A 56,318-nucleotide genomic window follows, 5' to 3' on the forward strand; every position below is an offset into this window, starting at 1 on the left:
GGGCGCCACACTCCGCTTTTGGGCCGGGCGGCATTTCCCTGTCTTTTTTTTCCAGGCTCCCCCCCCCCGGCGTTTTTAATCTCTATCACCGGGGGGGGGGGGGGGGGGGCCCCCCCCCCCCCCCCCCCCCCGACCGCGGTGCGTCAGATGACGTGCAGGACCCAGGCGTGGTTGGCGAGGTCCTCGTCACGCTTGAACTTCTTCACGATCGCCTTGATCATCTTCATGGCTGTCCCCTTTCCGGGATTTCGAGTGAGTCGCACAGGTGTGGCCGCACCTCAGGTGAAATCCGGCTTTCCGGTTCCGGAAGGCCGAACGGCTTCACCTGCCTCAGGACCTTAACCGAAGGAAGGCGTTCCTGATACCCCTTCGCCGCCTGGAGTTCGAATTCCCTGCGGTGTTGACGGCCCATTCGAATGGCGAATCGTTATAACCTTGTCGGGGTGGCCTTTAACGGCGGGCTTTCCCGCCGGTCGCCGGACGGTGGGGCGAAGGCGTCGGCGAGGACGGCGGCAGCGGAGCGAGCACCGCGAACTCCAGCGGCGCCGACGGGTCCACCGACAGCCCGGCGGGCGCCGGCGCCGCCCCCGCGCGGACCAGTAGGTCGCCGATCGCCGCGACCATCGCGCCGTTGTCGGTGCACAGCCGCAGCGGCGGCACCCGCAGCGCGATCCCGGCCGCGGCGCAGCGCTGCTCCGCGAGCGCCCGCACCCGGGAGTTGGCCGCGACGCCGCCGACCACCACCAGGGTGTCGATCCCGTGGTCGGTGCAGGCTCGCACCGCCTTGCGGGTGAGCGCGTCGGCGACCGCCTCCTGGAGGGCGGCCGCCGCGTCCGGGACGTGCGGCTCGGACTGGGCCTCGACCCAGCGGGCGGCGGCGGTCTTGAGACCGGAGAAGGAGAAGGCGTACGGGTCGTCACGCGGCCCGGTGAGCGGGCGCGGCAGCCGTACGGCCGTCGGGTCGCCGGTGCGGGCGGCGCGGTCGACGGCCGGTCCGCCGGGGTAGGGCAGCCCGAGGATCCGGGCGACCTTGTCGAAGCACTCGCCGGCCGCGTCGTCCAGGGTGTCGCCGAGGTGGACGATCGGGTCCCGGGCGAGGTCGCGGACCAGCAGCAGCGAGGTGTGCCCGCCGGAGACGATCAGCGCGATGCACGGGTCGGGAAGCGGCCCGCCGTCCAGGGTCGCGGCGGCGACGTGCCCGGCGAGGTGGTGCACCCCGTACAGCGGGACGTCGAGCGAGAAGGCGTAGGCCTTGGCGGCGGCGACGCCGACCTGGAGGGCGCCGGCCAGTCCCGGACCGGTCGTCACCGCGACGGCCCCGACGTCCGCGAGGGTCAGCCCGGCCCGGTCCAGGGCCTCCCGCACCACCGGTGCCATCGCGTGGACGTGCGCCCGGGCGGCGACCTCCGGCACCACCCCGCCGTAGCGGGCGTGATCGTCCATCGAGGACGCCACCGCCTGTCCGAGCAGCACGCCGTCCCGGACCAGGCCCGCACCGGTCTCGTCGCAGGAGGACTCGATGCCCAGCACGACCACCGGCGACCCGGTCACCCCTGTCACAGTCAATCACCCTTGTCAGCCATTACACGTTCGGGTGACCATTGTGCCCGACGGGATGTGAGGAACAAGCAGGAGCCCATGCTTCGTTCTTGCAACTCATACGCAATAGTGTTGTCCCGGCACGATCGTCATCGCTCAACCCGCCGAAAGGGGCCGTGTCCTGATGGGCACCTACCAGCTTCCCGACCTGCCGTACGACTACTCCGCGCTCGAGCGGGCCATGTCCGCCGAGATCCTCGAGCTGCACCACTCCAAGCACCACGCCGCGTACGTGAAGGGCGCGAACGACACCCTGGAGCAGCTCGCCGAGGCCCGCGACAAGGAGCAGTTCGGCGGCCTGGTCGGCCTGCAGAAGACCTTCGCCTTCCACCTGTCCGGCCACGTACTGCACTCGCTGTTCTGGCAGAACCTCTCCCCGGAGGGCGGCGAGCGCCCCGAGGGTGAGCTGGCCGACGCCATCACCGAGCACTTCGGCAGCTTCGAGGCCTTCAAGAAGCAGCTCACCAATGCCACCACCGGCGTCCAGGGCTCCGGTTGGGGCATCCTCTCCTGGGAGCCGCTCGGGCAGCGCCTGATCGTGGAGCAGGTCTACGACCACCACGGCAACGTGGGCCAGAACACCACTCCGCTGCTGGCCTTCGACGCCTGGGAGCACGCGTACTACCTGCAGTACCGCAACGTCCGCCCCGACTACGTCACCCGTCTGTGGGACGTCGTCAACTGGCAGGACGTCTCGGCCCGTTTCGCCGCCGTCAAGGGCGCCTGAGCGCCGATCGAGCAGGAGGGCCCCGGGCCGGTCGGGCGGTCCGGGGTCTTCCCCCTGCGGTTCCCACCGCCGGTGCCCGTCAGGGCCGTTGACACCCGGCACGGCCGTTGACACCGGGCACGGCAGTCACACCGAACCGAAGACTCGCCGCCACCCGCTGTTCGCCCGGGACCGCCCCGCGGTCGCTACGCTCGGAGCACCGCCGGTCACCGGCGGTCGGCGGCCGACCGGCCGACCGGGCCCGCCCGCTCCTGAGCGAAAGGTCGTTCGATGGCCCCGCGCCTGTCCGTCGTGGTCCCGATCTACAACGTCGAGCGCTACCTCGGTGAGTGCCTGGACTCGATCGCGGCACAGACCTTCGAGGACTTCGAGTGCGTCATGGTCGACGACGGCTCGACCGACGACGGCCCCGTCCTGGCCAAGGCGTACGCCGCCCGGGACCGGCGCTTCCGGCTCGTCCAGCAGGAGAACAAGGGCCTCGGTGCCGCCCGCAACACCGGCTGGCGCCACCTCACCCCCGGTACCGAGTACCTGGCCTTCGTCGACAGCGACGACACCCTGCCACCGCACGCCTACCAGCTGATGATCAGCACGCTCGACGAGACCGGCTCCGACTTCGCCGCCGGCAACGCGATGCGCCTGCGCACCACCGGCCTCAGCCCCTCGCACGCCCACCGCCGTCCGTTCCGCGAGACCCGGCTGCGTACCCACGTCAGCGAACTGCCCGCGCTGGTCACCGACCGCACCGCCTGGAACAAGGTCTACCGGCGCTCCTTCTTCGATGCCGCGGGCATCCGGTACCCCGAGGGCATCCTGTACGAGGACGCCCCGGTCAGCGTCCCCCACCACTTCCTCGCCGAGCGCGTCGACATCCTCGCCGAACCGATCTACCACTGGCGGGTCCGCGAGGACGGCGCCCTCTCCATCACCCAGAAGAAGACCGACCCGCGCGGCCTGATCGACCGGGTCCACTCGATGGAACTCGTCCGCGAATGGCTCCTCGCCCGCCCCGAGCCGGTGTTCGCCTCGTACCTGAGCGACTACGACCGCAACTGCCTGGTCGAGGAGATCCCGATGTTCTTCTGGTCCCTCCCGGACGGCGACCGCAACTACTGGGAGGTCTACCAGCGGCACGTCAGCCGGCTCCTCCGCGCCATCGGCCCCGACCGGGTGGCGGACCTCAACGCCCAACTCCGGCTCAAGTACCGCCTCACCCTGGCCGACGCGATGAACCGCTTCATCGCCGTCCAGCGTCTCCACCGCGCCGTCCGCCGCACCCGCCAGGCCGCCGCCCGCCGCGCCGGGGCCGTCCGCCGCTGAGCTCCGGCGGCCTCGCGACGACTCAGCGCCGTCCCACCGGAGTGAAGCGGACCGGCGTGCCCGGGGCGGCCTGGGCGACGGCGGGGAGGGCGGTGGCGGGGACCACGCCGATGACGGGGTAGCCGCCCGTGGTGGGGTGGTCGGCGAGAAAGACCACCGGGCGGCCGTCGGGCGGGACCTGCACCGCGCCCAGGACCATTCCCTCGCTGGGGAGTTCGCCGTCGCGGGCACGCTCCAGCGGCGGGCCGTCCAGGCGCAGGCCGATCCGGTTGCTGGTGGGGGAGACGCGGTAGCCGGAGCCGGTCAGGACAGTGAGCGAACGGGCGGTGAACCAGTCGTCGCGAGGGCCGAACAACACGGGCAGGAGCAGCGGGTCGGGCGGCGCGGGCGCCGGCACCACGTCCGCCCCGGCGGCCGGGCCGGCCGGCTCACCGAGAGGCAGCGCGTCCCCGGGGGACAGGGGAGCGGGGCCCAGACCCGAGAGCAGGTCGGTCGAGCGGCTGCCGAGCACCGGCGCGGCGGCGATCCCGCCCGCGAAGGCTACGTAGCTGCGCACGCCCCGGGTCGCCGGTCCCACCTCCAGCAGCGCCCCGGCGGGCAGCCGCACCGGGGCGGCCCACGCGGCGGGCCGCCCGTCGACCCGAACCGCGCACGGCGCGCCGGCCACGGCGACCGTCACCGCGCGGTCCGCCCGCAGCGCGCAGCCGAGCACGGTGGTCTCCAGGGTGGCGGCCGTGGCGGGGTTGCCGACCAGGCGGTTGGCGAGCCGGTGGGCGGGCTGGTCGAGCGCGCCGGAGCGCGGCACGCCCAGGTGCGCGTGCCCGGGGCGGCCGAGGTCCTGGACGGTCGTCAGCAGGCCTGCGTTCATCACGGTGACGGTCATGCGTTCTCGATCACGCTTCCTCGAACGGGCTTCGTCGGGCGGGCTTCCTCGGTCAGGCTTCCGCGATCACGAACCGGACCCGGGTCCCCGGGCTGAACAGGGCGGCGGGTTCGCGGGACGGGTCCCACAGCACGGCGTCGGTGTGCCCGATCAGCTGCCAGCCGCCCGGGGAGGAGCGCGGGTAGACGCCGGTGTACGGGCCGGCGATGGCGATCGCCCCGGCCGGGACGGCGGGGCGCGGGACGGCCCGCCGGGGCACCCGGTAGCGCTCGGGCAGGCCGGTCAGGTAGCCGAAGCCGGGCGCGAAGCCGCTGAACGCGACCCGGAACTCGGTCGCCGAGTGGATGCGGGCGACCTCCTCCTCGGCGACGCCCCACAGCGTGGCGACCTCGGCGACGTCGGCGCCGTCGTAGCGCACGGGGACGGTCACGGTCGCCTCGTTGGTCGCCCGCAGCGGCGGGACGCGCCAGCCGGCCAGGTCGGCGGCCAGGGCTTCGGGGTCGGCCACGCCGTCGAGCAGGACGGTCCGTTCGGCGGGTACGACCTCGGCGACGGCCGGGATCCGGGACGTCGCGCGCCGGCGCTGGAGTTCGGCGTGGAAGGCGATCGTCTCGTCGGCGTCGTCGAGTTCGACCAGGAGCGCGTCCAGGCCGACCCGCAGGACCCGGATGTTCATCCCGTCCACCCCGTCCACCCCGTCTCCGTGCCGCTCTGCCGGGTGGTGCTCACGCGAACGCCTCGACCCGGACTCCGGCCGCCCGCAGACCCGTTCGGACCCGGCGGGCGAGGTCCGCGGCCCCAGGGGTGTCGCCGTGAACGCACAGCGAGCGGGCCCGCAGCCGGATCCGGTCGCCGGTGCGCGCGGTGACCTCGCCGTCCCGGGCGATGGCGACCGAACGGCGGACGACGGCCTCGGGGTCGTGGACGACGGCGCCGGGCTCGCGGCGGGGGACGAGCGTGCCCTGCGGGGTGTAGGCGCGGTCGGCGAACGCCTCGGCCACCGCCGGCAGTTCGGCCCGCCCGGCGGCCTCGTGCAGCCGCGAACCGGGCAGCCCGAGGACGGGCAGACCCGGTGCGGCCAGCCGGACGCCGCGGACCACCGCCTCCGCCTGCTCCTCGTCGTGCACCGTCCGGTTGTACAGCGCGCCGTGCGGCTTGACGTACGCCACGTGCGCTCCGGCCGCCCGCGCGAACACCTGCAACGCCCCTATCTGATAGGCGACTTCGTCCGCCAGCTCGTCGGGCGGGACGTCCATCGCCCGCCTCCCGAAGCCGGCGAGGTCCCGGTAGGAGACCTGCGCGCCGATCCGCACGCCGCGCTCCGCGGCCAGCTCGCAGACCCGCCGCATGGTGCTCGGGTCCCCGGCGTGGAAGCCGCAGGCGACGTTGGCGCTGGTGACCACCGACAGAAGGGCGTCGTCGTCGGTGAGCGTCCAGCGGCCGAAGCCCTCGCCGAGGTCGGCGTTGAGGTCGACGGCCGTCACGGGAGTGCCCTCGGTTCCGAGGCCGACGGCCGTCGCGAGAGGGTGCTCGGGCGGTCTCATCTGGCGCCGCCCGTCGCGGTGCCGTCCGTCATCGCGCCGCCCGTCATCGCGCGGACGATCACCGCGCGTGCGTCGTTCAGATAGCTGGTCAGCTCCACCTCGGCGTCGTCGATCTCGCCCGCCTCCAGCAGCCCGGTCAGCGAATGGTTGCGGCGCAGGAACGGCGCGTGGAGCCCGCGCGCGGACGGGACGGCGGCGAAGGCCAGGCGCAGTTCGGCCATCAGCCGGCCCATGCACTCGTCGATCCGCCGGCTGCCGGCGATCCCCGCGACGGCCTGGTGGAAGTGCAGGTCGGCGGTGCCGACTGTGACCCAGTCGCCGATCGCCTCGGCGGCCTCCGCGCGGTCCAGCGCGGCCCGCACCGCGGCCAGGCGCTCGGGCTCCGCGCTGTGCAGGGCGCGCACACCGGCCGTCTCCAGGGCGAGGCGCAGGGTGTAGATGTCGGCGACGTCGGCCGGTTCGAGGATCCGGACGAACACGCCGCGGTTGAGCTCGTGCACGACCAGTCGTTCGTCGGCCAGCAGCCGGAACGCCTCGCGGAGCGTGTTGCGCGAGACGGTGAGCGCCTCGCCGAGCGCCTCCTCCGACAGTCGGGTGCCGGGGGCGAGCCGGCCCTCGGTGATGTGGTCGCGCAGCACCTCGGCCACCCGTTGGGCGGCGCTGGCGCGTTCGAGTCGGCCCCGATCGGCCGCGAGCGCGTCGAAAATCCCGGTCACGTTCCACCTCCTGAACTCTTGTCGGATTGTTCCACAATCCCCTAGCCTCACGGCAACCCCCGCAGGGTCGCGGCCCATCCAGTCGTGACCGCCTCCGCCCGTGGTGCTCCAGACGGCCGCCCTCGAGGCGGAGGCCCGTTCGAAAGGCGGTCAGGAAGATGATCGTTCTGCTCGGCATCCTCGTCGTGGTGGCGGGGTTCGCCACCCGGCGAAATCCGCTCCTCGTCGTCGGCGCCGCCGGCGTCCTCACCGGACTGCTGGGCGGGATGAGCCCGCTGAAGGTCCTGGAGGCCTTCGGCGCCGGCTTCGCCTCCAGCCGCTCGGTGACCGTCTTCGCCGTCACCCTGCCGGTGATCGGCCTGCTGGAGCGCCACGGCCTGCAAGAACAGGCCCGCACCCTGATGAACAAGCTCGCCAGGGCCAGCGCCGGACGCGTGCTCGCCGTCTACCTGGTGCTCCGCCAGCTCACCGCCGCCTTCGGGCTCACCGGCCTCGGTGGACCGGCCCCGGCGGTACGGCCCATGGTCGTACCGATGGCGGAGGCCGCCGCCGAACGCCGCCACGGCACGCTGACCGACAAGGCCCGCGAACGCCTGCGCTCCTTCGCCGCGAGCGCCGACAACGTCGGCCTGTTCTTCGGCGAGGACTGCTTCCTCGCCGTCGGCTCCATCCTGCTGATCACCGGTTTCGTCAACGCGACCTACCACACCGACCTGGAGCCGGTGCAGCTCGCGCTGTGGGCCATCCCCACCGCGGTCTGCGCCACCCTCGTCCACGGCGCGCGCCTGCTGCGCCTGGACCACACCCTTGCCCGGGACCTGCCCGCCGCAGCCGGCCGGGCCACCACCTCCGCGCGCATCGAGGAGTCGAGCAAGTGATCAAGGTCGAGTGGCTGTACTGGCTGGTCGGAGCCGTCTTCCTCGCGATGGCCGCGCAGATGGCGGTGGACCGTGGCAACCCCCGGCGGTACGGCAGCGCCGCCTTCTGGGGCCTGCTCGGCGCGAGCTTCGTCTACGGCACCTGGGTCGCCGACAAGAGCGCCCCCGCCGCGCCGCTGGGCATCGCCGTCCTGCTGATGATCTGTCTGGCCGGCTTCGGCTTCACCGGTCGCGGCACCCCCACGGCCGCCGCCCCCGAACAACGGGCCGCCTCCGCCGCGCGCCTGGGAAGCCGGCTGTTCATCCCCGCGCTGGCGCTCCCGCTGGTCGCGCTGGCCTGCGGAACCCTGCTCAAGGGCGTGCACCCGGGCGGCGGCGGTCCGCTGCTGCAGACCGGCAGCGAGACGCTCCTCGGGCTGGGCATCGGCACGCTCGTCGCCCTGGGCGTGGCGCTGCTGCTGACCCGCGAGCGCAACCCGGTCGTCGCCCTGCGCTCCGGCCGCGGGCTGCTGGAGGCCATGGGCTGGGCACTGCTGCTGCCCCAACTGCTCGCCGTCCTGGGCTCGATCTTCCAGAGCGCCGGCGTCGGCACCCAGGTCGGCAAGATCACCACCCACTTCCTGCCGGACGGGAGCAAGTACGCGGCGGTGGCGGTCTACTGCCTCGGCATGGCCCTGTTCACCGTCATCATGGGCAACGCCTTCGCCGCCTTCCCGGTGATGACCGCCGCCATCGGCTGGCCGGTCCTGGTCACCCAGCTGCACGGCAGCCCTGCCGTGGTCCTGGCGGTGGGCATGCTGGCCGGCTTCTGCGGCACGCTGGTCACGCCGATGGCGGCCAACTTCAACCTCGTTCCGGCGGCACTGCTCGAACTCAAGGACCAGTACGGGCCGATCAAGGCCCAACTGCCGACTGCGGGTGCGCTGTTGGTCTGCAACGTCGTCATCATGTCCCTCTTCGCGTTCTGACCTCCTTCCTCGTCCCGGAAAGGCCGCCCCATGACCCGGGTCCTGCTCACCGGCTTCGAACCCTTCGACGGCGCCGACGTCAACCCGTCCTGGGAGGTCGCCCGCCGCGTCGCCGACACCCCGCCCGAGGGGCTCTCGGTCACCGCCGTGCGGCTGAGCTGCGTCTTCGGCCAGGCCGCCGAGGAACTGCGCACAGCCGTACGGGAGTTCACCCCTGACCTGGTGGTCTGCCTCGGCCAGGCCGCCGGCCGCCCGGACATCACCGTCGAACGCGTCGCCATCAACGTCGACGACGCCCGCATCCCCGACAACGCGGGCCGCCAGCCGGTCGACCAGCCCGTCGTCCCCGACGGCCCGGCAGCCTACTTCTCGACCCTGCCCGTCAAAGCCTGCGTCGCCGCCGCTCGGGAGGCGGGCGTCCCCGCCTCCCTGTCCCACACCGCGGGAACCTTCGTCTGCAACCATGTCTTCTACGCCCTGATGCACCTGCTCGCCACCCAACACCCCAGCGCCCGCGGCGGATTCGTCCACATACCCGCCCTCCCCGAACAGGTCCTGGACGGCTCCAAACCCTCCCTCCCCGCCGACTCCGTCGCCCACGCCCTGCGCGCCCTCCTCGCCGCCGCCGCGACCCGCACAGCCGACCTCCGCGTACCGGAGGGCGCGACTCACTGACCATCCACCAACGAAGCTCACCGCGGCGGCACCCCTTCCCTCTCGGAGCCCACCGAGGCACCGCGAACAGCACTCGGCACGAGTCGGCAACCCAACCCCCACCTCCTTCACGAGGGGTGGTGTACTGGGGACGGTCGTCCGCCCCGTGTGGGGGTGCTGTTCTCGGCGGCCGTGGTGGAGCGGGGTTCGTCGCCGGGGGTGACCGCTAGGCGCACTCCAGGGTCTGCTTCATGACCTGGGCGCCCCGGCTCACCCGCAGGCGGACCTGCTCGGCCATCTCGTGCGGGAGCACGTCCGTGGTCCAGAGGAGGCGGCAGCGGCCGGGCCCCTCCGGGAGGACCCGGAACGAGGCGTGGTGGTGCGTCAGGGGGAGCTCGAAGCCCTCGACCGCCGAGTACGCCAGCCGCCGCAGGTCGTCGTCGATGCCGACGGTCAGCTCGCGGATGACCGCGCCGCCCGGCATGGTCAGGTAGCGGACACCTCCGTCGACCCGGGTGTCGAGGACGTAATCGGGGATGAGGCGCTCGTGCACGGCCCCGACGTCGCGGATCGCGTCCCAGACCTCGTCCGCGTCGGCCTCGATCAGGACGTCCTCGACGATGGTGGCGATGGCTGCCGGCTCCCCTCAGGCGGTACCGAAGAAGCTGTCCAGGATCCGCTGCGCGGCCAGCCCCGCCGGCAGCGTACCGGCGCGGACCTGCCCCTCCAGCTCCGGGGCCAGCCGCCGCACCTCCGGGTGCTCGTGCAGCCGCGCGTACAGCTGGTCGTGGACCATCGACCACGTCCACTCGACCTGCTGCTCCCGCCGCTTGGCCGCCAGCGCCCCTGTCGCGTCCAGCACCTTGCGGTGCTGCTGCAACCGCTCCCACAACACGTCCAGCCCGGCCCCGTCGAGCCCGCTGCAGGTCAGCACCGGCGGCGTCCAGGCCGCGTCCGGTGCCTGCAACAGCCGCAGCGCGCCCGCGAGTTCACGGGACGCAGCCTTCGCGTCCCGCTCGTGCGGCCCGTCGGCCTTGTTGACGGCGATGACGTCCGCGAGCTCCAGCACGCCCTTCTTGATGCCCTGGAGCTGGTCGCCCGTCCGCGCCAGGCTGAGCAGCAGGAAGGTGTCGACCATCCCCGCCACCGCAGTCTCCGACTGCCCGACGCCCACCGTCTCGATGAGTACCACGTCGTACCCCGCCGCCTCCATGACCACCATCGACTCCCGGGTGGCCTTGGCGACCCCGCCCAGCGTCCCGGAGGTCGGCGACGGCCGGACGAAGGCCGCAGGATCGACGGCCAGCCGCTCCATCCGGGTCTTGTCGCCCAGGATGGAGCCGCCCGTCCGGCTGGACGTCGGGTCGACGGCCAGCACCGCGACCCGGTGGCCCAGCCCCGTCAGCATGGTCCCGAAGGAGTCGATGAAGGTCGACTTGCCGACTCCGGGCACCCCCGTGATGCCCACCCGGACCGCCCCGCCCGCGTGCGGCAGCAGCCGCTGGAGCAACTGCTGCGCGAGCGCGCGGTGGTCGGGCCGGGTGGACTCGACGAGGGTGACGGCACGTGCGATCCAGGCGCGCGAGCCGTCCAGGACGCCCGTCACATAGCTGTCGAGGTCGATAGTCCGCGGAGGCATGCGATCAGGCAATCACAGCTCGTGGCCGAGGTCGGCCGCCAGCGCCGTCAGCAGGTCGTACGCCGCGTCCGGGATCACCGTGCCGGGGCCGAACACGGCTGCGGCGCCCGCCTCGTACAGCGCGTCGAAGTCCTGCGGGGGGATGACCCCGCCGACCACGATGGTGATGTCCTCGCGCCCCGCCTCGGCGAGTTCGGCACGCAGCGCGGGCACCAGCGTGAGGTGCCCGGCGGCGAGCGAGGAGACGCCCACGATGTGCACGTCCGCCTCCACGGCCTGGCGGGCGACCTCGGCCGGGGTCTGGAACAGCGGGCCGACGTCGACCGTGAAGCCGAGGTCCGCGAACGCGGTGGCGATCACCTTCTGGCCGCGGTCGTGGCCGTCCTGGCCCATCTTGGCGACCAGGATGCGCGGACGGCGGCCCTCGGCCTGCTCGAACCGCTCGACCAGGTCGCGGGTGCGCTGGAGGGGAGCCGACGGGCCCGCTTCGTCTCGGTACACACCGGAGATGGTACGGATCTGACCGGAGTGGCGGCCGTACACCTTCTCCAGGGCGTCCGAGATCTCGCCGACGGTGGCCTTGGCGCGAGCCGCGTTGACGGCCAGGTGCAGCAGGTTGCCGTCCAGCGAGCCGCCGCGCTGCGGGCCGGCCTCGGCGGCCGCCGTCAGCGCGCGCAGGGCGTCCTGGCAGACGGCCTCGTCGCGCTCCTCGCGCAGCCGCCGCAGCTTCTCGATCTGCCGGGCGCGCACGGCGGAGTTGTCGACCTTGAGGACGTCGATCTGCTCGTCGCTCTCCACCCGGTACTTGTTGACGCCGATCACCGGCTGGCGGCCGGAGTCGATCCGCGCCTGGGTGCGGGCGGCGGCCTCCTCGACGCGCATCTTCGGGATGCCCGCGTCGATGGCCTTGGCCATGCCGCCGGCCGCCTCGACCTCCTGGATGTGCTGCCAGGCCCTGGAAGCGAGGTCGTGCGTCAGCTTCTCGACGTACGCCGAGCCGCCCCACGGGTCGATCACCCGGCAGGTACCGGACTCCTGCTGGAGCAGCAGCTGGGTGTTGCGGGCGATGCGGGCGGAGAAGTCGGTGGGCAGCGCCAGCGCCTCGTCGAGGGCGTTGGTGTGCAGCGACTGGGTGTGGCCCTGGGTGGCGGCCATCGCCTCGACGCACGTCCGCGTGACGTTGTTGAACACGTCCTGGGCGGTGAGCGACCAGCCCGAGGTCTGCGAATGGGTGCGCAGCGAAAGGGACTTGGCGTTCTTCGGGTCGAACTGCCTGACCAGCTTGGCCCACAGCAGCCGGGCCGCGCGCAGCTTGGCGACCTCCATGAAGAAGTTCATGCCGATCGCCCAGAAGAACGACAGCCGCGGCGCGAAGGCGTCCACGTCCAGCCCCACGTCCAGGCCCGCGCGCAGGTACTCGACCCCGTCGGCCAGGGTGTAGGCCAGCTCCAGGTCGGCCGTGGCTCCGGCCTCCTGGATGTGGTAGCCGGAGATGGAGATCGAGTTGTACCGGGGCATCTTCTGCGAGGTGTACGCGAAGATGTCCGAGATGATCCGCATCGACGGCTGCGGCGGGTAGATGTACGTGTTGCGGACCATGAACTCCTTGAGGATGTCGTTCTGGATGGTCCCCGCGAGCTTCTCGGGCGGTACGCCCTGCTCCTCGGCCGCGACGATGTACAGCGCCAGGACGGGCAGCACCGCGCCGTTCATGGTCATCGACACCGACATCCTGTCCAGCGGGATGCCGTCGAACAGCTGGCGCATGTCGTAGATCGAGTCGATGGCGACGCCCGCCATGCCGACGTCACCGGTGACGCGCGGGTGGTCGCTGTCGTAGCCGCGGTGGGTCGGCAGGTCGAAGGCGACCGAGAGCCCCTTCTGGCCGGCCGCCAGGTTGCGGCGGTAGAAGGCGTTGGACTCCTCGGCGGTGGAGAAGCCCGCGTACTGGCGGACGGTCCACGGCTGGTTGACGTACATGGTCGGGTACGGCCCGCGCAGGTATGGGGCGATGCCGGGGTACGTCTCCAGGAAGTCGAGTCCGGCCAGGTCGGCCGCGGTGTACAGCGGCTTGACGCCGATGCCCTCGGGGGTGTCCCAGACCAGCTCGTCGGCGTCCTTGCCGGTGGACCGGCGCCAGGCGGCCCGCCACTGGGCGTCGGAAACCCCGGGGACGTTCCCGGCGGCGCCGCCGTCCAGCCCGATTCCGGTGAAGTCGGGGATCATCGAGCCACCTCGTCCTCGTCGGCGCCGCTCGCGCCGGTGATCTGGTCCAGCAGGGAGGTCAGGACGGCGATCGCGTCCCCGCCCGCGTAGATGAACTCGTCCACTCCGGCGGGCACTTCGGCGGGCCGCCCGGCCAGCAGCACCCGCTGGGCGCCGGCCGCCTTCAGGGCGCCCGCGACGGCTGCGGCGTGCTCGCGGTACAGGGCGTCGCCGGAGCACAGGCAGGCGACGACGGCGCCCGACGCGGCGAACGCCGCCGCGAACGCGGCCGGGTCGACGCCCTCGGCGGAGACGGTCGCGATGCCACCGGCCTGGAACAGGTTGGCGGCGAAGGTGGTGCGCGCCGTGTGGGCGGCGGCGGTGCCGAGCGAGGCCAGAAACAGCTTCGGGCGGGCGCCGGTCTGCGCCAGGAAGGCGTCCGAGCGGTCCCGCAGTGCCTCGTACGCCTCGGCGCGGCGCACCCGCGGCAAGCCGCCTTCCGGCGACACCGGGGCCGGCTCGCGGACCAGCGGCTGCTCGTCCAGGTGCGGGAACTCGCTGACGCCGGTGACCGGTTCGCGCCGCTTGGCGAGCTTCGCGGAGCGCTCGGCCCAGGTGGCGGCGATCCGCTCGCCGACGAGGCCTTCGGCGAGTGCCGCCTGCTGGCCGCCGGCCCGCTCGATCTCCTGGAACCAGGCCCAGGCCGCCTGGGCCAGCTCCTCGCCCAGCTGCTCGACGTACCAGGAGCCGCCGGCCGGGTCGATCACCCGGGCCAGGTGGGACTCCTCCAGCAGGATCGACTGGGTGTTGCGGGCGATCCGGCGGGCGAAGGCGTCGGGGAGGCCGAGCGCGCTGTCGAAGGGCAGCACGGTGACGGCGTCGGCACCGCCGACCCCGGCGGCCAGGCAGGCCACGGTGGTGCGCAGCATGTTCACCCACGGGTCGCGGGCGGTCATCATCACCCGGGAGGTGACGGCGTGCTGACGCTGCGCCGAGGCCTCGGCGCAGGCGCCGGACACCTCCGCGACCCGGGCCCACAGGCGGCGCGCGGCACGGAACTTGGCGATGGTCAGGAACTGGTCGGCGTCCGCGGCGAAGCGGAACTCCAGCTGGCCGAGCGCGGCGTCCACGGACAGTCCGGCGGCGGTCAGCGCGCGCAGGTAGGCCACGCCGGTGGCCAGCGCGCAGCCCAGCTCCTGGGCGGGGGAGGCACCGGCCTCGTGGTACGGCAGGGCGTCCACCGTGAGCGCCCTGACGTTCGGGTACCCGTCGGCGCAGCGGGCGGCCAGCGCGGTGGCCTCGGCGAGCAGCGCGTCGGTGCGGTCGACGGAGCCGGTGCGGGCCTGGAGGCCGAGCGGGTCGGCGCCGAGGTTGCCGGCGGCGGAGCCGGGGGAGACCTCGCGCTCCTCGTACAGCTTGAACAACTGCTCGGCGGCGTGGGTGAATTCGGGTCCCGCGTCGAGTGTCACGGCGGCCAGGTCGAGGTACACGCCGGTGAGCACCTCGGGCAGGGCGGCGACCGGAAGGCCCGTGCCGCCCAGTTCCAGCCAGAGGGAGCCGACGCCGTGCTCCAGGTCGGCCAGTACGGCTTCGTTGGTGCGCCGCGGGTCGGGGTCGGCGTGCCGCTGGCGTACGTCCCACCCGGAGACGGCGGAGCCCTGCGGCCGGCCGCCGCGGACGAACGGCGGGAAGCCGGGGTAGCCGGGCTCGGCCGAGGTGTTCTCGGCGGTGTACAGCGGGCGGGCGCGCAGCCCGTCCGGGAGCGCGGTGGTGAGCGCCTGCTCGGCGGCGGCGCCGTCCTCGGGCTGGGCACCGGACTTGCGCAGCACACCCTCGACGAGCTGCTGCCACTGCTCACGGTGCGCGGCCGGGAACTCGGCGGCGAGGGGGAGCCTTTCGGGCGGGACCTTCATGTGCGCAGGTTAGCGCCCGTTCGCAGGCCCGTAGGAGGGGCGGCGCGTGTGAGCTTGTTCTCGCTTTGGCGAACCTTTAGCACTCCGTCGGCCGTGGAGTGTCAAGAGGGGCGTCGACGGCGGCGCCGGGCGGGTGCCGACGGGAGTGCGGGGAGGGGGATTGCGGAACTCCGCCACTCATCTATTAAGTTACTTCGAAGAAGGCGGGCGGGGACGGCATCCCCCGTACGTCCCCGCCCGCCTTCGTCGTCCCCCGACGCTGTCCGATGCCGTCCCCCGACGCCGTCCGAAGCCCCTCGAAGGAGCCCACCGCGATGGGAAAGCGCCGCAAGCCCAGTCCCCCGAGCCGGGCCCGCATGGCGGTCCTCACCACGGCGATGGCCGGCGGCGCGGTGCTCGCCGCCGGCACCGCCCACGCCGAGCCGACCCCGACCCTGGCCTCCGTCAAGGAGCAGGTGGACAAGCTCAACGAGGAGGCCGAGCAGGCCATCGAGCAGTACAACGGCTTCCAGGACAAGCAGCAGAAGCTCCAGGGCGAGGCCAACAAGATCCAGGAGAAGGTCGCCCGCGGCCAGGAGACGATGAACGAGCTGCGCACCCGGCTCGGCGCGGTCGCCGCCGACCAGTACCGCAACAACGGCATCGACCCGTCCGTCCAGCTGATGCTGGACTCCGACCCGGCCGCCTACCTGGAGCGCGCCGCGGTGCAGAACCAGGTCACCGACGGTCAGACGGCCCTGCTCAAGCAGGCCCAGGACGAGCAGCGCAAGCTCGACCAGGACCGCGCCGAGGCCACCGCCACGCTCGCCCAGCTCGACTCGGTCGGCACCGAACTGGCGGCGAAGAAGCAGCAGATCCAGACCAAGCTGTCCCAGGCGCAGGCCGTGCTCAACAAGCTGAGCGCCGAGGACCGCGCCAAGGTCAACGCCCAGCAGGCCGCCGACAAGGCCAAGGCCGAGGCCCAGCAGGCGGCCGCCGCGGACCGCGCCTCCCGCTCCTCGGCCCGCCAGGACCTGAACGCCCCGGCCCCGCCCGCCAGTGGCCGCGCCGCCACCATCGTCCAGTTCGCGTACGCCCAGCTGGGCAAGCCCTACCAGTGGAGCGCCACCGGTCCCAACAGCTTCGACTGCTCCGGTCTCACCGGCGCCGCCTACCGCGCGGCCGGTCTCAAGCTCTCCCGGATGTCCCAGGACCAGTGGAACGACGGCCCGCGCGTCGCCCGTGCCGACCTCCAGCCCGGCGACCTCGTCTTCTTCTACGGCGACATCCACCACGTCGGCATCTACATCGGCGACGGCAAGATGATCCACGCCCCGCGCACCGGCAAGAACGTCGAGGTCCTCCCCATCGACGCCATGCCGTACGTGGGCGCCGTCCGGCCGTAGTCACCGCCGGCGGGCGGCCGACCGTGCGTCAGCCGCCCGCCGGACCGTCGTCAGCCGACGACCGGAGCGCCCGTCAGTCGACGATCAGCAGGCTGGCGCCGTTCGGCGCGCTGGAGCGGTGGGCCTCGGCGTCGTCGGCCACCTGGTAGCTGCCGCCCCGGCCGGTGACCACGACGCGGCCGTCGTCGAGCGTGGTGACGAGCTCGCCCTCCAGGACGTACAGCACGTGCCCCTTGCGGCACCAGTGGTCGGCGACGTACCCGGGGCTGTAGTCCACCCGGCGGACCCGGACGCCGCCGAAGTGCTGCACGCGACTGGTCACCTCACCGCTCTCGCCCGGTTTGCGGTCCTCGCTGACCTGGCTCCAGTCGGTGGCGGTGAAGGGGAAACCGGTGAGATCCATGCGGGCACCCTAACCGCCAGGTCACGGGCGGGGCCCGTGAATTACGGCGTCGCCCGCCGGTTCGGCCCCTACCCTTGAAGGGCCCCGCGGCCCGGTTGCCAGGCAGGCCTGGCCCCGGCCGCGAACGTCTGCGACACCAACTACACGATGGTCGCCAAGCTGCCGAAGAGCGTGCTGGGCCGGGCCCGCGCCTACGACGGCCTGCACGACCGGCTGCGCGAGCGCGCGGCGGCGTACCTGCGGCACCGGTAGGTGCCGGTATGCCGGCCGGTTCCGACCGGTTCCGACCTGGCAGTCACGGGTGCGGCGCGCAGGCCAGCAGGTACGGCAGCGCGGGCAGCGTCGACAGCCCGATCCACCAGGTGAGTCGGCGCCGTCGGCCGCTGCCCGGCCGGGCCAGCCGGCGGACCCGGGCGAGCACCCCGGTGGAGGCGACTCCGAGCGACCCGCCCGGAGTCGCCCCGGAGGTGGCCAACGCGCAGAGTGCCGAGGCCAGTTCGCCCCGGGACACCTCCGCCAGCGCCGCGTCGTCGGCCGCCATCTCCAGCAGCAGCGCGACCTCCGAACGCCCCAGCCGGGCCAGCGGCAGCGGTCCGAACAGCAGCGCGAAGGTGTCGACGGGCAGCCGGAACAGGTGGTGGCGGCCGCGGATGTGCCCGCGCTCGTGCGCGACGGCCGCGGCCAGCTGCCGCTCGTCCAGCAACCGCAGCGCTCCGCGCGACAGCACCACCCGGGAGCGGCGCCCGGGCAGGCAGTAGACGGTCGGGTGGGCGTGCTCCAGCACCAGCGCGCCCCAGCGCCGGTCCCGTACGGCGACCACGTCCAGCACCGCCCGGTGCCGCCGCCGGGCCCGCCCGGCCCGGACGCCGACGGCCGCAACCAGCGCGGCGAGCACCGCCCCGGCCGTGGCCAGCAGCCACCAGTCGTGGGTATGGGGCAGCACCGGCCGGGCCGGTTCGAGGTGGGGGAGCAGACCGATCAGCCCGGCCGGCTCGTGCGCGGCGGGTTCGATCGCGTGGTGCCCGGCGAGCACCAGGGCGACGGTGAAGGAGGCCATCAGCGCGAGCCACAGGGTCGCGCCGAGAGCGGGACGCGCCTGGAGCCGGGCGGAGCCGGCCAGTCGGCGGGGCAGCAGCACGCCGGTCACGGCCAGGTGGAGGCCGAGCAGGGCGAGCGTCACTCGGCGTCCCGGGCCTTCACCTGTTCGAGGGCGGCGATCAGCGCGGACGCCTCGTCCCCGCTGATCCGGTCGACGAAGTGCAGCAGTGCGCCGGTCCGGTCCGGACTGGTCTCCAGCGCCTGGTGCATCAGCTGGGCGGTGTAGGCCCCCCGGGTGCAGGTCGGCTCGTACACCCAGGCGCGGCCGACCTTGGCCCGGCGCAGCCAGCCCTTGGTGTGCAGGATGTCCGCGACGGTCGTGACGGTGGTGTACGCGACCGCCCGCTGCTGCTGGAGGTCGTCGACGACCTCGCGCACCGTGGCCGGACGGCCCCAGGACCAGAGCCGGTCCATGATCTCGGCCTCGAGATCGCCGAAACCCCGTAGCACCGCCCTCGTCTCCCTCACCGAACCGTTCGCCGGCGCCCTTCGCCCGCTGGAACGCGGCCCATGCTACGGCGAGCGCCGGGCGCCCGCCCCCGGGTGACGGGAACGGGCGCCCACGGAGTCCGGGCGGTGCTCAGGGGGTGCGCAAGGAGTGCCTCACGTGGTCAAACGGTGATCAGGACAGCCGCCGCCCCAGCGCCACCCGGGAGCGGGTGAACAGTGCCGCGAGCAGCCCCGCCACCACCGGCAGCACCAGCACGACCAGCAGCAGCTCCCCCCAGGGCGCGGTGATCAGCGCCGGCTGCGAGGACCCACTGGCCCGGGACTTCAGCAGCCCCACCGCCGGGACGAACCCGTTGGCGGCTCCGAGCACCGCCCCGAGCAGGGCGATCAGCGCGCACTGCAGGCCCGCCATGGTCCGGCGGATCCGCGGCGGTGCGCCGACGGCCGCCAGGGTGGCCTGGTCCTGCCGGGAGTCGGCGGCCGCGAGCCCGGTGGCGATACCGGCCGCGCCGAGCACGACCAGTCCGGCGAAGCCGCTGAGCGCGAGGGTGATCGCGTCGCTCCTGGGCTGGTAGCCGCGCTCGACGGTCAGCTCGGCGTGGTGGTCCAGCCGGACGGCGGCGGCCGCGGCCCGCTGCTGCGCCTTGCGGTCGGGCGGGGTGGCCGGCCGCCACACCGCGCCCTGGGGCGCCGCGGCGAGGCCGAGCCTGGTCAGCGCGGTGGTCGGCAGCAGCCCCTGGGCGAAGCGGGCGGCGTCGGGGTCGTCGACCAGCACCGCGTCCACCGGGACTTCCTGGAGGTCGGGCTTGGGGGTCTGCCCGGGCTGCAGCGGCGCGCCGCCGCCCCCGCGCAGCAGCATCACGGCCTTGCCGTCGGCACCGATCAGCGAGCGGTCGAAGACCAGCAACTTATCTGCTGCCAGAGCCTGTTCGGCCTGCCGGTCGCGGACGTCGAACAGGTTGTGCAGCACGGTGACGTCCCCGGTGGCGACGTGCGGCGGGTCGGCGAGCCGACGCGGTTCGGCCGGGCCCTTGAGCACGACGGTGCTGGAGCAGTTGTCGCAGAACCGGTAGACCAGCTGGCCGACGTCGGCCCGCGGGCCGAGCCCGGTCAGCTGCTTCTCCACCTCGGCCGGCAGCTGGGAGGCCTTCGGCCCGTCGTTGTGGCTGATCAGCTGGACGGCGCCGTACGGGGCCTGCGGCCGGTAGTCGCGCCGGTTCTCGGCGTCGGTGCTGGTGCTGTACACCCCGATGGCGACGGCTCCGGCCACCGCGGCCATCACCGCGGCGACGGCCGGCGCGGTGCGCGAGCGGTTGCGGGCGGAGTCCCGCAGCGCAAGCCGGGGGCCGAGCGGGAGCCGTCCGGCGAGCCGGCCGAACAGCGCGACCAGCACCGGGGTGCAGGCGAGCAGGCCGAGTTCGGCGGTGATCGAGCCGCCGAGCACGGTGAGCGTACGGGCGTCGTAGGTGCTCACCACGGGCAGGCCGCGCTGCACCGCGCCCGCGCCGTACATCGCGATCGCGCCGCCGCCGAGGATCAGCGCCACGCCGAGCACGGTGACCAGGCGGTTGGGCGCCCGGACGGCGTCCCGCCCGGTGAGCCCGGCGGTGACGCTGCGCCGGGCGGCCTGCCAGGCCGGCAGCGCGGCCGCGAGCAGCGCGGTGAGCAGGCCGATCCCGGCGATCGCCAGCAGGTCCAGCGGCGGCAGTGCGAAGTGCCCGAAGCGCGCTCCGCCGACCTCCTCGATCACCGGCCGCAGCCCCGCGACCAGCCCGGTGCCGACGGCCACGCCGAGCGCCGCCCCGGCCAGGCCGAGCACCAGGCCGCCGCCGAGCACCACCGCGCCGATGTGCGAGCGCCGGCCACCGGCGGCGCCCAGCAGGGCGAGCTGGCGGCGGGAGCGGCGGGCGCCGACCGCGAAGGCGGGCCCGGCGAGCAGGGCGACCTCCAGCAGCGCCATCCCGGTCACGGTGGCGACCACGACCTTGGTGCTGTTGCCGATGGCGGGGTCGCGGTAGGTGGCGGAGTCCCGGTAGTAGGGGACGGCCCCGTAAGGCGGCGGGTCGAGCGCGACCGAGCGCGCGGTGAGGGTGTAGCCGTGGGCGTTGAAGAGCTGGACCTTCGCCCAGTCGAGGCCGGCCCCGCCCGGCAGGTGCACCAGCCAGGAGGGGTGCCCGGTCCGCGCCTGCTCGGCGGCGGGGCGCCCGGGCTCCGTGGCGGCGGCCAGCGGGTCGAGCAATTCACCCGGCCTGGCGACGAGTTCGACCCGGCCGAGCTCGTCGGGGTGCTCCACCACACCGGTGATGGTGAAGGTGGTCTGCTCCAGCCCCTGGACGGTGGTGGTTCCGCCGAGCGGGAGCCCGGAGTGGTCCAGGAAGGCCTGGGTGGCGGCCAGTTCGTGCGGGGCGCTCGGGGCGCGGCCCTTGACCAGGTTCAGCCGGCCGCGCCAGACCGGGTCGCCGAGGTCGGCCTCGGTGGTGAGGGTGCGGACCAGGCCCTCGGGCGAGGTCGCGCCGGTCTCCGGTCCCGGCCGCGCCGGGGTGAGCGTGCTGCCGGGCGGCAGCAGCGAGCCGACCAGGGCGGCCGGGTCGGTGCCGACGGCCTTCACCTGCTCGGGCGTCGGCTGCTGGCCGGGGCGGGGCTGCACGGCGAAGGCGCCGTCCTCGGCGACCGGGGCCTGTTCGACGCTCTGGCCCGGGCTGAGCGCGGTGACCAGCGCGTCCGCACCGCCCACCACCCGCTCGACCCGCTCGGCCGGGGTCAGTTGGCCGCTGCGGTGGACCACGTCGGCGCCGGTGACCCCGAGGACGGGCAGTGCCACCATGGCCAGGATCAGGGCGCTGCGCCCCTTGGCCCGCAAGGCGTCGCGCCGGGCGACCCGCAGCGCGACCTTCCACGCTCCGAACCTCACCGGGCCACCTCGTCAAGGGAGTTGGGGCGGTGGACGGCGGCCTGGCAGCCGCCGGAGCGGCGCCCGCTGCTCTCCGAGGCGACCGCGCCGTCCCGCAGGTGGACCACTCGGTCCGCCCAACTGGCGTGCGCGGCCTCGTGGGTGACCATCATGGCGGCCGCCCCAGCGTCGCAGCGGGCGCGCAGCACGGCGAGCACGGCGTCGCCGGTGGCGGAGTCGAGCGCGCCGGTCGGCTCGTCGGCGAGGACCAGCCGGCGCTCACCGATCAGGGCCCGGGCGATGGCGACGCGCTGCTGCTGGCCGCCGGACATGTCGTCGGGGAAGCGGTCGGCGAGTTCGCCGATGCCCAGCTCCTCCAGGGCGGCGAGGGCTTCGCGGCGGGCGGTGCGGCCGGAGACGCCGTCGAGTTCGCGTGGCAGGGCGATGTTCTCGGCGGCGGTGAGCGCCGGGATCAGGTTGTAGTCCTGGAAGACGTACCCGACGGAGCGCCGCCGCAGGTCGGCGAGCTTGCCCCGGCTGAGGCCGCCGAGGGTCACGCCCTCGACCAGCACCTGGCCGTCGCTGGGCAGGTCGAGCCCGCCGGCCAGGGTCAGCAGGGTCGACTTCCCGGAGCCGGACGGCCCCATCACGGCGACGAACTCGCCCGCGTGGACGGTCAGGTCGACGCCGCGCAGGGCGTGCACCTCGGCGGCGCCGCGCCCGTGCACCCGGGAGACCCCGGCCAGCTGCAGGACGGGTGCGGGCCGGCTCGGATCGATGTGGGACACAGTTCCCCCTCGTGAGCTGTTCAGCTGCATATGTCGGTGAACTATATATGCCGGGAGCGGATGCACAAGCCGGCCGGGGTTTTGGTCAAGGTTCTACAAAGCTGTCGAAGATCAGCCGAAAAGGTGACGCCGGGTGGATCCGGCGGGTCTATGCTTTGGGAGGTTTGAAAAGGCACCTCGTTCGGTGAGGCGTCTTCACGGACACAGGCCACTGACCCGACGACGTCGAGAGACGCCCAGGTTCAGGACAGGTCTTCCCGAGTTAAGGGTTGACCCCAAGTGGCTTCCGGCCGATCCGGCTGGACACGCCGTGGAGTGCCAAAGCTCTGACGAGTTGGGGTGTACCGGTCCCTCGTCGACCGGTGTGCTCCTTGCCGTGTCGCGACGCGGCGCACGGACGGTGCGCCCCCGACCGGGAGGAGGCGAGAGACATGGACTGCAATAGTCCGGGCCACAGTAGCCCCTACCCCCGCATGCTCTCGAACACCTCCGGCACGCGGTAACAACCTTCCCTGCGCGTCCATCCGGCGCTTCGTCCTGCGCTCAACCATGCCCGGACAGAAGTCGCCTGACGCTCCGTCATGCCCGCACGGCCGCCGCCGCTCAGCGTCGCCGTACGGAGCGGACGTCGTGCGCCCGCAGGGAGGATCGCTGCTGCGCGCCCCCTGTCGCCCTCTCAAGGTAGAGGGCAGAGAGGCCCCGTCATGACCAACGTGATGCTGGACCCGAAGGTTCCCACGGTCCCCACCGCTCCCGCCGCCGCCCAGTCCGCCGTGCTCGACGACGCCCACGTCGGCGACATCAAGGGCGCGCTCGGCACCATCCGGCTCGACGACACCACCCCCCGCAGCGGGCTCTCCGCCCGGCTGAAGACCCTGCTGGCGATCATCGGTCCCGGCCTGATCGTCATGGTCGGCGACAACGACGCCGGTGCCTTCTCCACCTACGGGCAGGCCGGCCAGAACTACGGCACCCACTTGCTGTGGACCCTGCTGATGCTGGTTCCGGTGCTGTACGTCAACCAGGAGATGGTGCTGCGCCTGGGCGCCGTCACCGGCGTCGGCCACGCCCGGCTGATCCTGGAGCGGTTCGGCAGGTTCTGGGGCGCGTTCAGCGTCATCGACCTCTTCCTGCTCAACGCGCTGACGCTGGTCACCGAGTTCATCGGGGTGACCCTCGCGGCCGGGTACCTGGGCCTGCCGAAGGCGGTCTCGGTGGTGCTGGCGGCGGCGATCATCATCGCCTCGGCCTTCACCGGCTCCTTCCAGCGCTTCGAGCGGGTCGCCGTGACGCTGTGCGTCGGCTCGCTGCTGCTGGTGCCGATCTACTTCATGGTCCACCCCAAGACCTCGCAGATGGCCCACGACCTCGTGACGCCGGTCATGCCCGGCGGCTCCGGCCAGCTCGCGGCCGTGATGCTGGTCATCATCTCGATCGTCGGCACCACCGTCGCCCCCTGGCAGCTGTTCTTCCAGCAGTCGTACGTCATCGACAAGCGGATCACCCCGCGTTTCATGAAGTACGAGAAGGTCGACCTGTGGATCGGGATCGTCGTGGTCATCGTCGGCGCCGCCGCGATGATCGGCTTCACCGCCGCCGCCTTCGCCGGCACCGACGGCTTCGGCCAGTTCTCCGACGCGGCCGCCGTGGCGAAGGGCATCGAGGACAAGGCCGGACACCTGGCGGGCGTGCTGTTCGCCATCGCGCTGCTGGACGCCTCGATCATCGGCGCCTTCGCGGTGTCCCTCTCGACCGCCTACGCGATCGGCGACGTGTTCGGCATCAAGCACTCGCTGCACCGCGGGGTCAAGGGCGCCAAGGGCTTCTACGCGGTCTACGCGGGCCTGGTGGTGGTCGCGGCGGCGATCACGCTGCTGTCCAACGACTACATGCAGGGTCTGATGACCCAGTTCGTCCAGGTGCTGGCCGGGGTGCTGCTGCCCTCCGCGACGGTCTTCCTGCTGCTGCTCTGCAACGACAAGGCCGTGCTCGGCCCGTGGGTCAACGGTCCCAGGACCAACGCCTTCACCTCGGCGGTGGTCGGCGTGCTGGTCACGCTGTCGCTGATCCTGACCGCCTCGGTGGTCTGGCCGGGCATCAGCTCGGACGCGATCCTGTGGATCATGGCCGGTTGCGGGGTCGCGGGCGTGCTGGTCGCGGGGTACTTCTTCCTCTTCGGCCGCCGGGGCACCAAGGAGGACCCGATCGACCGCACCGGCCGCGAGGACTGGCGGATGCCCGCGTTGGAGACGCTGAGCCGTCCGGTGATGTCCACCGCCCGCAAGGTCGGGATGGGCGCCCTGCGTGCCTACCTGCTGATCGCGATGATCATGGTCATCATCAAGATCGTGCAGACCGCGCTGAATCACTGAACCACCGGTCGCAGCCCGTACGGACGGGTGGTGAGCAGCGGCTCACCACCCGTCCGTACCTTTTGCCCGCGTCCCCGCGACTTCCCTGAACCGTTTCGAGGAGGTGCCGTCGTGCACACCCTGACCACCGCCGAGTTCCTGGTCCGGCTCGCCACCGGCGTCGCCTGCGGCGCGCTGATCGGCGTCGAACGCCAGTGGCGCGCCCGGATGGCCGGCCTGCGCACCAACGCCCTGGTCGCCGCCGGCGCCACCCTGTTCGTCCTGTACAGCGAGGCCGTCGGCGACACCGGCAGCCCCACCCGGGTCGCCTCCTACGTCGTCTCCGGCATCGGCTTCCTCGGCGGTGGCGTCATCCTGCGCGACGGCGCCGGCGTGCGCGGCCTCAACACCGCCGCCACCCTGTGGTGTTCGGCCGCCGTCGGAGTGCTGGCCGCCTCCGGCAAGCTGGACCTGGCCCTCCTCGGTACCCTCGGCGTGCTCGCCGTCCACCTGGTGCTGCGCCCGGCCGGCCGACTGCTCGACCGGGCCCCGCAGTCCGGCAGCGACCCGGACTCCACCTCCCGGGCCACCGTCCACCTCGAGTGCGACCGCAAGTCCGAGACCCACATCCGCGCGCTGCTGCTCCAGTCCCTGACCGCCTCCGGCCTCGCCCCCACTGGCCTGCGCGCCCGCCGCACCGAGCAGGGCGACGCCACCAGCCTGCGGGCCACCGTGGCGATCAGCGGTCAGGTCGCCCCGGCCCTCGAACAGGTCGTCACCCGGCTGTCCCTGGAGCCGGGCGTACGGGACCTCCACTGGCACCTGGACGACGAGCCGGACGAACCGGGCACCCCGGCGCTCGCCTGAGAGCGCTGGTGTAGAACGGACGGACCGTCACACGAACCTTCCGGAGGCCCGATGCTGAAAGTCGATCCCGAGCACGGCCCGCTGGTGCCGATGCTGCTGGTGCTGACCGTGGTCACCGGAGTGGTGGACGCGGTCAGCTACCTGACGCTCGGACACGTCTTCGTCGCCAACATGACCGGCAACGTGGTGTTCCTCGGCTTCGCCCTGGCCGGCGCCCCCGGCCTGTCCGTCACCGCCTCGCTGGCCGCCCTCGCCGCCTTCCTGCTCGGCGCCCTGGCCGGTGGCCACCTCGCCCGGCACCTGCCCGGCCACCGGGGCCGCCTGCTGACCGTCGCCGCGGCCGTGCAGTCGGTGTTCGTCGCCGTGAGCATCCTCCTGGCGGCCGCGGTCGGCCACAGCTCCGAGGCGGCCCGCTACACCCTGATCGGGCTGCTGGCCCTCGCCATGGGCGGCCAGAACGCGGTGGTCCGCTCGCTCAAGGTGCCCGACCTCACCACCACCGTGCTCACCATGACCCTCACCGCCCTGGCCGCCGACTTCACCGGCCCGCGCCGCTTCGCCTCGGCCGTCTGGATGTTCGCGGGCGCCCTGCTCGGCGCCGTCCTCGTCCTCCACGCCTCTGTTCCCGCCGCCCTGGCCCTGGCCTTCGCCCTGCTGGTCGCCGTTGCCGCCCTCACCCGTCACGCCGCCAGGTCGACTCCGGCCCCGGCCTGGACGCAGCGCCGCTGAGGCGGGCGGGGCTTGGCCCTCAGTCCTCCAGGCGGTTCCCGGCACGGCCGCTCCAGAGCGGTTCGAGGTGGGCCCAGCCGGCGGTCCAGTCGTCCTCGGCGCGGCGGTCGAGGACTTGCAGGCGCAGGCGCAGGGCGAAGGCGAGGACGGCGAGCAGGGTGAGGAGGGCGCCGGCGCCGGTGCAGGCGGCGGAGACGGCGAGGGCGCTGCGGTTGACCGGGGGATCGGTGGCGTTGCCGGTGGAGTCGACCCAGACGGGGACGACGGTTCCGGTGGTGGCCGCCTGCGGGGCCTGGACGATGCCGGTGTGCGGGGTGGTCCCGGGGTAGCTCCAGGAGGCCTCGGCGTCGACCCGGTTCTCGTAGCCGCTGGAGAAGCGGCTGCCGGTGACGGCGCCGTGTTCCGCGACGGCGGTCACCACGGCGTCGACCTGGTGCAGCCGGGCCCGGTCGGCGTCGGCCCGGGGTGCGGTGGCGCGGTAGAGCAGCAGCGCGCCGCCGACGGCGAGGGCTGCGGCGAGCAGGCCGCCGACGACGGTGAGCAGCCAGGCACGGGCGCGGGCCCGGTCGAGGGGGCGGGCCAACGGTTCGTGCCGGGCACCGAAGGCCCGCCGCAGCTGGCGGCCGGTTCGCCGCGGGAGCGACGCGGGCCTGGCCGGGCGGGGTGTGCTGGACACGCTGAGTTCTCCTCAAGGACGCGGGCGCGTACGGGGTTTCGTCACCCAATTTCCACCCGATCGCCCCTTCGCACAAGAGTGGTGCGCGCTCGTGGCACGGCCGGCCCTGGTCATCCGGGACGTTCGGCCCTCGGCAGCCGGGCCGGGTGAGGGCAGGCTGGATCCGGTCGCGTCCCCCGTGCCTGGGCGCGGCGTCGGCCCGGTCGGACCGTGGGGGTTCCGGCCGGTGGTGCGGAGCAGGGGGCGGTCGTGCGGCCGCCTCCTGCCCGCGCCCTGGGGCCAGTTGACGTTCCGCCAGGTCAGCGCCATGTTCTTCGCAGGTATACACTCGGTGTATATCCCTGGTGTATGGTCCTCCCCATGAGTGTTCCTTTGACCCTCCTCGGGCTGCTGGAGCGGGAGCCGAGCCACGGCTACGACCTCAAGCGCGACTACGACTCCCTCTTCGGCCGGGGCAAGCCCCTCCCGTACGGCCAGGTGTACGCGACCCTCGGCCGACTGGCCCGCGACGGCAAGGTGATGGCCGGTGAGGCCGAGCCCGGCGACGGGCCCGAGCGCAAGCGCTATGTCATCACCGAGGCCGGGGCGACCGAGTTCGAGACCTGGCTCCAGGACCCGGTCGCGCCAGAACCCAACCTCCAGTCCGTGCTGTTCACCAAGGTGGTGCTGGCCCTGATGCTGGGCCGCGACGCCGAGCAGTACCTGGACAGCCAGCGCGCCGCCCACCTGCGCCGGATGCGCGAACTCACCGAACTGCGCCGCACCGGTGCCCTGGTGGACGCCCTGCTCGCCGACCACGGCCTGTTCCACCTGGAGGCCGACCTGCGCTGGATCGACCTGACCGTCGCCCGGCTGGACGCGCTCGCCGCGCAGGTGCGCGCATGACCCCCGTGATCGAGGCCCGCGACCTCGCCCTCGCCTTCGGCGAGACGCCCGCCCTGCGCGGGGCCAGCCTGTCCGTCGGAGCCGGCGAGGTGCTCGCCATCATGGGCCCCAGCGGCTCGGGCAAGTCGACGTTACTGCACTGCCTGGCGGGCATCCTGGTGCCGGACTCCGGCGAGGTGCTGTTCAACGGGCAGCGCCTGGACTCCATGAGCGAGGCGCGGCGCAGCGCCCTGCGCCGCGACCAGTTCGGTTTCGTCTTCCAGTTCGGCCAGCTGGTGCCGGAGTTGACGGCCGAGGAGAACGTCGCCCTGCCGATGCTGTTGAACGGCGTGCGCCGGGGCTCCGCGCTGGCCCAGGCCCGCCCCTGGTTCGCCCGGCTCGGCCTGGACGGTCTGGAGCAGCGCCGCTCCGGCGAGTTGTCCGGCGGCCAGGCCCAACGAGTGGCGCTGGCACGCGGTTTGGTGGCCCGTCCGCAGGTGCTGTTCGCCGACGAGCCGACCGGCGCGCTGGACTCGCTGACCGGCGAACAGGTGATGGAGCTGATGGTCACCTCGGCCCGGGAGCAGGGCACCACCGTCATCCTGGTCACCCACGAGCCGAGGGTCGCCGCCTACGCCGACCGCGAGGCGGTCGTCCGCGACGGCCAGGCCCGTACGCTCTCCGCCGGGCCGGTGGCCCCGTGATCCCGTTCTCGCTCCGACTGGCCGTCAGCGGCGGCCGGGAGGCCGTGGCCCGGCTGCTGATGATCGCTGCGGCGGTGGCGATCGGGGTCGGACTGCTGCTGTCCGCCTTCTCCAGCGTCAACGCGATCGACCGTGCCAACGAGCGGCAGGTCTGGATGAACACGGGCGCCAAGGGCGCGACGGCGGCCGGCTCGGCGGATCCGCTCTGGTGGGGCGCCCGGGTGGACTACTACCGGGGGAGGACCGTCTTCCGGGCCGACCTCGCCCCGACCGGGCCGAACCCGCCGGCGGTGCCAGGCCTGAGCCGACTGCCCGCGCCCGGTGAGTACTACGCCTCGCCCGCGCTGGAGGAGCTGATCCGCGCGACCCCGGCCGTCGAGCTCGCGGACCGCTTCCCGGGGCGGCTCGCCGGGACCCTCGGCGACGACGGGCTGCCCTCCCCGGACACCCTGGCGCTGGTCGTCGGCCGCACCGCAGAGGAGGTCAAGGCGTTGCCGAGGGCCACTGCCGTCACCAGCCTCGCCACGGCGCTGCCCGACAACTGCGAGCAGGACTGCTACGGCGCGGGCGTGCACGGGGACCGGATGGTCCTGGTGCTCACCGTGGTGGCCGCCGCGCTGATCTTCCCGGTGCTGATCTTCATCGGCACGGCGACCCGGCTGTCCGCCGCCACCCGTGAGCAGCGGTACGCCGCGATGCGCCTGGTGGGTGCGACGCCCGGACAGGTGTCGGTGATGTCGGCCGTGGAGTCCACCGTGGCCGCGGTGATCGGTACGGCGGTCGGCTTCGGCCTGTACTTCGCGCTGAAACCGGTGGTGGCCGACGTGCCGTTCACCGGCGACCGCTTCTTCTCCTCCGACCTGAGCCTGACCCTGCCGCAGGTCGCCGGGACGGTACTGGGCGTGCCGCTGGCGGCGGCGCTCGCCGCCCGGTTCGCGCTGCGGCGGGTCACCGTCTCGCCGCTCGGAGTCTCCCGCCGGGTCACCCCGAAGCCGCCGAGCCCCTGGCGGCTGACCCCGCTGGTGGCCGGTCTCGCCGAGCTCGGCTACTTCGTCGGCGGCAGGCCGGCGACCACCAACGGACAGTCCGCGGCGTACCTGGCCGGCTTCGTGCTGGTGATGCTCGGCCTGATGACCGCCGGTCCGTGGCTCACCATGGCGACCGCCCGGGCGGTCGCCCGGCGGACCAGCCGGCCGGCCTCGCTGATCGCGATGCGCCGCCTCTCGGACGACCCGCGGGCGGGCTTCCGATCGGTCTCCGGCCTGGTGCTGGCGCTGTTCGTGACCACCGGGACCCTGGCCATCATGGGCACCATCAACGCCGACCAGGGCATGCTGAACGGCGCCCCCGAGGTGCGCAAGGCGATCGTGGACGTTCCGTTCGGCAACAAGGAGGACGCGGTCACCCTGCCCTCCGTGTCCGACCAAGTGCTGGCACGGGCTCGGGCCGTCCCCGGGTTCCAGGGGATCGCCCTGATCCACGACAACCCGGAGAAGATCGGCGCGTACCAACTGGGCGAGCGGCGGATGGTGCCCAGCCTGGTGAGCTGCGCGGAACTCGCGCAGATCCCCGTGGTCGGCCACTGCGCGTCCGGAGCCGCGGTCGCGGCGATCGATCCCTACCAGCTGCTCGACCTGACGGACGGCAGCGGGCACGAGTGGCCGGCCGCGGCGGTCTCCGCGGCGGAGGTGGCCAAGCTCCCGGTGCGGATGCTCTACGCGACCACCGACGGATCCGGGGAGGCCAAGGAGCAACTGCGGACGCTGTTCATGGCGGAGTTCCCCACCTACGAGCCGCGGCTGGCCGAGGACTGGGCCTCCGAGGGGCAGAAGAAGCTCCAGGGCTGGCGGCAGCTGGCGAACGTGGTGCTGCTGACCACCCTGCCGATCGCCGGATGCAGCCTCGCGGTGAGCGTGGTGGCCGGACTCTCCGACCGCCGACGGCCGTTCGCCATGCTGCGGCTGACCGGCGCGCCCCTGCGGCTGCTGCGCGGGGTGGTCGGACTGGAAAGCGCGTTGCCACTGCTGGCGGTTTCGGCGCTCGCGATCGGGACGGGCTTCGCCGCGGCGGCGATGTTCCTCAAGGCGCAGATGGGCTACGACCTGGTGTCGCCGGACCTGACGTACTACGGGCTGGTCGGCTTCGGGCTGGCCGCCTCGCTCGCGATCATCGCCTCGACCCTGCCGCTGCTGGGGCGGATCACCGGACCGGAGTCGGCCCGCAACGGCTGAGTGCTTCCGGGGAGTCGGTCGCCCCGTCGCCCGTGGATCACCGGGCGACGGGGTAACCGTGCGTCCCCTCCCGCCGCACGCCGGCCGGTCCGGGCAGCCAGCTGCCGAGGACCAGCGCGGACGGGTAGAACATCGGCTCCGGCAGCGCGTCCACCGGGAAGCGCTCCCAGCCGGCGCAGGCGTGCGGCTCGGTGACCACCGCCTCGGCCAGGCTGGGCGGCGCCAGCACGGCGGCGGTCAGCCGGGGCCGGCCGAGCTCGTGGTCCAGGTGCACGGCGAGCACCCGCATCCGCCCGGCGGGCAGCACGATCCCGGTCTCCTCGGCGAGTTCGCGGGCCGCCGTCTGCTCGAAGGACTCGCCCGGGTCGACCTTGCCGCCGGGCAGGCTCCAGGTCGGCGGCTCGCCGGCCGTGGTGCGGCGGCCGACCAGCACCCGGCCGTCCCCGGTGGGCACGATGATCCCGGCGCCGAGCACCGGTGCGGTCTTCACTTCGCCGCCATCTCCTTCAGGTGGTCACCAGTTGCCGCGCTCGTAGTCCTTGAGGAAGCAGCCGTACAGGTCCTCGCCCGCCTCGCCGCGCACGATCGGGTCGTACACCCGGGCCGCGCCGTCGACCAGGTCGAGCGGGGCGTGGAAGCCCTCGTCGGCGAGGCGCATCTTGTCCGGGTGCGGCCGCTCGTCGGTGATCCAGCCGGTGTCGACGGCGGTCATCAGGATGCCGTCGGACTCGAACATCTCCTGCGCGCTGGTGCGGGTCAGCATGTTGAGCGCGGCCTTGGCCATGTTGGTGTGGGGGTGGCCGGCGCCCTTGTAGCCGCGCTGGAACACGCCCTCCATGGCGGAGACGTTGACCACGTACTTGCGGCGCGACGCGGACGCCGCCATCGCCGGGCGCAGTCGGCTGATCAGGATGAACGGCGCGGTGGAGTTGCAGAGTTGGACCTCCAGCAGCTCGACCGGGCCGACCTCGCTCACGGTCTGCACCCAGCTGTTGGTGGGCGCGAGGTCGGGCACCAGGCCGCCGGCGTCGATCGCGGTGCCGGCCTGGATCCGGGCGGGGGTGGCGGAGCCGGTGACCAGTGCGAGCGAGGTGACGTCCTCGGCGGCCAGCCGCTGCTCGCCTCCGCTCGACTGGTGGGGGAGGGCGGGCAGGTCGACGCTGCCGCTGTTGAAGCGGCCGATCGTGGTGGCCTGCGGCAGCTCGCCGGCCGGCAGCGGGGCCGACTCGGCGTTGACCAGCTCGCGGTAGGACTCCGGCGGGCGGCGGACGGTCTGCGCGGCGTTGTTGATCAGGATGTCCAGCGGGCCGTCCGCGGCGACCTCGTCCGCCAGGGCCATCACCTGGGCCGGGTCGCGCAGGTCGATGCCGACGATCTTGAGGCGGTGGATCCACTCGGCGCTGTCCGGCATCGCCTTGAAGCGGCGGATCGCGTCGTTGGGGAAGCGGGTGGTGATGGTGGTGTGGGCGCCGTCGCGCAGCAGCATCAGCGCGATGTACATCCCGATCTTGGCCCTGCCGCCGGTCAGCAGCGCGCGCTTGCCGGTGAGGTCGGTCCGCGCCTCCCGGCGGGAGCGGTTCAGGACCGCGCACTTCTGGCACAGGTTGTGGTAGAAGGCGTCGACCTCGACGTAGCGGGTCTTGCAGGTGTAGCAGGAGCGCGGCCGCTCCAGGATGCCGGCGATCTCGGTGGTGGTGACGGTGGTCAGGCCGAAGGCGCCGGCCGTCTCGTCGTCGATCCGGGTCGGGGCGCCGGTGGCGGTGCGGGCGGTGACCTCGCGGTCGTTGGCCGTCTTGCGGGCGCGGGTCTCCTGGCGGCGGCGCTGCTTGAGGGTCCGGAATATGCCGCCGACCGCCTTGCGGACGGTGATCGCGTCCGGGTGGTCGACGTGCAGCCGGTCGAGGTCCGCGAGCACCTCCAGGCAGAGCTTCAGCCGCTCGGGGTCGAGGCCGGGACCGTAGTCGATCTCCTCCTCGTTCTGACCCTGTTCGATGTCCATCTGCTCGATGCTCACGCCCGCTGCCGCTTTCCCAGTCGCCTCGCCGTTACCGCGTGAATGCTACGGGAGCGGCCCGTTCCGGGGCGAAAGGCCGACGTGGGGGCGGGTGCTTGGAGGATCGTCCATGTCTACGCGCGGAGCATTGATCATGGTTTGTGCACACCCCCAGCGATGCTCCTCGAACTGGCTTTTGGCCCCGCGCTCACGGACAATCGAATGCTGGGTGCCGGGCGCCCGAGTGCGCCCCGACGGCTCCGCCGCAACCGCACCCGAGGTGTAATTTCTCCCAGCCAGAGAGCCCATTCATGCGTTTCCTGAACGACCTCAAGCCCTCGTACGACCTGACGTACGACGACGTCTTCATGGTCCCCAGCCGTTCCGCCGTGGGCTCCCGGCAGGGCGTCGACCTCTCCTCGAACGACGGCACCGGCACCACCATCCCGCTCGTCGTCGCCAACATGACGGCCATCGCCGGCCGCCGGATGGCCGAGACCGTCGCCCGCCGCGGCGGCCTGGTCGCCATTCCGCAGGACATCCCGACCGAGGTCATCGCCGACGTCATCTCCTGGGTCAAGCGCCGCCACCTGGTGGTCGACACCGCGATCACCCTGACCCCCGGCGCCACCGTCGCCGAGGCGCTCTCGCTGCTGCCCAAGCGCGCCCACGGCGCCCTCGTGGTGGTCGAGGACGGCAAGCCGGTCGGCGTGGTCTCCGAGTCCGACTGCCAGGGCGTCGACCGCTTCACCAGCCTCGCCGACATCATGTCCCGCGACCTGCTGGTGCTGGACGAGGGCATCGACCCGCGGGCGGCCTTCGACAAGCTCACCGAGGCCCACCGCAAGCTCGCCCCGGTCGTCGACGGAGACGGCAACCTGGTCGGCATCCTCACCCGCAAGGGTGCGCTGCGCGCCACCCTGTACACCCCGGCCGTGGACGCCCGGGGCAGGCTGCGGATCGCCGCCACCGTCGGCATCAACGGCGACGTCGCGGGCAAGGCCAAGTCCCTGATCGAGGCCGGCGCGGACGTGCTGGTCGTCGACACCGCGCACGGCCACCAGGAGAGCATGATCAGCGCGCTGCGCGCGGTGCGCGGCCTGGACCCGCAGATCCCGATCGCGGCCGGCAACGTGGTCTCCGCCGCCGGTGTCCGCGACCTGGTCGAGGCGGGCGCCGACATCCTCAAGGTCGGCGTCGGCCCGGGCGCGATGTGCACCACCCGGATGATGACCGGCGTCGGCCGCCCGCAGTTCTCCGCCGTCCTGGAGTGCGCCGCCGAGGCCCGCCGGCTCGGCAAGCACGTCTGGGCCGACGGTGGCGTGCGCCACCCGCGCGACGTCGCCATGGCGCTGGCCGCCGGCGCCTCCAACGTGATGATCGGCTCCTGGTTCGCCGGGACCTACGAGTCCCCGGGCGACCTGCAGACCGCTGCCGACGGCCGCCAGTACAAGGAGAGCTTCGGCATGGCCTCGGCCCGTGCCGTGAGCAACCGCACCGCCCAGGACTCCTCGTACGACCGCGCCCGCAAGGCGCTGTTCGAGGAGGGCATCTCGCACTCCCGGATGTTCCTGGATCCGGGCCGCCCGGGCGTGGAGGACCTGATCGACTCGATCGTGGCCGGGGTGCGCAGCTCCTGCACCTACGCGGGCGCCAACACCCTGGAGGAGTTCCACGAGAAGGCGATCGTGGGCATCCAGAGCGCGGCGGGCTACGCCGAGGGCAAGCCGCTGCACTCCAGCTGGGCCTGATCGCCCGGGTCCGTTCCGGCGGACGCCCGCTCGGGCGTGCTGCCGGCCGGCGGGCCGTCCGACCTCCCGCCGGCCGTCCGGCTCCTCGTTTCGGGGAGCCGGGCGGCCGCGGCCGTGCCGGGGGCGTCCGCATGCTCCCCGGTCCGCGCGTCGTAGCCGTCGTGGGGCACCAGCGGCAGCAGCAGGGCGTGGCCGAGCAGCCCGACCGAGCCGTCCAGCGCCGCGGTGAACGCGCGGGCGGCGGCCGGGAGCCGACGCAGCTCCCAGAGCGCCTGGACGGCGGACCAGGCCCCCTCCCGGGCGGCCTCGACCGACCAGGCACCCAGCAGGTGGGTCAGCGGCTCGGCGCACTGCGGCAGCTCGGGCCCGGGAAGCAGCTGCTCCCGGACGACCGACTCCACCTCGGCCAGCACCCCGTTGATCCGGTGGTAGTCCGGTTCGACGTCTGCGGGTTCGCAGCCCCGGCGACGGCACAGGTCCACCACCGCCAGCGGCAGGTCGTGCTGGATGTGGGCGTTCATCCCGGCCAGCGCGAACTGCAGCGGGTGCACACCGGGGTGGGCGCGCAGCGCGAACAGCGGCCGCCAGCAGGCGGGCGGCTCCTGCCCGTCCGCGTCGGCGGCCACGGCCAGCAGGTACCGCCCGGCGAACACCGAGTCCAGCTCGGCCATCGCCGGCGGGTCGGCGAAGTACCCGCCGGCGAGCCGGTCCCGGACCGCCTCGGTGACGGTGAGGTAGAGCCGGTTGAAGACCGCCACCCCGTCGGCGAGGGGCAGGGCCGCCGCGATCTCCCGCAGTCGCCCGACCACCTCCTCGACCGTCACCGGTGTCCTGGCCGCCACCGCACGGGCCGTCGCCGCTGGGGCCGTCTCCGTGCCGGCGGTCTCCGTGCGGGTCGTCTCCGTACGGGTCGTCGCTGTACCGGGCATGCGCCACCCTCCGAGGCTGGTCGTGCACTGATCGCATCATCGTGACAGCGTGGAGATATGCCCGTGGGCACGGCGCGCGTCCGTCGCGCCGGTGTCACACGATCAGGCCGACGCCGCCGTTGGAAGGGCGTGGGCCTACCTGGCCGTGATCTTGCCGCTACTCACCCGTTCCCACCTCCTGCGATGGTCCCGATCGTGATCAACCGTCGTACCGCGATCCCCGCTCCGGCGGCGGCCCCCGCGCTCGGCGCCCCCGGCGCCGTCGTCGGCAGCGCCCCCGGCGCCGCCGACCTCTACTCCTCGAACACGGTCCTCTACGCGGACCCGGCCCTGGTCGAGGGCGTCGACTACCGCCGCCGCCACCGCCGGCGCGGGATCGACGCCCCGGGAGCCCAGGTCGTCCAGGGCCCGCAGGACCGTTCGGCCTCCAGCCGCACCACCGTCATCGCCCCGCACGGCGGTGGGATCGAGCGCGGCACCTCCGAGCTGTGCCTGGCCGCGGCCGGCTACCACCCGGCCGACCTCGCCCCGACCCCGCCCGCCGGGCCGGTGCACGACTTCTGGATGTTCGAGGGCCTGCGCTCCTCCGGCAACAGCGCGCTGCACGTCACCTCGACCCACTGCGACGACGCCGTCGCCCGGGCGCTGTGCTCCGGCAGCCTCAACGTCCTGTCGCTGCACGGGTGCACGACGGCCACGGCCGGACTGGAGGCCGGTGCCAGGGCGGTGCTGGTCGGCGGCCTGAACTCCACCCTCCGCCAGTACCTGATGGAGGAGTTCGCCGCAGTGCGCATCCGGGCCGTGAACGTCTCCGACGAGAAGGAGTTCGCCGGTCTCGACCCGGAGAACATCTGCAACCGCAGCTCGCTCGGCATGGGCGCCCAGCTGGAGCTGACCACCGAGCTGCGGACCGCGATGATCACCCCGGGCATGAGCACCCGGGTCCACATGCTGCCGCTGTTCTGGAGCTTCACGACGGCCGCCCGGACCGCGATCCAGCGACTGGAGACGACCCAGCCGATCCCCTGAGCACGGCCGCCCGCCGGGGCGGGCGTCAGCCCAGCTCGTACGCCAGCACGTAGGTGTGGGTGCCGGACTCGTCGACGGCCAGCCGGAACTCGCCGGTGAGCCCGGCCAGCTCGCCCGCCCCCGTGCCCGGCACCACGCGTATGGTCACCCCGGTGGCGTCCCAGGCCGCGTGCTGGAGCACGAACGAGCCCGCCCGCCCGTCCAGTTCGCCCGTCACGTGCTCCACCGCCACGTACGAGGCGGGCCCGCCCGACGCGTCGCCGACGGACAGCATCCGCACCTCGCTGCGCCCGCTCAGCCCTCCGGTGAAGGTCTTGGCGATCCTGACCCGGCCGAAGGAGGCGCCCTCGCGCTCCTCCGTCTCCACCGGCTCGAACGCCGTCAGCTCGAACGACCCGCTCGCCTTCGCACCCATGACGCGCTCCCCTCGTCGGTCCGTCCGTCCGCACCGTCGCGACCCACGGTCGGCACCTCGTCGACCGTGCGTGAAGCCTGGCACAGGCCACTGACAAATCGCGCCCCAGCCCGTCGCCCGCTGCCGGTGCGGGCCTCAGCGCTCCCAGAGCAGCGCCAGCAGTGCCGCGTCGTCGGCCAGCCCGGCCTCCCCGACCCAGCCGCGGACGTCCGCGAGCAGGGCGCCCAGCAGGTCCTCCGGGTTCCCCGCAGGCAGGCGGGGCAGACGTTCCGCCAGCGGGTAGAACCGGCCCTCGGCGTTCCGGGCCTCGGACACCCCGTCAGTGTGCAGGAGCAGCAGGTCGCCGAGCCGCGGCTCGAAGCGGCCCGCCGGGTAGCCGCCGCCGGTCAGCCCGAGCAGGCCCAGCGGCGGCGCCGGGAACGGCGGCTCCAGATCGCTCACCCTGCCCCCGCGGCGCAGCAGCGGGTGGGGATGGCCGCAGTTCACGATCGTCACCGTCCCCCGGTCAGGCGCCACGTCCAGCAGCAGCGCGGTGGTGAACCGCCCGTCCTCCGACCGCGAGGTGAGCGCCGCGTCCAGCCGCTCCGCCAGTCGGGTGAGGTCGGGCTCGGTCCGCGCCGCCTCCCGGAACACGCCCAGCACGTCCGCCGCCGTCTCCACCGCCGGCAGCCCGTGCCCCTGCACGTCCCCCAGCAGGATCCGCACCCCGAAACGGGTCTCCACCACGGCGTACAGGTCCCCGCCGATCCGTGCCTCCGCGGCCGCCGCGACGTACCGCACGGCCAGCCGCAGCGGCCCGATCCGCTCGGCGGGCGGCCGCAGCAGGGCCCGTTGCGCCGCCTCGGCCACCGTCCGGACCTGGTACAGCTGCCGCTCCCGGGCCGCCACCAGGACGACGTTGGCGGCGCTGGCCAACGTCGCGGCGAGCACCGTGATCAGCGCGGTGACGTGCACCTCCGTCGGTAGGTCGGTGTTGGTGGTCTCCAGCAGCCCGACCGCGAGGACGGCGGCCGCCCCGGCGATCAGCGGCACCCGGGCCGTCCGGGTGGCCGCTCCGGCCAGCACCGGCGCCACCGCGAGGACGGGGGAGAGCGTCGTGCCGGGGCCGGTCGCCAGATCGGCCACGACGGCGCCGACCAGCAGCACGAAGGCGCCGTACAGGAGCAGCCGGGTGCGTCGTGGCAGGTGCAGCGGCGGCACACCGGCCGGGCCGTCGTCGGCGGTCACGCGTCCTCCAGGGCAGAGCGGGCCTACGGTCCACTCTGGTCCGCGCCCCCGCAGGCGGCACCTCGGACGAAGACGGCCGGGTACCCGACTAGGCTGGGCCGCGAGATGAGACGCAAGAGCCGCCGCCCGGCCTCCCCCCTCCCGCAGCGCAACGGCGTGGACCCGGTGCACCTGCGGCTCCCGGCCGAGGGTCCCTGGCCGACCGTCCGCGCCCACCTGGTCGAGCGGCTGCCCACCGTGGCGGCCGAGCGGATCGACGCGGCGTTGCACGGGCGGGAGATCGTCGGCGAGGACGGGCCGGTCGCGCCCGACGCGCCTTTCCGCCCCGGCGCGCACCTGTGGTTCTACCGGGACCTGCCGGACGAGGTCCGCGTCCCCTTCGAGCTGGAGGTGCTGCACCGGGACGAGCACCTGGTCGTCGTCGACAAGCCGCACTTCCTGGCCACCACCCCGCGCGGCAGGCACGTCGTCGAGACGGCGCTGTCCCGGCTGCGGCACACCCTCGACCTGCCCGCGCTCAGCCCCGCCCACCGGCTCGACCGGCTCACCGCCGGCCTGGCCATGTTCGTGGTCCGGCCGGAGGACCGCGGCGCCTACCAGACGCTCTTCCGCGACCGGCTGGTCCGCAAGGAGTACCAGGCCGTCGCCCCCTACGACCCGGCGCTGAGCCTGCCCCGCACCGTCCGCAGCCACATCGTCAAGGAACGGGGCATGATCGCCGCCCGTGAGGTCGACGCCCCGCCGAACAGCGAGAGCGGGATCGACCTGCTCGACCACCGCGACGGCCTGGCCCGTTACCGTCTCCGCCCGCTCAGCGGACGCACCCACCAGCTGCGGCTGCACATGTGCGGGCTCGGCGTGCCGATCCTCGGCGACCCGGTCTACCCGGTGGTGCTGCCCGAACCGGCCCCGGACGACTTCCGTCGGCCGCTCCAACTGCTCTCCTCCGTCGTCGAGTTCACCGACCCGCTGACCGGCCGCGAGCGCCGCTTCGAGAGCCGCCGCACCCTGGCCGCCTGGACCGACCCCGAGGGCTGGGCCCTCGGCGCGTCCTAGGGTCCGTCTTCGAACTCCCGCCTCGGGGCGGACACGGGGAGTTCGAAGACGGACCCCAGGTTCGGCGAACGACGGGGCCACCGTGATCACGGGCAGCCGAACGCGAGATCCCCGACGGGGGCAGCCTCGGAGGACGACGATCCGGACCGGCCGGCGCCGGACGCCGAGGCTTCCGAGGACGAGGACGGGGATGAGTCGGCGAAGGCCGCGTCCGACTCCTCGGAGCGGCCTTCCGGTGCTCAGGGCAGCACGTCGATCCGGCCCATCTGGCCGTGCGAGGAGTGCACCAGGTGGTGGCAGTGATAGACGTACTCGCCCGGGTAGTCGCCCCAGGTCATGGCGATCCGGACGGTCTCGCCCGGATGGATCGCGACGGTGTCCTTCAGCCCTGCCTCGGCCGGGCCGACCGGCTCCCCGTCACGGTCCAGCACGCGGAACCGCACCAGGTGGGTGTGGAAGGAGTGGGGGGCGTGGAAGACCCCGGCCGGCCGGCGGGTGGGGCGGTTGTGGATCGTCCAGATCTCGCTGGTGCCGACGGTGGTCCGCACGTCGGTCCGGTCCGGGTCGTACTTGCGCCCGTTGATCCTGGTGTCCGGGAAGGTCGTCATCCAGAACTCCCGGTGCACCGTCGCCTCCGGGATCGGCGGCAGGGTGGCCAGGACGTCCGGTATCCGGCTGCGGTCCTCGGCCGTCCGGGTGATGTCGAAGCGCAGCACCTCGGGCCGCTCGGTCTCCAGCGCGGCCGTGTTCTCCAGCACCACCGATTCGCCGACCGGGTAGCGGGCGAAGTCGACCACGATCTCGGCGCGTTCGGCGCCGGCCAGGGTCAGCTCGTCCAACTCCACCGGGCCGGCGAGCAGTCCGCCGTCGGAGGCTATCTGGGTGAACGGCACGCCGTCGGCGAAGCGCAGCGATACGTGGCGGTTGGGCGAGACGTTGAAGACCCGCAGTCGGTACTTGCGCGCCGCCACCTCGAAGTAGGGCCGCTCCTTGCCGTTGACCAGCATGTGCGGGCACTCGTACGGGTCGGTGTAGACCAGCCTGCCGTCCGTCTCGATCCGGGCGTCCCGGATCAGCAGCGGGATGTCGTACTCGCCGCTCGGCAGCGGCAGGCCGCTCTCGTGCGGGTCGCTGAGCAGGTAGGCGCCGGCCAGGCCGCGGTAGACGTTCTCGGCCTCCATCCGGTGCGCGTGGTCGTGGTACCAGAGCGAGGCGGCCACCTGTTCGTTGGGGTAGCGGTACTCGCGGGTCTCGCCGGGTTCGACGAGGGCCATCGGCAGGCCGTCGTACTGCGACCGGACGTGGCCGCCGTGCAGGTGGACGGAGGTGTGCACGTCCAGGTCATTGGTCTGCTGAACCACCACCTCCCGGCCCTTGACAGCCCGGATGGTCGGCCCCGGGAAGCAGCCGCCGTAGGCCCGGACGGTGGTCAGCAGCCCCTTGACGATCTCCACCTCGGTCTCGGCCATCCGAAGCCGGTACAGGTCCGAGGAATCCGTCCGCGACACCGGACTCAGCACCGGGGGCACCTGCATGGCGTGCGCGAAGGGGACGATCCGGGCGGCCCGCCCCCTGGGCCCCGATCCGGCGTGGGCGGTCGGCAGTGCGGCTGGCGCGGTCCGGGCCAGGCTCGGTGTGAGGCCCCATGGGAAGAGGGCCACCGGGCCGCCTATGGTGGCGGCCCTGAGGAGGTCTCGTCGGTTCAGCATCCTCGGTCTCTCTGTCCGGGACCCGGCGGTCGGTACGCCGCCGGGCAGATGGTCGCCGGCCGTGGTCGCCGGCCGCCCCGCCCAGCGGCTGCCGCGCACATGACGGGGCGCGGGCCTGGCGGTGACTGACCGTGCGGCTCGCGCCGTGCTTGGTAACCGCCCCGCTGGCTCAGTATCAGCGGGCTTCGCGCGCTCTGCACCGCGACCGCATCCGCGCGGAACCCGGCATCCCCGGGGCGGCCGGTGCTCCCGGGTCGTTCGGTGGCCAGTGCGTGCGGCGGCGAGCGCCTGGCGCGAGCTCCCGGCGTCCGGCCGCGCGCGTCGGGGGCCCCCCCCCCCCGGGCCCCGGGGGGGGGGGGGGGGGCCCCCCCCGCCCCCCCGCGGGGGGGGGGGGGGGCGGGGGGGGGGGGGGGGGCGCGGGGGGCGGGCCGCCGGGGGGCGGCCGGGGCGGGGGGCGCCCCCCCCGGGGGGGCCACGACGGGGGAAGGCTGGGAATCCCCACCGGTCAGTCAGGTGGTGGCCGGTACGACATTGGTGGCCTCGACCGCGGGGCGGAGCCGTCTGGCCAGGTCCACGGCATCGCCCTTGGCCCAGATGTGGATGAAGAAGAGACGCGGTTCGTCCGTCAGGCCGTGGTTGTGGAGTTCCACGAGTTCGATGCCGCCCCGCCGCAGCTCCGCGAGCACCTCCTGGACCTCGGCGGCGACCATGGCGAGGTCGCCGCTGAGCGCGGCCCGTCCCCCGCCGAGCGGCTGGAAGTTGAAGGCGGAGGTCGCGCCCAGGCCGGGTGGCAGGACGTGCCCCTCGTCGATGACGGTCTCACGGCGGACGAAGATGCACGTGTGAACGTCCTCGCCGCTGTTGCCCGCGGCCCCCAGAGCGGCGTCGATGCCGTCGGTGTCCAGATCGAGGGGCCGGGGCGGTCTGGGAGGGCGCGGTTCCGGCATGCCGGTGCGGTCGAGCGCGGTGCGCAGCCCACGGGCCAGTGCCACGGCGTCGTGGCCGTGTGCGCAGACATGGGTCCACCAGAGGTCCGGCCACTGCTTCGGCAGGTGCTTGTGGAGGGCGGTCAGGGCGATCCCCTGGGCCTGGAGCGCGTCGGTGAACGCCGGCAGCTCCTCTCCGGTCACCACCAGATCGCCCATCATCAGGGCGCTGCCGTCGTCGTACCGGGCGAAGGAGGCGTGCGAGCCCAGCGCGAGCCCGGGTGTGATGACGACGCCGCGACTGACCACGTGCAGGTCGTGCCGCGGGAAGGGCGTGTGGTGGTAGGTCGAGCGGATGAGGTTGCCCGGGCGGCCGAGAGCGCGCACGACGTCGCTCCAGTCCGCCTCGCTGGTGGTCACCGGGGTGGGCGCGGGTCCCATGCCGCCCGAATCATGGACCGTGGCCGACCTCGTGGACGCAGCCCCCGCCAGGCCGGCCAGCACTGGTATCAGTCCGGCCGCCGCCAGCAGCGGCCGTCGCGGTAGGGCGGCGGGAACAGGGTTCCCGGGGGTTGCGTCTTCGGTCTTCACAGGCACCTCCAGAGCCCGGAGCGAGGACGGGAGCCGGTCCCCGCGTCGTGCCTCGACGGCGCGGGGACCGGCTCCCGTCCGGGCCGGCCGCCAGGGGTGTGCCGGCGGCCGGACGAACGGTCGGATGGGGGAACGGTTCGACTTCGCGGTCAGGAACCGGGCGAGGCCCAGGTGCCCAGGGACATCTCGGCGGTGATACCCGGGCCGAACCCGGCCATCAGCCCGTGGTGGCCGTCGAGAGCCGATTCCTCGTCGAACATCCGGGCCAGGGCGTCGAGCACGACCGCACTGGCGATGTTGCCGTACTGCGTGAGGGTGGCTCGGCTGAAGCGGAACGCCTCGGGCGGCACCTTCAGGAAGCGGCTCAGGTCGTCCAGGATCCGTGGACCACCGGCGTGGATGATGTAGAAGTCCAGCATGCCCACGTCCCACTGGTGCTGCTCCGCGACCGCACGCAGGGCAGGGCTGAGGGGCTCCATCGTCCCTGGCACCCGCTTGTCCAGCTGGAAGTGGAATCCGGTGGGGCGGACCGCGTAGGAGATCCACTCCTCGGTGTTGGGGATGAGGTACGAGCCGTTGCGCTCCAGCCGGATCCCGGTGCCGCCCTCGCCCCGGACCACGGCGGCGGCGAGCCCGTCGCCGAACAGGCCGTTGGACAGCAGCGACCCCACGCCCAGGTCGGTGGGCTGGTAGCACAGCGAGCAGAACTCGCAGGCCACGATCAGTACGTTGGCGCCCGGGTAGGCCGAGCAGAAGTCATGAGCCCGGTTCACGGCCGCGCCGCCGGCCGCACAGCCCAGTTGGGCGATCGGCAGCTGCCGGGTCTCCGGCCGGAAGCCCAGCTTGTTGATCAGCCACGCCGTGAGCGAGGGCATCATGAAGCCGGTGCACGACACGTAGACGATCAGGTCGATCTCGTACGGCTCCAATTGGGCTGTTTCGAGGGCCCTGACCACCACCTCCGGGACGCGGGCCTTGGACTCCGCCTCGAAGACGGCGCTGCGCTCGTCCAAGCCCGGGTGCTTCAGCACTACGTCGATGGGTTGGATCAGATGCCGCGTCCGCACCCCGGTGTTCTTGATGAGGCGCAACGCCAGATCGAGCTGGGGATGGTCGTGGTGGAGCCTGCGCGCCAGTTCGAGGGTTTCCTCGTTGGTGATGACGTTCTCCGGTACGGCTATCGCCGGCTTGCACAGAACGGCCATGGGACTTCCTCCAGACGGGCGGAGTTCCCGGTGCGACCCCGGCGAGGCGGGGAATTCAGCACTCGACGGCAGCCGCTGTGAGCCGGACGCGTGGGGACCGGCACGGCGGCGGGACTCACCGGGCGGGGCCCGACAGCGCGGCGGACGAGTTCGGCAGAGCGAGGATCGGATGCTCGCTGTGCGGGTGATTGCGCCGGCCGCTAGTTGGTTCGGGCCACGTCAGCCCAATCTACGGAAGGCGGGGCCAGCACGCACCTCGGCCCGCACACTCCGAGGTGTGCGGGCCGAGGTGCGCGGCGACGCCGGAAGCGGGGTGGCGGCAGGCGAGTGCCGAGGCGCGGGGGCGCCGTCACCAGGTGACCGGCAGCCCGAGCGGATAGCGCCAGATCGACGAGGTGTTCCATGCCAGTTCCGCGGCCGGCTTCGCCAGCGCGATCCTGGGGAAGCGCTCCAGCAGAGTCCCGAGGGCGACTTCGAGCTCGGTGATGGCCAGCGGTGCGCCGAGGCAGTGGTGCGCGCCCCAGCCGAAGGTCATGTGGGAGGGGCTGGTCCGCTCCAGGTCCAGCTCGTCGGGCCGCTCGAACCTGCGGGCGTCCCGGTTGGCGGTCAGGTAGGAGACGTGCACGATGTCCCCCGCCGGGATCGTCACCCCACTCAGCTCCACGTCCTCAAGGGCCACCCGGGGGATGCCGACGCCCTTGCGGAACGGGATGAGGCGCAGCATCTCATGGATCACCTGGGTGAGCATCTCGGGCCGCTCGCGCAGGACGGCGCGCACGTCCGGCCGGGTGAGGATGGTGTACGAGAGGTTGCCGAGCTGGTACGTCGTGGTGTCCTGGCCGGTGATCAGCAGGACCATGGCCATCACGGTGAGTTCCTGCTCGTCGAGGACCTCGTCCCCGTCGCGGGCCGTGGCCAGCGCGCTGATCAGGTCGTCACCGGGGTTCCTGCGCCGTTCGGCCGTCAGCTCGGCGAAGTACGCCCGCAGGTCGGCCTTGGCTCGCACCGCGTCCGGCTTGTTGTCCAGGTCCATGTTCATCATCGTCCTGGCGTTGGCGCGCAGCTGTGCGCTGTCGGTCTCGGGGATCTCCAGGACCTCGCAGATCGTGATCAGCGGGAGCGGGTGGGCCAGGTGCTCCATCAGGTCGGCCGGGGGCCCCTGGTCCCGCATCCGGTCCAGCAACTCGTTCACCACGTGCTGGGTACGGTCTCTCATCCGCTCGATGTGGTCGGGCGTGAAGCCCTTGGACACCAGGCTGCGCAGGCGGGCGCTGGCGGGCGGGTCCATGACGTTGATCGCCTCGGCCTGGACGATCGGCTCGGGAGTCATGCGCGGGAAGTCCCGGCCGACGATGGCGTGGCGGCTGAAACGCCGGTCAGTGGTCACTGTGCGTACGTCGTCGTACCCGGTGACCAGCCATGCCTCCCCCTCGCCGTAGGGGAGGCGGATGCGGCTGGCCGGTGCGTCGTTCATGAGCTGCCGGAGCATCGGGTCGAACTCAAGGGCTTCGGCGAAGTCGAACGGGCAGTTCCGTGCGCTGGAGTCGGTGGACATGCGGACCTCCAGGTCTGGGCCGTGCGGGCCGGACGGGGAAGCGGACGGGATGGACTGAGCACCGGTACCCGATCGGTCGGCCGCACACACCGGTGGAGGCGCGGCACGACCGGTAATTCATCCGGGCTGATCAGTGACAGGGGCGCACCGTGCCCCGGGGACGGCGACCTGACCGAGGACGACCCCGAGGTCACAGCCACCGGGTACGGCGTCCCGTCCGGCCGGACCAGGCCCGCGTCAGTCACCACGAAGGACGAGGCCGGAGCCGGTGAGCCGAACCTCGTCATGCAGGCGCCCCGGCAGTACTAGGCCCAACGAACGACGGGGTCCCGGGCCCGGTGGCCGGCAGTACTAGGCCCAACGAACGACGGGGTCCCGGGCCCGGTGGCCGATCCGCCGGCCGACCCCGCGGCGCGATCGTGGGGGCATGAACGCAGCACAGCACACCGACCCCGCTCCCGTCGCCCTGGTCACCGGCGCCTCCCGAGGACTCGGCCTGGCGCTCGCACACGCCCTCGCCGCCGAGGGCTGGCAGCTGGTGATCACCGCCCGCGGCGCTGCCGAACTCGCCGAGGCCGAAACCGCCCTGGCCGCCGTCACCAAGGTGGTGGCCCTGCCCGGCTCGATCGTCGACGACGACCACCGGGCCCATCTGGCCGAGGCCGCCGAGGGCCTCGGCGGCGCGAGCCTGCTGGTCAACAACGCCGGTTCGCTCAACGGCGCCGCTACTCCGGGCACCGAACCGCTGCCCCGGCTGGCCGACTTCCCGCTGCCGGACCTGCTGGAACTCTTCGAGGTCAACGCGCTCGCCCCGATCGCCCTCACCCAACTCGTCCTGCCCCAACTGCGCGCCCACTCCGGCGCCGTCCTCAACATCAGCTCGGACGCCGCCGTGGAGCCCTACCCCGGCTGGGGCGGGTACGGCGCCAGCAAGGCCGCGCTCGACCTTGCCACGGCCGTACTCGACCGGGAGGAAACGCAGTTGAGGGTCTGGGCGATCGATCCGGGCAACATGCGAACCCGGATGCTGCAGGAGGCCAGTCCCGGCGAGGACATCTCCGGCGAGCCGCTGCCCGCGCAGGTCGCGCCCGTCCTGCTCGGCCTGCTGCGCGACCGCACCCCCTCCGGGCGCTACCGCGCCGAGGACCTCGCGGCGGCGCCGGCCGCCGGCCGGGGTGGGCGATGACGGTCCTGTCGGAGCTCGGCCTCGACGTCACCGTCCCGCCCGAACTCTCCGCCCGCGCACCGGCGGAGGCGCGCGGCGGCGCCCGGGGCGGCGTGCGGATGCTGGTCGGCCGACGCGCCACCGGCGCCGTGGAACACCGCCGATTCACCGAGCTGCCCGAAGTGCTGCGCCCGGGGGACCTGCTGGTGGTCAACAACTCCGCCACCCTCCCGGCCGCCCTGCCGGGCCGGCTGCCCGACGGCACCCCGGTCGCCCTGCACCTGTCCTCCGCTCAGCCGGACCAACGGGGCACACACCTGGTCGAGTTGCGCCGGGTGGTGCCGGGGACGGCGGCGGCCTACTACCCGCCGCAGGAGTCCCCGGCCCGGCCGGGCCTGCGGGTCGCCCTGCCGGCCGGCGGCGCGGCCGAGCTGGTGCAGTCCTTCACCGCCCGCCTCTGGCACGCCGAACTCCACCTGCCGATATCGCTGTTGCCGTACCTGGAGCTGCACGGGCGGGCGATCCGGTACGGCTACGTGGACCGCGACTGGCCGATCGAGGCCTACCGGACGGTCTTCGCCACCGTGCCCGGCAGCAGCGAAATGCCCAGCGCCGCGCGGCCTTTCACGCCTGGCCTGGTGGCGCGGCTGGCCGGTCGGGGCGTGCTGGTCGCCCCGGTCACCCTGCACACCGGGGTGGCCTCGCCGGAGGCGCACGAGGCTCCGTACGCCGAGCGCTTCCACGTCCCGGCTGCCACCGCCCGGCTGGTCGGCCACGTCCGGGCCGGGGGCGGCCGGGTGATCGCCGTCGGCACCACCGTGGTCCGCGCCCTGGAGTCGGCCGTCGCGCCGGACGGCACGCTCCAGGAGGCCGACGGCTGGACGGAGTTGGTGATCACCCCGGAGCGTGGCGTGCGCGCCGTCGACGGCCTGCTCACCGGCTGGCACGAGCCCCGCGCCTCGCACCTGCTGATGCTGGCCGCCGTCGTGGGCCGCCCGCTGCTGGCGGGCTGCTACCGGGAGGCCGTCCAACGGCGTTACCTGTGGCACGAGTTCGGAGACGTCAACCTGCTGCTCCCGGACTGACGAGCCCTCGCGACCGCCGGTGGCGGTGGGCTCTCGTCCGTGCGGACCGTCACCGAGCACTGGCCGTAGGTGCAGGCGAGGGGGAGCGCCGCTCAGGCCAGCAGGGTCTGCGCCACGTGGTGGGTGTCCAGGTACTCGCGGACGGCGGTGATCAGGCCGTTCTGCACGGTGAACACGCCCAGGCAGTGGTTCTCGTACGCGGCGCCGTTGGCGGCCGTTCCGACGGTGGTCCACTCGGCCACCGCCTGCGGGCCGTCGGCGAGGACACGGGTGAGGGTGAGGGTGGGCAGGCCGTCGGGGGCGAAGAGGGTGCCCACCCGGCCGAGGAAGTCGCCGAAGATCTCCTGCTTGCCGCGCCAGGTGCGGGAGAGTTCGAGGCTGCCGGGGTAGGTCCAGGTGGCGTCCTCGGCGAACAGGGCGATGGCGGCGTCCCGTTCGCCGGCGGTGAGTCGGGTGACGTACTCGGTGACGACGGTGCGGGCGTCGCTGCGGGTGTCGTGGTCCTGCATGGTGGGCTCCTTCTGGCCGTCCCGGTCGGGGCTCTCCCGCCGTGGCACCAGCAAAGCCCTGCGGCCTTCCGGGTAGCCAACAACTCCCGGACGGTGTCGACAACGATCAGTTGTTCATGCAGCCGGGAAGCCCGGTGGCAGCTCCAGCTCGAACCAGACCACCTTGCCGTCGGCGGTGCGGCGGCTGCCCCAGCGGTGCGCCAGCTCGTTCACCAGGTGGATGCCGCGCCCGCCCTCGTCGTCGTTGCGGGCACGGCGGATGCGGGGCGTCCCGCTCTCCCGGTCGGCGACCTCCACGGTGAGCACCCGGCTGCAGAACAGCCGCAACTGGGTGGGGGATCCGGCGTGCACCAGGGCGTTGGTGATCAGCTCACTGGTGAGCAGTTCGGCCCAGTCGACCAGCGGGGTCAGGCCCCAGGCGGTGAGCGTCTCGCGGGTGAAGCGGCGCGAGTGGGCGACCATCGCGTGGTCGCCGGTGAGCGGCAGGGTGGCGATCCGGTCGGCGCCCTCCGGGCGGACCTGCGCCATGATGACGGCGATGTCGTCCTCGACGGTGCGCCCGGTGAGCCGGGTCAGGACGGCGTCGCAGGTCTGCTCCAGCGAGCGGCGCCGGTCGGCGACCGTACGGCAGAGCAGTCGCAGGCCCTCGTCCAGGTCACGGCCCCGTCGCTCGACCAGGCCGTCGGTGTAGAGGGTCAGGATCGCCTGCTCGGGAAGGGTGAACCCGACGCTCTCGAACGGGACGCCGCCCACGCCCAGCGGCGCGCCGGGCGGCAGCTCGACCAGGCGGGCGTTGCCCTCGGTGTCGGCGACCACGGGCGGAAGGTGGCCGGCGCAGGCGGCGGTGCAGCTGTGGTCGGCCGGGTCGTAGAACACGCAGACGCAGGTGGCGAACTGGCCCTCGCCGAGCGCGGTGGTGGCCTCGTCCAGTCGGTGCAGCACCCGCGCCGGGTTGAGCTCCAGGGTGATCAACGTCCTTGCCACCGTCCGAAGTTGGCCCATGGTGGCGGCGGCCCGGATGCCGTGGCCCATCACGTCGCCGACGATCAGCGCGACCCGGCCGGAGGAGAGCGGCACCACGTCGAACCAGTCGCCGCCGACCTCGCTGACCACACTGCTCGGCAGGTAGCGGTAGGCGAGTTCCAGGCCGAGGGTGCGGTGGATCTCCTGCGGCAGCAGGCTGCGCTGGAGGGTGAGGGCGGTGTCCCGCTCCCGGCGGTAGAGCCGGGCGTTGTCGATCGCCAGCGCCGTGCGGGCGGCCAGCTCCTCGGCCAGCGAACGGTCCGCCGGGCCGAACGGCACCGGGTTGTGGGTGCGGACGAACTCGGCGCCGCCCAGCACGAGTCCGCGCGCCACCAGCGGCACCATCAGGTACGAGTGGACCCCGGCGGCCAGCGCCGGCTGCACCCGGTCGGGGGAGGCGACGATCCGCCGCAGCTCCTCCTCGGTCACCGCGGAGACCAGGATCGACCGCCGGGTGCGCAGGCTCTGCGCGTACACCTCGGCCGAATGCGAGGTCTCGCCGACCTGGTCGGCGGCGGCCGTCATGCTGCCGTCCGGCGCCGACTCGCCGACCGCCACCGCCCGCATCAGCACCCGCCCGTCCCTCGACACCGGGCCCGGCTCCTCGCCGCCGAGCACCGCGTCGCGCAGGTCCACGGTGACGAAATCGGCGAAGCGCGGAAGCACCACCTCCACCAACTCCCTTGCGGTGCGGTGCAGATCGAGCGTGGTACCGATCCGGTTGCTGGCCTCGTTCAGCAGACCCAGCCGCTGCTGGGCGGCCCAGGCCTCGTCCAGCGCCCGCTGCCGGGCGGCGGCCGCGTCGCGCTCGCGGGTGAACAGCAGCGCGTTGTCGATCGACACCGCCGCCCGCACCGCCAACTCCCCGGCCAACGCGAGGTCCTCGTCCTCGTACGGGCGCTCCACCAGGGTCCGGTAGAAGCCCGCGACGCCGACCGGACTGCCGCGCGCGATCAGCGGAACGACCATGAACGAGCGCACGTTCTGCTCCCGTACGGCGGCGGTGCGCACCGGGTCCTCGGCGAACCAGGCCATGCCCTCCTCGTCCATCCGGGGCACCAGCACCGGTTTGCGGTGCGCCAGGCTCCACGCGTACGGCGAACCCGGCAGGAAGCGGTGCACCCCGCCCAACCGGGCGATCGGCGCCAGGGTCGAGCCGTGCACCGAATGGAACGCCATCCGCCGCAGCAGCGCCGAACCGTCCTCCGGGGCCCGCGCCTCGCGCTCGCCCCGGACCAGCTCCTCCAGCACCTCCACCACCACGGTGTCGGCCAGCCGGGGCGTCGCCACCTCGGCCAACTCGTTCGCGGTGCGGTCGAGATCGAGGGTGGTGCCGATCCGGGCGGACGCCGCGTTCACCAGCGCCAGCCGCTCCTGCGCGGCCTTCGCCTCGCGCAGCGCCTGTTGCCGGGCCAGCACCGTCTGGTGCTGGCGCAGGTACAGCCGGGCGTTGTCGATCGCGACCGCGGCGCGCGAGGCCAGCTCGTCACCGAGCGTGATGTCGGCCTCCGCGAAGGACTCCCGCTCGCCGCGCCGCGAGTACACCACCATGCCGAGCGTGGTGCCGCGCGCCACCAGCGGCGTGATCCGCACCGAACGCGGCCGGTCGCCGATGAACGCCCGGCGTCGGCTCTCGCTGAGGCCGTCGGCCAGCGGCGACAGCTCCCAGGACGGCACCACCACCGTCCGCCCGGTGATCAGCGCCCGGGCGTACGGGGAGTCCGGCGGCAGCTCGTACACCGAATCCACCGGCAGCGCGTCGGCAGGGTACAGCGGGTCGGAAGTCGCCAGGGCCAGGCGGCGCACCAGCTGCACGGCGTCGGGGGCGGGCGGCTCGACGTTGCGCCCCGCGATCAGCGCCTCCAGGGCGAACACCCCGCTGATGTCCGCGACCCGCGGCACCATCGTGTCGGCCAGCTCGCGGGCGGCCTGCCGCAGGTCCAGCGTGGTGCCGATCGACGCGGTCGCGTCCACCAGCAGCGACAGCCGCTCCTGCGCCCGGGCCGCCCGGGCGTCAGCCTGGTAGCGCTCCGTGACCTCGACGAGCGTCGCGCTCACCCCGAGCACCCGGCCGCCCTGGTCCGCCAGCCGGAAGTACGAGGCGGACCAGGCCCGGTCGCGCCGCGGATCCCCCGGCGTGTGGCCGTGCGAACGGAAGTCCACCACCGGCAGGCCGCTCGCCAGCACCTGCCGCATCACCGCCTCGGCCTCGGAGCCGTTGGTCCCCGGCAGCACCTCGGTCAACCGGCGGCCCAGGTGAGCGCCGACGGTCAGACCGTTGGTCCGCGCCAGCGCCTCGTTCAGCCGGACGTAGCGCAGCTCGGTGTCGAAGACGGCCATGCCCACCGGGGACTGGGTGAAGAAACCGTTCAGCACAGCCAGATCCGCCTTGATCCGCCGCAGCGTGGTCACCTCGGAGGCCACTGCCAGCACCAGCGGCGCCCCACCGGGCCCTTGGACGGGATGGGTCCGGAACTCCAGGTTCACCAGGTGCCCGTCCCGGTGCCGCACCGGGAACACCCCGGACCACTCCCGGCCCGCCAGGATCTCCGCGAACAGCTCCAACACCTCGGGCCGTTGCTCCTCCGAGGTCAGTAGCTTGGCCGCCTTCGCGCCGACCGCCTCATCCGCGCGGTAACCGAGCAGCGCCTCCGCGTCACCGCTCCAGTGCAGGATCCGCCCGTCGGCCTCGATCAGCGCCGTGGCGATCGGCACCATCAGCAGGGCGTCCTGCTGAGGCTCGCCCCGGTGCTGCCCGTCGTCGTTCACCATGGCCAGAGAACCGCCCAACCACCCGGGAGCCCGTTCTCACCAGCCCTGCCATCCTCGCACGCAGCCCCCGCACCCCGCTCATCGTGGCCCGCGCCGCAGCGAGGGCCGCACCGACATGCGGCGGCAACGGGAGTCGACCAGGCGCCCCTCTTCCCACGGGTTGAGCAGACACCTATCGGGCGGCCGACGGATCCTGCGATCCTCGGAGGCAGGTCGGCGGCGCCGCCGACCGGCGCCCACCACAAGGAGGCCCCGTGCCTGATTTCGGTGGAGGATTCACCGACCCCGACGAACCCGCCGTCGACGACCTCGAAGAGACCGCCGACGAGGAAGAAGCGGAGGACGAGCCCGCCCCGACCGACTGACCGCGCCCCGGCCTTCATCCGTAGGCCACCCACCCCGCGAGTGAACACCGCACGCCCCGCCCGAACCACGAAACGTGCTTCGGGCGCGGGCGCGGGCGCGGGCGAGGCCCCTTCGACCGGGTACTGCGCCACCTCTTCCCCCCGGAGGCGGCGTGCCGACGCCGCTTCGCATGAGAAGTCGGCGGGTCCGACTTCCTGTGTTGCGTTGGTCCGGGCGCGAGGCCGTTGATCAGTGCGGTTCTCCGTGTTGGGCGGATTTGCGGGGTGGGGAGGTGCGTCTGCGGCGGCTTGCTGTGGTGTGTCAGCTGGTGGTGGCGGGTTCGCGGGTAGGTGGTGTGGGTTGGGGGGCGGGGTGGGTGCGGGATTCGGCGGTGCGGGCTGCGAGGGCCAAGGCGGCTCCGAGGAGGCAGAGGGTGGCGGCGACCAGGACGGCGCGGTCGGTACCGGTGGCGAGGGCGTGGGCTGCGGCCTCGGAGCCCGGGGTGGTGGGACGGGTGGAGCCGGCGACGGCGACCGTGATGGCCACGCCCAGCGCCGAGCCGATGTAGCGGGAGGTGTTGTTGGCACCCGAGCCCATGGCCGCCCGGTGAGCGGGGACACTGCTGACCGCGAGCCGGGCGAGGGCCGCGTTGAGGACCCCGCTGCCGATGCCGGCGACCGCCAGGCCCGGGGCCAGCCGGAGCCAGCCGGAGCCGGGGGTGAGCCCGTAGAGTCCGCCCTCGCCGAGGCCGCAGATCAGCAGGCCGAGGGCGACCTGGGCGGTGGCGGAGAGGTGGGCGGCCAGTCGTCGGGCCTGGAGGGCGGAGAGGACGGACAGCCCGGACCAGAGGGCCAGTACGCCGCCCGCGGCAAGGCCGGAGAGGCCGAGCACACCCTGGAGCAGCGTGGGCAGGTAGCTCATGAAGCCGACCAGCGAGAGTCCGGTGAACAGGGCCCCGCCGGTCGCGGCGATGAAGCCGGGGCTGCGGAACAGGGCGAGGTCGAGCATCGGCTCGCGGACCTTCGCCTCCACCAGCGCGAACGCCGCGAGCAGCAGCACCCCGCCCACCAGCAGGGCGACCACCACGGGCCGTCCCCAGCCGCTGCGGCCCTCGGCGAGACCGGCGATGAGCAGGGACGTACCGGTGGTCAGGGTCAGCACGCCGTACGGGTCGAGCGCGCGGGGCCGCTCGGCGCGGGACTCGGTGAGGCCGGCGGCGGCGCAGGCGGCCACGGCGGCGGAGACCACGGCGAGTCCGCCGTTGACCGCGCGCCAGCCCGCCCACTGCTCGACGAGTGCGCCGTAGACCGGTCCGACCGCGATGCCAAGGCCGACGGCCGCGCCCCAGATGCCGAGTGCCCGGATCCGTTCCGGTCCGGCCGGGTGGGCGTGGCTGATGAGGCCGAGCGCGGGTGCCAGGACGGCGGCCGAGGCGACGCCGAGCAGCACCCGCGCGGCCAGGAAGACGGCGCCGCCGGGGGCGAGCGCGGCAAGGGCCTCGGCGGCGGCGAACAGCAGCACACCGAAGGTGAAGACCCGCTTGCGGCCGTGGTCGTCGGCGGCGCTGCCGGCCGTGAGGAGGAGTGCCGAGATGCCGACCAGGGTGCCGGTGAGGATCCACGTGCGGCCGGAGGCGCCGAGGTGGGCGGCCTGGGCGGTGGCGGCGAGCGAGGCGGTGGGGGCGGTGTAGGCGACGGTGACCAGGGCGGTCGCGGCCGCGGTGACGGCGAGGGTGGCGCCGGGCCGGGCGGACGCGGTCGCGGGGGTGGAGCCGGGTGGTGCGGGGGACATGGGTGTTCCCTCCGGAGGCTGGACAATGGATCTGGTGAATGAACCTTCGTCTCGGGCAGCACGCTACCACTGCTGGTCTGTTCATTGAACCCACATTCGCGGTGGACTACGCTGGCCCACATGGCGCTGGGAACCGACTACGAACTGCAGGAATGTGCACTGGCCCGCGCCCTGGAGGTGGTCGGCGAGCGCTGGAGCCTGCTGATCGTCCGCGACGCGTTCTACGGGGTGCAGCGCTTCAACGACTACCTCACCCACCTCGGCATCCCGCGCGCCGTTCTGACCGCCCGGCTCAACGCCCTGGTCGCGGCCGGGGTGCTGCGCAAGGAGCCGTACCAGCAGGCGCCGCTGCGCCACGGCTACCTGCTCACCGAGATCGGCCTCGAACTCTGGGGGCCGCTCTACCAGTTGAGCCGCTGGGGCGGTCGGCACGCCACCGAGGGCGGGCCGCACCACCTCTTCGCGCACGTCGCCTGCGGTACCGACCTGGACCTCGTCGGCGCCTGTCCCGAGTGCGGCGGCGGGCCCGTCCCCCCGGGCGAGGTCACCATGCGCCCCAACCCCGCCCGTACCGGCGGCCACCGCGACGATCCGGTCTCCCGCGCCCTGGTCCGCCCGCACCTGCTGCTCGAACCGATCGCCTCCGCGGCGGCGTAGCGGCGCGCCGCCGGGGCGCGCGGAGGCAGGCCGACGTGGGCGAACCGGCGGGCGCAGGCCGGCGGGCGCAGGCCGACGAGGCCGCCGGCAGGTCGCCGACGGCCTCACGGGCGCTGTGGGTCAGGAGTGGAACTTCACCTCCGGGTCGGCGGCGGTCGGCCCGTCGAAAAGCGGCTGGTCGATGTCCTTCAGCTGGAGGTCGAAGAAGGCACCGACGTACTGCCGGGTGAGTTGTACGGCGCGGCCGCCCGACATGGTGGTGTCCGGGCCCTGGGGCATGCCGAGCGCGTCGTAGAAGAGGGGGAAGTCGGTGAAGCTGCCGTGGTTGGAGCCGTCGAAGGTCAGCCAGCGCTTCCACCCGTCGAGCCGGGCCCACGCCGTGGACCAGCCCGGGTCGTCGGGGCCGGGCAGGTGGTGGCCGATCATCAGGTACGGCTTGCCGCCGACGCCGGACTCGGGCACCGGGTAGTCCATGGAGCCGTCCAGGTCGACGCCGGCCTGGATCCGGTCGTCCGTCACCAGTGCGGGGACGGTGGCCGCGCCGCCGGCCGAGTGCCCGGCCATGCCGATCCGGTCGCGGTCGATCATGCGGGCGTAGCGCCAGGCTGGGTGGGGGCGCTGGGTGAGCTGGTCGATGACGAAGGAGACGTCCTTGGCGCGGCTCTCGTCCAGGCCCTTCCAGGCCTCAGGCGTCGTGAGCTTGTGGCACATCACGCAGGGCAGCGTCTGCCCGTCCGGGAAGGTGGTCCCGGTGTTCTCGTAGGTGTGGTCGACCAGTGCGACCACGTACCCCCGGCTGCCCAGGTCCTCGGCGAGGCTGGTGAGCGAGGTGCGCGGCATGGAGAAGCCGGGGGAGAGGACCACCAGCGGGTAGTGGCCGCCCTGGGGGCGCGCGTCGGTGCTGGACCAGGTCCGGGTGTTGGTGACCGACTCGGTCGGAATGCTGCTGGTCGCGGGCGCCGAGTCCAGCAGCATCCGGGCGGCCGCAGCGGTCATGTAAGGGGCCGGGCTGCCGGTTCCAGCGTGGGCGGGGTAGTACATCGTGACCATCAGCTGACGCGGACCGGCCGAGGGGACCCACGGGTCCGGACGGTTCTGGTCGACCAGGTGCAGGACCTCCTGCCCGACCGCGTACGGCCCGGTGGGCCGCGGGAGTTCGAGGTGGAGGGCGCTCGGGGCGGTGGCGGCCGCGGTGGTGGTGGCGGCGCCCGGGGCGGTGGGCGCGGCCAGGGCCGGTGCGGCCGCGGCGACGGACAGGGGCAGCGCGAGCAGCAGCGCTGTCGCGGCTGCGGTGGTGCGAAGTCGGCTCGTTCGTCGGGTCATGTGAGTAACGGTAGGCCGCGGACGGCGGAACTGACGTCCGCTCAGCGATGTACTGGTCCCCTGCGGGTTGGGCCTTCGGCGGCCCTTAGGGGGCGGGCGCGATCAGTGGATCGCGCCCAGGGGCGTGGCCGCCCGCCGTCACCGACCAGGCGGTCTGCGGGAAGCGCCTTCGAGGGTGTCGATGACGGACTCGATCAGTCAGCTGGCGGACGGACTCCAGCAGGGGCTCAACGGGGGCGCGGAGGGCGGGTGCGGTATGAAGGTCGCAGCAGTTGGACGTCGTACTGGTCGAGGAAGCGGTCGAGTTCGGCGGAGACGTAGCCGTTGTCGGCGAGGATCAGCAGGCCTGGCCGGTCCGGCGTGAACTGGGCCTCGGTTCCGACGAGCGCGGTCAGGACCTCGGGCTCGTCGACTTTCGGGCTGGCCAGGATTCAGGTGACAGGAAGCCTGGGCCGGGGTGCAGACGAGGTGCGGGTGAAAGCGCCAGAACCAGTGTGAGTGCGAGCGGTTGTAGCCGTAGCCGTAGCCGTAGCCGTAGCCGTAGCCGGTCCAGGCCGCCAGCGCCGAGTGGCGCACGGTGTCACGGGAGCACCGGCACTCCACTGGCGCCGAGGCGCGGTGATCCACACCGGGTCGGCGCCACAGGTCGGTCGCCCGCCCGGGTACCGGATGGCCTGCTGGAGCAGCGGCCGTGCGGCACCCGGGTGCTTGTGGTAGGCGGGCCGCTCGGGCAGGCCCGGGACCATGCCGCGCAGGTGCACGATGGCGAAGCGGATCCAG

General features: G+C 73.3%; 47 protein-coding genes and 1 riboswitch (1 of these 48 cut by a window edge). Of the genes, 18 read left to right on the plus strand and 29 right to left on the minus strand.

What is annotated here, in order from left to right:
* Positions 1-450: 450 nt before the first annotated feature.
* Positions 451-1,551: a tRNA (adenosine(37)-N6)-threonylcarbamoyltransferase complex transferase subunit TsaD gene (gene tsaD / locus ACH4J0_RS13025; RefSeq protein ID WP_396239292.1), complete on the minus strand. Its 1,101-nt coding sequence runs from the start codon at positions 1,549-1,551 to the stop codon at positions 451-453.
* Positions 1,552-1,723: 172 nt separating this feature from the next.
* Between tsaD and ACH4J0_RS13030 the strand changes: the two genes are divergently transcribed.
* Both ACH4J0_RS13030 and ACH4J0_RS13035 read left to right on the plus strand, forming a co-directional pair.
* On the plus strand, positions 1,724-2,326 hold the full coding sequence (locus ACH4J0_RS13030) for a superoxide dismutase (protein WP_396239294.1): 603 nt from the start codon (positions 1,724-1,726) through the stop codon (positions 2,324-2,326).
* Between the two features lie 270 nt (positions 2,327-2,596).
* Positions 2,597-3,646 (plus strand): glycosyltransferase family 2 protein, encoded by a 1,050-nt coding sequence (locus ACH4J0_RS13035; RefSeq protein ID WP_396239297.1) that lies wholly within the window; start codon positions 2,597-2,599, stop codon positions 3,644-3,646.
* Positions 3,647-3,668: 22 nt separating this feature from the next.
* Here the strand turns inward: ACH4J0_RS13035 and ACH4J0_RS13040 are convergent, their stop codons facing one another.
* The 4 genes from ACH4J0_RS13040 to ACH4J0_RS13055 are packed head-to-tail and all read right to left on the minus strand — an operon-like array spanning position 3,669 to position 6,789.
* Positions 3,669-4,529: a biotin-dependent carboxyltransferase family protein gene (locus ACH4J0_RS13040; protein ID WP_396239299.1), complete on the minus strand. Its 861-nt coding sequence runs from the start codon at positions 4,527-4,529 to the stop codon at positions 3,669-3,671.
* 52 nt (positions 4,530-4,581) lie between these two features.
* The gene (locus ACH4J0_RS13045; protein ID WP_396239301.1) at positions 4,582-5,205 is read right to left on the minus strand and encodes an allophanate hydrolase subunit 1; all 624 of its coding nucleotides are present in this window, start codon (positions 5,203-5,205) and stop codon (positions 4,582-4,584) included.
* Positions 5,206-5,254: 49 nt separating this feature from the next.
* Complete coding sequence (locus ACH4J0_RS13050; protein ID WP_396239303.1) at positions 5,255-6,013, minus strand: LamB/YcsF family protein; 759 nt, start codon at positions 6,011-6,013, stop codon at positions 5,255-5,257.
* Positions 6,014-6,069: 56 nt separating this feature from the next.
* On the minus strand, positions 6,070-6,789 hold the full coding sequence (locus ACH4J0_RS13055) for a GntR family transcriptional regulator (protein ID WP_396239305.1): 720 nt from the start codon (positions 6,787-6,789) through the stop codon (positions 6,070-6,072).
* A 158-nt stretch (positions 6,790-6,947) separates the two neighbouring features.
* Between ACH4J0_RS13055 and ACH4J0_RS13060 the strand changes: the two genes are divergently transcribed.
* The 3 genes from ACH4J0_RS13060 to pcp are packed head-to-tail and all read left to right on the plus strand — an operon-like array spanning position 6,948 to position 9,310.
* A complete protein-coding gene (locus ACH4J0_RS13060) occupies positions 6,948-7,667 on the plus strand; it encodes a DUF969 domain-containing protein (RefSeq protein WP_396239306.1) in 720 nt (239 codons plus the stop codon).
* Positions 7,664-8,635, plus strand: a complete 972-nt coding sequence (locus ACH4J0_RS13065) for a DUF979 domain-containing protein (protein ID WP_396239308.1) — start codon at positions 7,664-7,666, stop codon at positions 8,633-8,635. The genes ACH4J0_RS13060 and ACH4J0_RS13065 overlap by 4 nt, the downstream gene beginning before the upstream one ends.
* A 30-nt stretch (positions 8,636-8,665) precedes the next feature.
* Positions 8,666-9,310 (plus strand): pyroglutamyl-peptidase I, encoded by a 645-nt coding sequence (gene pcp / locus ACH4J0_RS13070; RefSeq protein WP_396239310.1) that lies wholly within the window; start codon positions 8,666-8,668, stop codon positions 9,308-9,310.
* A 205-nt stretch (positions 9,311-9,515) separates the two neighbouring features.
* Here pcp and ACH4J0_RS13075 read toward each other — a convergent pair whose 3' ends face one another.
* The 4 genes from ACH4J0_RS13075 to ACH4J0_RS13090 are packed head-to-tail and all read right to left on the minus strand — an operon-like array spanning position 9,516 to position 15,046.
* Positions 9,516-9,920, minus strand: a complete 405-nt coding sequence (locus ACH4J0_RS13075; RefSeq protein ID WP_396239491.1) for an SRPBCC family protein — start codon at positions 9,918-9,920, stop codon at positions 9,516-9,518.
* 15 nt (positions 9,921-9,935) lie between these two features.
* Positions 9,936-10,928 carry a methylmalonyl Co-A mutase-associated GTPase MeaB gene (gene meaB, locus ACH4J0_RS13080; protein ID WP_396239312.1) on the minus strand — a complete coding sequence of 331 codons (993 nt, stop codon included), beginning with the start codon at positions 10,926-10,928 and terminating at the stop codon, positions 9,936-9,938.
* Between the two features lie 12 nt (positions 10,929-10,940).
* The gene (scpA, locus tag ACH4J0_RS13085) at positions 10,941-13,154 is read right to left on the minus strand and encodes a methylmalonyl-CoA mutase (protein ID WP_396239314.1); all 2,214 of its coding nucleotides are present in this window, start codon (positions 13,152-13,154) and stop codon (positions 10,941-10,943) included.
* Positions 13,151-15,046, minus strand: a complete 1,896-nt coding sequence (locus ACH4J0_RS13090) for a methylmalonyl-CoA mutase subunit beta (RefSeq protein WP_396239316.1) — start codon at positions 15,044-15,046, stop codon at positions 13,151-13,153. The genes scpA and ACH4J0_RS13090 overlap by 4 nt, the downstream gene beginning before the upstream one ends.
* Positions 15,047-15,360: 314 nt before the next feature.
* Here ACH4J0_RS13090 and ACH4J0_RS13095 point away from each other — a divergent pair, with 314 nt between their 5' ends.
* Entirely contained in the window at positions 15,361-16,431 is a 1,071-nt protein-coding gene (locus ACH4J0_RS13095) for an NlpC/P60 family protein (RefSeq protein WP_396239318.1), read from the plus strand.
* Between the two features lie 73 nt (positions 16,432-16,504).
* Here the strand turns inward: ACH4J0_RS13095 and ACH4J0_RS13100 are convergent, their stop codons facing one another.
* The 5 genes from ACH4J0_RS13100 to ACH4J0_RS13120 all read right to left on the minus strand — a co-directional run bounded on the left by ACH4J0_RS13100 (position 16,505) and on the right by ACH4J0_RS13120 (position 22,090).
* The gene (locus ACH4J0_RS13100) at positions 16,505-16,834 is read right to left on the minus strand and encodes a DHCW motif cupin fold protein (RefSeq protein ID WP_396239320.1); all 330 of its coding nucleotides are present in this window, start codon (positions 16,832-16,834) and stop codon (positions 16,505-16,507) included.
* Positions 16,835-17,129: 295 nt separating this feature from the next.
* A complete protein-coding gene (locus ACH4J0_RS13105; protein ID WP_396239322.1) occupies positions 17,130-18,014 on the minus strand; it encodes a M56 family metallopeptidase in 885 nt (294 codons plus the stop codon).
* A complete protein-coding gene (locus tag ACH4J0_RS13110; RefSeq protein WP_396239493.1) occupies positions 18,011-18,346 on the minus strand; it encodes a BlaI/MecI/CopY family transcriptional regulator in 336 nt (111 codons plus the stop codon). Before ACH4J0_RS13110 ends, ACH4J0_RS13105 begins: the two co-directional genes overlap by 4 nt.
* A 208-nt stretch (positions 18,347-18,554) precedes the next feature.
* Positions 18,555-21,293: an FtsX-like permease family protein gene (locus ACH4J0_RS13115; RefSeq protein ID WP_396239324.1), complete on the minus strand. Its 2,739-nt coding sequence runs from the start codon at positions 21,291-21,293 to the stop codon at positions 18,555-18,557.
* Entirely contained in the window at positions 21,290-22,090 is an 801-nt protein-coding gene (locus ACH4J0_RS13120; RefSeq protein ID WP_396239326.1) for an ABC transporter ATP-binding protein, read from the minus strand. Before ACH4J0_RS13120 ends, ACH4J0_RS13115 begins: the two co-directional genes overlap by 4 nt.
* Before the next feature lie 139 nt (positions 22,091-22,229).
* Positions 22,230-22,406, plus strand: a riboswitch (M-box (ykoK) riboswitch).
* A gap of 370 nt (positions 22,407-22,776) precedes the next feature.
* Between ACH4J0_RS13120 and ACH4J0_RS13125 the strand changes: the two genes are divergently transcribed.
* From ACH4J0_RS13125 to ACH4J0_RS13135, 3 genes are all read left to right on the plus strand, one after another.
* A complete protein-coding gene (locus ACH4J0_RS13125; RefSeq protein ID WP_396239495.1) occupies positions 22,777-24,432 on the plus strand; it encodes an NRAMP family divalent metal transporter in 1,656 nt (551 codons plus the stop codon).
* 111 nt (positions 24,433-24,543) lie between these two features.
* The gene (locus ACH4J0_RS13130; protein WP_396239328.1) at positions 24,544-25,278 is read left to right on the plus strand and encodes an MgtC/SapB family protein; all 735 of its coding nucleotides are present in this window, start codon (positions 24,544-24,546) and stop codon (positions 25,276-25,278) included.
* A gap of 51 nt (positions 25,279-25,329) precedes the next feature.
* Positions 25,330-26,007: a YoaK family protein gene (locus ACH4J0_RS13135; RefSeq protein ID WP_396239330.1), complete on the plus strand. Its 678-nt coding sequence runs from the start codon at positions 25,330-25,332 to the stop codon at positions 26,005-26,007.
* 19 nt (positions 26,008-26,026) lie between these two features.
* On the opposite strand, the gene ACH4J0_RS13140 is transcribed toward ACH4J0_RS13135, so the two are convergent.
* Positions 26,027-26,683 carry a hypothetical protein gene (locus tag ACH4J0_RS13140; RefSeq protein ID WP_396239332.1) on the minus strand — a complete coding sequence of 219 codons (657 nt, stop codon included), beginning with the start codon at positions 26,681-26,683 and terminating at the stop codon, positions 26,027-26,029.
* Between the two features lie 360 nt (positions 26,684-27,043).
* Between ACH4J0_RS13140 and ACH4J0_RS13145 the strand changes: the two genes are divergently transcribed.
* The 3 genes from ACH4J0_RS13145 to ACH4J0_RS13155 are packed head-to-tail and all read left to right on the plus strand — an operon-like array spanning position 27,044 to position 30,482.
* Complete coding sequence (locus ACH4J0_RS13145; protein WP_396239334.1) at positions 27,044-27,568, plus strand: PadR family transcriptional regulator; 525 nt, start codon at positions 27,044-27,046, stop codon at positions 27,566-27,568.
* On the plus strand, positions 27,565-28,251 hold the full coding sequence (locus ACH4J0_RS13150) for an ABC transporter ATP-binding protein (protein ID WP_396239336.1): 687 nt from the start codon (positions 27,565-27,567) through the stop codon (positions 28,249-28,251). Before ACH4J0_RS13145 ends, ACH4J0_RS13150 begins: the two co-directional genes overlap by 4 nt.
* On the plus strand, positions 28,248-30,482 hold the full coding sequence (locus ACH4J0_RS13155; RefSeq protein WP_396239338.1) for an FtsX-like permease family protein: 2,235 nt from the start codon (positions 28,248-28,250) through the stop codon (positions 30,480-30,482). The genes ACH4J0_RS13150 and ACH4J0_RS13155 overlap by 4 nt, the downstream gene beginning before the upstream one ends.
* Before the next feature lie 37 nt (positions 30,483-30,519).
* Here ACH4J0_RS13155 and ACH4J0_RS13160 read toward each other — a convergent pair whose 3' ends face one another.
* On the minus strand, positions 30,520-30,972 hold the full coding sequence (locus ACH4J0_RS13160) for an NUDIX hydrolase (RefSeq protein ID WP_396239340.1): 453 nt from the start codon (positions 30,970-30,972) through the stop codon (positions 30,520-30,522).
* Between the two features lie 24 nt (positions 30,973-30,996).
* A complete protein-coding gene (locus tag ACH4J0_RS13165) occupies positions 30,997-32,481 on the minus strand; it encodes an SDR family NAD(P)-dependent oxidoreductase (RefSeq protein ID WP_396239342.1) in 1,485 nt (494 codons plus the stop codon).
* Between the two features lie 305 nt (positions 32,482-32,786).
* Between ACH4J0_RS13165 and ACH4J0_RS13170 the strand changes: the two genes are divergently transcribed.
* Complete coding sequence (locus tag ACH4J0_RS13170; RefSeq protein WP_396239344.1) at positions 32,787-34,226, plus strand: GuaB1 family IMP dehydrogenase-related protein; 1,440 nt, start codon at positions 32,787-32,789, stop codon at positions 34,224-34,226.
* On the opposite strand, the gene ACH4J0_RS13175 is transcribed toward ACH4J0_RS13170, so the two are convergent.
* The gene (locus ACH4J0_RS13175) at positions 34,187-35,155 is read right to left on the minus strand and encodes a DUF5995 family protein (protein ID WP_396239346.1); all 969 of its coding nucleotides are present in this window, start codon (positions 35,153-35,155) and stop codon (positions 34,187-34,189) included. The genes ACH4J0_RS13170 and ACH4J0_RS13175 overlap by 40 nt on opposite strands.
* Before the next feature lie 195 nt (positions 35,156-35,350).
* On the opposite strand from ACH4J0_RS13175, the gene ACH4J0_RS13180 reads away from it, so the two are divergent.
* Positions 35,351-36,184, plus strand: coding sequence for a poly-gamma-glutamate hydrolase family protein (locus ACH4J0_RS13180; protein WP_396239348.1), 834 nt, complete (start codon positions 35,351-35,353; stop codon positions 36,182-36,184).
* Positions 36,185-36,209: 25 nt separating this feature from the next.
* Here ACH4J0_RS13180 and ACH4J0_RS13185 read toward each other — a convergent pair whose 3' ends face one another.
* Complete coding sequence (locus tag ACH4J0_RS13185; protein ID WP_396239350.1) at positions 36,210-36,599, minus strand: DUF3224 domain-containing protein; 390 nt, start codon at positions 36,597-36,599, stop codon at positions 36,210-36,212.
* A gap of 135 nt (positions 36,600-36,734) precedes the next feature.
* The gene (locus ACH4J0_RS13190; RefSeq protein ID WP_396239352.1) at positions 36,735-37,826 is read right to left on the minus strand and encodes a PP2C family protein-serine/threonine phosphatase; all 1,092 of its coding nucleotides are present in this window, start codon (positions 37,824-37,826) and stop codon (positions 36,735-36,737) included.
* A 105-nt stretch (positions 37,827-37,931) separates the two neighbouring features.
* On the opposite strand from ACH4J0_RS13190, the gene ACH4J0_RS13195 reads away from it, so the two are divergent.
* Entirely contained in the window at positions 37,932-38,882 is a 951-nt protein-coding gene (locus tag ACH4J0_RS13195; RefSeq protein ID WP_396239354.1) for a pseudouridine synthase, read from the plus strand.
* A 239-nt stretch (positions 38,883-39,121) separates the two neighbouring features.
* On the opposite strand, the gene ACH4J0_RS13200 is transcribed toward ACH4J0_RS13195, so the two are convergent.
* From ACH4J0_RS13200 to ACH4J0_RS13215, 4 genes are all read right to left on the minus strand, one after another.
* Entirely contained in the window at positions 39,122-40,543 is a 1,422-nt protein-coding gene (locus ACH4J0_RS13200) for a multicopper oxidase family protein (RefSeq protein ID WP_396239356.1), read from the minus strand.
* Between the two features lie 557 nt (positions 40,544-41,100).
* Positions 41,101-41,958 carry a DUF1259 domain-containing protein gene (locus ACH4J0_RS13205; protein WP_396239358.1) on the minus strand — a complete coding sequence of 286 codons (858 nt, stop codon included), beginning with the start codon at positions 41,956-41,958 and terminating at the stop codon, positions 41,101-41,103.
* 299 nt (positions 41,959-42,257) lie between these two features.
* Positions 42,258-43,313 carry a type III polyketide synthase gene (locus ACH4J0_RS13210; protein WP_396239360.1) on the minus strand — a complete coding sequence of 352 codons (1,056 nt, stop codon included), beginning with the start codon at positions 43,311-43,313 and terminating at the stop codon, positions 42,258-42,260.
* A gap of 349 nt (positions 43,314-43,662) precedes the next feature.
* Positions 43,663-44,868, minus strand: a complete 1,206-nt coding sequence (locus ACH4J0_RS13215; protein WP_396239362.1) for a cytochrome P450 — start codon at positions 44,866-44,868, stop codon at positions 43,663-43,665.
* A gap of 427 nt (positions 44,869-45,295) precedes the next feature.
* On the opposite strand from ACH4J0_RS13215, the gene ACH4J0_RS13220 reads away from it, so the two are divergent.
* Both ACH4J0_RS13220 and ACH4J0_RS13225 read left to right on the plus strand, forming a co-directional pair.
* Positions 45,296-46,054 carry an SDR family oxidoreductase gene (locus ACH4J0_RS13220; protein ID WP_396239364.1) on the plus strand — a complete coding sequence of 253 codons (759 nt, stop codon included), beginning with the start codon at positions 45,296-45,298 and terminating at the stop codon, positions 46,052-46,054.
* Entirely contained in the window at positions 46,051-47,118 is a 1,068-nt protein-coding gene (locus tag ACH4J0_RS13225) for an S-adenosylmethionine:tRNA ribosyltransferase-isomerase (RefSeq protein ID WP_396239366.1), read from the plus strand. The genes ACH4J0_RS13220 and ACH4J0_RS13225 overlap by 4 nt, the downstream gene beginning before the upstream one ends.
* Before the next feature lie 92 nt (positions 47,119-47,210).
* On the opposite strand, the gene ACH4J0_RS13230 is transcribed toward ACH4J0_RS13225, so the two are convergent.
* The 3 genes from ACH4J0_RS13230 to ACH4J0_RS13240 form a co-directional block, all read right to left on the minus strand.
* Entirely contained in the window at positions 47,211-47,627 is a 417-nt protein-coding gene (locus ACH4J0_RS13230; RefSeq protein WP_396239368.1) for a nuclear transport factor 2 family protein, read from the minus strand.
* 114 nt (positions 47,628-47,741) lie between these two features.
* Entirely contained in the window at positions 47,742-51,422 is a 3,681-nt protein-coding gene (locus tag ACH4J0_RS13235) for a SpoIIE family protein phosphatase (RefSeq protein ID WP_396239370.1), read from the minus strand.
* A gap of 666 nt (positions 51,423-52,088) precedes the next feature.
* Positions 52,089-53,558 carry an MFS transporter gene (locus ACH4J0_RS13240; RefSeq protein ID WP_396239372.1) on the minus strand — a complete coding sequence of 490 codons (1,470 nt, stop codon included), beginning with the start codon at positions 53,556-53,558 and terminating at the stop codon, positions 52,089-52,091.
* A gap of 120 nt (positions 53,559-53,678) precedes the next feature.
* On the opposite strand from ACH4J0_RS13240, the gene ACH4J0_RS13245 reads away from it, so the two are divergent.
* The gene (locus ACH4J0_RS13245) at positions 53,679-54,215 is read left to right on the plus strand and encodes a winged helix-turn-helix transcriptional regulator (RefSeq protein ID WP_396239374.1); all 537 of its coding nucleotides are present in this window, start codon (positions 53,679-53,681) and stop codon (positions 54,213-54,215) included.
* Positions 54,216-54,335: 120 nt separating this feature from the next.
* Here ACH4J0_RS13245 and ACH4J0_RS13250 read toward each other — a convergent pair whose 3' ends face one another.
* Together ACH4J0_RS13250 and ACH4J0_RS13255 are read right to left on the minus strand one after the other, a co-directional pair.
* Positions 54,336-55,538, minus strand: a complete 1,203-nt coding sequence (locus tag ACH4J0_RS13250) for an alpha/beta hydrolase family protein (protein ID WP_396239376.1) — start codon at positions 55,536-55,538, stop codon at positions 54,336-54,338.
* A gap of 431 nt (positions 55,539-55,969) precedes the next feature.
* Positions 55,970-56,318, minus strand: partial view of a hypothetical protein gene (locus tag ACH4J0_RS13255; RefSeq protein ID WP_396239378.1) — the 3' portion only. 317 nt of this gene lie beyond the right edge of the window; only the last 349 of its 666 coding nucleotides appear in the window; the start codon falls outside the window, past its right edge; its stop codon occupies positions 55,970-55,972.

The sequence above is a fragment of the Kitasatospora sp. NPDC017646 genome, assembly GCF_044329365.1.
GTDB lineage: Bacteria > Actinomycetota > Actinomycetes > Streptomycetales > Streptomycetaceae > Kitasatospora.

What these genes read in the sequence shown, in the direction of transcription:
- ACH4J0_RS13110 (WP_396239493.1), bottom strand. Translation starts at nt 18,346, where the DNA reads ATGGACCGGCTCTGGTCCTGGGGCCGTCCGGCCACGGTGCGCGAGGTC.
- ACH4J0_RS13215 (WP_396239362.1), bottom strand. Translation starts at nt 44,868, where the DNA reads ATGTCCACCGACTCCAGCGCACGGAACTGCCCGTTCGACTTCGCCGAA.
- ACH4J0_RS13165 (WP_396239342.1), bottom strand. Translation starts at nt 32,481, where the DNA reads ATGGACATCGAACAGGGTCAGAACGAGGAGGAGATCGACTACGGTCCC.
- ACH4J0_RS13245 (WP_396239374.1), top strand. Translation starts at nt 53,679, where the DNA reads ATGGCGCTGGGAACCGACTACGAACTGCAGGAATGTGCACTGGCCCGC.
- ACH4J0_RS13185 (WP_396239350.1), bottom strand. Translation starts at nt 36,599, where the DNA reads ATGGGTGCGAAGGCGAGCGGGTCGTTCGAGCTGACGGCGTTCGAGCCG.
- ACH4J0_RS13035 (WP_396239297.1), top strand. Translation starts at nt 2,597, where the DNA reads ATGGCCCCGCGCCTGTCCGTCGTGGTCCCGATCTACAACGTCGAGCGC.
- ACH4J0_RS13225 (WP_396239366.1), top strand. Translation starts at nt 46,051, where the DNA reads ATGACGGTCCTGTCGGAGCTCGGCCTCGACGTCACCGTCCCGCCCGAA.
- ACH4J0_RS13205 (WP_396239358.1), bottom strand. Translation starts at nt 41,958, where the DNA reads ATGGGACCCGCGCCCACCCCGGTGACCACCAGCGAGGCGGACTGGAGC.
- ACH4J0_RS13150 (WP_396239336.1), top strand. Translation starts at nt 27,565, where the DNA reads ATGACCCCCGTGATCGAGGCCCGCGACCTCGCCCTCGCCTTCGGCGAG.
- meaB (WP_396239312.1), bottom strand. Translation starts at nt 10,928, where the DNA reads ATGCCTCCGCGGACTATCGACCTCGACAGCTATGTGACGGGCGTCCTG.
- ACH4J0_RS13230 (WP_396239368.1), bottom strand. Translation starts at nt 47,627, where the DNA reads ATGCAGGACCACGACACCCGCAGCGACGCCCGCACCGTCGTCACCGAG.
- ACH4J0_RS13040 (WP_396239299.1), bottom strand. Translation starts at nt 4,529, where the DNA reads ATGACCGTCACCGTGATGAACGCAGGCCTGCTGACGACCGTCCAGGAC.
- ACH4J0_RS13135 (WP_396239330.1), top strand. Translation starts at nt 25,330, where the DNA reads ATGCTGAAAGTCGATCCCGAGCACGGCCCGCTGGTGCCGATGCTGCTG.
- ACH4J0_RS13095 (WP_396239318.1), top strand. Translation starts at nt 15,361, where the DNA reads ATGGGAAAGCGCCGCAAGCCCAGTCCCCCGAGCCGGGCCCGCATGGCG.
- ACH4J0_RS13090 (WP_396239316.1), bottom strand. Translation starts at nt 15,046, where the DNA reads ATGAAGGTCCCGCCCGAAAGGCTCCCCCTCGCCGCCGAGTTCCCGGCC.
- ACH4J0_RS13120 (WP_396239326.1), bottom strand. Translation starts at nt 22,090, where the DNA reads ATGCAGCTGAACAGCTCACGAGGGGGAACTGTGTCCCACATCGATCCG.
- ACH4J0_RS13030 (WP_396239294.1), top strand. Translation starts at nt 1,724, where the DNA reads ATGGGCACCTACCAGCTTCCCGACCTGCCGTACGACTACTCCGCGCTC.
- ACH4J0_RS13045 (WP_396239301.1), bottom strand. Translation starts at nt 5,205, where the DNA reads ATGAACATCCGGGTCCTGCGGGTCGGCCTGGACGCGCTCCTGGTCGAA.
- ACH4J0_RS13250 (WP_396239376.1), bottom strand. Translation starts at nt 55,538, where the DNA reads ATGACCCGACGAACGAGCCGACTTCGCACCACCGCAGCCGCGACAGCG.
- ACH4J0_RS13210 (WP_396239360.1), bottom strand. Translation starts at nt 43,313, where the DNA reads ATGGCCGTTCTGTGCAAGCCGGCGATAGCCGTACCGGAGAACGTCATC.
- scpA (WP_396239314.1), bottom strand. Translation starts at nt 13,154, where the DNA reads ATGATCCCCGACTTCACCGGAATCGGGCTGGACGGCGGCGCCGCCGGG.
- ACH4J0_RS13170 (WP_396239344.1), top strand. Translation starts at nt 32,787, where the DNA reads ATGCGTTTCCTGAACGACCTCAAGCCCTCGTACGACCTGACGTACGAC.
- ACH4J0_RS13175 (WP_396239346.1), bottom strand. Translation starts at nt 35,155, where the DNA reads ATGCCCGGTACAGCGACGACCCGTACGGAGACGACCCGCACGGAGACC.
- ACH4J0_RS13220 (WP_396239364.1), top strand. Translation starts at nt 45,296, where the DNA reads ATGAACGCAGCACAGCACACCGACCCCGCTCCCGTCGCCCTGGTCACC.
- ACH4J0_RS13145 (WP_396239334.1), top strand. Translation starts at nt 27,044, where the DNA reads ATGAGTGTTCCTTTGACCCTCCTCGGGCTGCTGGAGCGGGAGCCGAGC.
- pcp (WP_396239310.1), top strand. Translation starts at nt 8,666, where the DNA reads ATGACCCGGGTCCTGCTCACCGGCTTCGAACCCTTCGACGGCGCCGAC.
- ACH4J0_RS13235 (WP_396239370.1), bottom strand. Translation starts at nt 51,422, where the DNA reads ATGGTGAACGACGACGGGCAGCACCGGGGCGAGCCTCAGCAGGACGCC.
- ACH4J0_RS13195 (WP_396239354.1), top strand. Translation starts at nt 37,932, where the DNA reads ATGAGACGCAAGAGCCGCCGCCCGGCCTCCCCCCTCCCGCAGCGCAAC.
- ACH4J0_RS13240 (WP_396239372.1), bottom strand. Translation starts at nt 53,558, where the DNA reads ATGTCCCCCGCACCACCCGGCTCCACCCCCGCGACCGCGTCCGCCCGG.
- ACH4J0_RS13060 (WP_396239306.1), top strand. Translation starts at nt 6,948, where the DNA reads ATGATCGTTCTGCTCGGCATCCTCGTCGTGGTGGCGGGGTTCGCCACC.
- ACH4J0_RS13100 (WP_396239320.1), bottom strand. Translation starts at nt 16,834, where the DNA reads ATGGATCTCACCGGTTTCCCCTTCACCGCCACCGACTGGAGCCAGGTC.
- ACH4J0_RS13125 (WP_396239495.1), top strand. Translation starts at nt 22,777, where the DNA reads ATGCTGGACCCGAAGGTTCCCACGGTCCCCACCGCTCCCGCCGCCGCC.